This window comes from Capnocytophaga sp. oral taxon 878 (assembly GCF_002999135.1).
GTDB lineage: Bacteria > Bacteroidota > Bacteroidia > Flavobacteriales > Flavobacteriaceae > Capnocytophaga.
Genome location: NZ_CP027229.1, coordinates 2,322,844 through 2,380,514, shown reverse-complemented (window position 1 = coordinate 2,380,514; position 57,671 = coordinate 2,322,844). Strand labels below are relative to the sequence as shown.

Annotated in this window: 57 protein-coding genes and 1 other RNA gene (2 of these 58 only partly in view); 26 read left to right on the top strand and 32 right to left on the bottom strand. The window is 38.9% G+C overall.

The genetic code is table 11. The annotated features are described in order from the left end of the window. The 7 genes from C4H12_RS10815 to C4H12_RS10785 all read left to right on the top strand — a co-directional run. Positions 1-495: the 3' portion of a helix-turn-helix domain-containing protein gene (locus tag C4H12_RS10815; protein WP_174688432.1), read on the top strand. It extends 255 nt beyond the left edge of the window; only the last 495 of its 750 coding nucleotides appear in the window; its start codon lies off the left edge, out of view; the stop codon is at positions 493-495. 75 nt (positions 496-570) lie between these two features. Next, entirely contained in the window at positions 571-948 is a 378-nt protein-coding gene (locus C4H12_RS10810; protein ID WP_106098935.1) for a VOC family protein, read from the top strand. A gap of 193 nt (positions 949-1,141) precedes the next feature. After that, positions 1,142-1,696, top strand: coding sequence for an NAD(P)H-dependent oxidoreductase (locus C4H12_RS10805; RefSeq protein ID WP_106098934.1), 555 nt, complete (start codon positions 1,142-1,144; stop codon positions 1,694-1,696). Positions 1,697-1,758: 62 nt separating this feature from the next. Further along, positions 1,759-2,211, top strand: a complete 453-nt coding sequence (locus C4H12_RS10800) for an EVE domain-containing protein (RefSeq protein ID WP_106098933.1) — start codon at positions 1,759-1,761, stop codon at positions 2,209-2,211. Next, positions 2,186-2,635: a MarR family winged helix-turn-helix transcriptional regulator gene (locus C4H12_RS10795; RefSeq protein WP_106098932.1), complete on the top strand. Its 450-nt coding sequence runs from the start codon at positions 2,186-2,188 to the stop codon at positions 2,633-2,635. The genes C4H12_RS10800 and C4H12_RS10795 overlap by 26 nt, the downstream gene beginning before the upstream one ends. A gap of 47 nt (positions 2,636-2,682) precedes the next feature. Then, the gene (locus C4H12_RS10790; protein WP_106098931.1) at positions 2,683-2,976 is read left to right on the top strand and encodes a hypothetical protein; all 294 of its coding nucleotides are present in this window, start codon (positions 2,683-2,685) and stop codon (positions 2,974-2,976) included. 77 nt (positions 2,977-3,053) lie between these two features. After that, on the top strand, positions 3,054-3,431 hold the full coding sequence (locus tag C4H12_RS10785; RefSeq protein ID WP_106098930.1) for a VOC family protein: 378 nt from the start codon (positions 3,054-3,056) through the stop codon (positions 3,429-3,431). A gap of 62 nt (positions 3,432-3,493) precedes the next feature. Here C4H12_RS10785 and C4H12_RS10780 read toward each other — a convergent pair whose 3' ends face one another. The 5 genes from C4H12_RS10780 to C4H12_RS10765 all read right to left on the bottom strand — a co-directional run bounded on the left by C4H12_RS10780 (position 3,494) and on the right by C4H12_RS10765 (position 5,864). Further along, entirely contained in the window at positions 3,494-4,360 is an 867-nt protein-coding gene (locus C4H12_RS10780) for a hypothetical protein (RefSeq protein ID WP_106098929.1), read from the bottom strand. Between the two features lie 3 nt (positions 4,361-4,363). After that, positions 4,364-4,504 carry a hypothetical protein gene (locus C4H12_RS13730; RefSeq protein WP_164997602.1) on the bottom strand — a complete coding sequence of 47 codons (141 nt, stop codon included), beginning with the start codon at positions 4,502-4,504 and terminating at the stop codon, positions 4,364-4,366. 37 nt (positions 4,505-4,541) lie between these two features. After that, complete coding sequence (locus tag C4H12_RS10775) at positions 4,542-5,090, bottom strand: hypothetical protein (RefSeq protein ID WP_106098928.1); 549 nt, start codon at positions 5,088-5,090, stop codon at positions 4,542-4,544. 92 nt (positions 5,091-5,182) lie between these two features. Beyond that, a complete protein-coding gene (locus tag C4H12_RS10770; protein WP_106098927.1) occupies positions 5,183-5,527 on the bottom strand; it encodes a hypothetical protein in 345 nt (114 codons plus the stop codon). Positions 5,528-5,636: 109 nt separating this feature from the next. Further along, the gene (locus C4H12_RS10765; RefSeq protein WP_106098926.1) at positions 5,637-5,864 is read right to left on the bottom strand and encodes a phosphohydrolase; all 228 of its coding nucleotides are present in this window, start codon (positions 5,862-5,864) and stop codon (positions 5,637-5,639) included. 129 nt (positions 5,865-5,993) lie between these two features. Here C4H12_RS10765 and C4H12_RS10760 point away from each other — a divergent pair, with 129 nt between their 5' ends. From C4H12_RS10760 to hemL, 4 genes are all read left to right on the top strand, one after another. Next, the gene (locus tag C4H12_RS10760) at positions 5,994-6,908 is read left to right on the top strand and encodes a transporter (RefSeq protein WP_106098925.1); all 915 of its coding nucleotides are present in this window, start codon (positions 5,994-5,996) and stop codon (positions 6,906-6,908) included. A gap of 46 nt (positions 6,909-6,954) precedes the next feature. Next, positions 6,955-7,779 (top strand): mechanosensitive ion channel family protein, encoded by an 825-nt coding sequence (locus tag C4H12_RS10755; RefSeq protein ID WP_106098924.1) that lies wholly within the window; start codon positions 6,955-6,957, stop codon positions 7,777-7,779. A 664-nt stretch (positions 7,780-8,443) separates the two neighbouring features. Then, a complete protein-coding gene (locus C4H12_RS10750) occupies positions 8,444-9,370 on the top strand; it encodes a PfkB family carbohydrate kinase (RefSeq protein ID WP_106098923.1) in 927 nt (308 codons plus the stop codon). Positions 9,371-9,391: 21 nt separating this feature from the next. Further along, the gene (gene hemL / locus C4H12_RS10745; protein ID WP_106098922.1) at positions 9,392-10,678 is read left to right on the top strand and encodes a glutamate-1-semialdehyde 2,1-aminomutase; all 1,287 of its coding nucleotides are present in this window, start codon (positions 9,392-9,394) and stop codon (positions 10,676-10,678) included. Positions 10,679-10,791: 113 nt separating this feature from the next. On the opposite strand, the gene C4H12_RS10740 is transcribed toward hemL, so the two are convergent. Then, on the bottom strand, positions 10,792-14,667 hold the full coding sequence (locus tag C4H12_RS10740; protein WP_106098921.1) for an ATP-binding protein: 3,876 nt from the start codon (positions 14,665-14,667) through the stop codon (positions 10,792-10,794). Positions 14,668-15,540: 873 nt separating this feature from the next. Then, positions 15,541-16,344 carry a hypothetical protein gene (locus C4H12_RS10735; RefSeq protein WP_106099482.1) on the bottom strand — a complete coding sequence of 268 codons (804 nt, stop codon included), beginning with the start codon at positions 16,342-16,344 and terminating at the stop codon, positions 15,541-15,543. A gap of 664 nt (positions 16,345-17,008) precedes the next feature. Between C4H12_RS10735 and C4H12_RS10730 the strand changes: the two genes are divergently transcribed. The 3 genes from C4H12_RS10730 to C4H12_RS10720 all read left to right on the top strand — a co-directional run bounded on the left by C4H12_RS10730 (position 17,009) and on the right by C4H12_RS10720 (position 19,061). Beyond that, positions 17,009-17,356, top strand: a complete 348-nt coding sequence (locus tag C4H12_RS10730; RefSeq protein WP_106098920.1) for a hypothetical protein — start codon at positions 17,009-17,011, stop codon at positions 17,354-17,356. Positions 17,357-17,402: 46 nt separating this feature from the next. Continuing rightward, complete coding sequence (locus C4H12_RS10725) at positions 17,403-18,221, top strand: class I SAM-dependent methyltransferase (RefSeq protein ID WP_106098919.1); 819 nt, start codon at positions 17,403-17,405, stop codon at positions 18,219-18,221. Between the two features lie 330 nt (positions 18,222-18,551). After that, positions 18,552-19,061 carry an OmpH family outer membrane protein gene (locus C4H12_RS10720; RefSeq protein ID WP_106098918.1) on the top strand — a complete coding sequence of 170 codons (510 nt, stop codon included), beginning with the start codon at positions 18,552-18,554 and terminating at the stop codon, positions 19,059-19,061. 68 nt (positions 19,062-19,129) lie between these two features. On the opposite strand, the gene C4H12_RS10715 is transcribed toward C4H12_RS10720, so the two are convergent. From C4H12_RS10715 to C4H12_RS13725, 6 genes are all read right to left on the bottom strand, one after another. Continuing rightward, entirely contained in the window at positions 19,130-19,789 is a 660-nt protein-coding gene (locus tag C4H12_RS10715; protein ID WP_106098917.1) for a LysE family translocator, read from the bottom strand. A 125-nt stretch (positions 19,790-19,914) separates the two neighbouring features. Continuing rightward, the gene (gene rnr / locus C4H12_RS10710; RefSeq protein ID WP_106098916.1) at positions 19,915-22,152 is read right to left on the bottom strand and encodes a ribonuclease R; all 2,238 of its coding nucleotides are present in this window, start codon (positions 22,150-22,152) and stop codon (positions 19,915-19,917) included. A gap of 570 nt (positions 22,153-22,722) precedes the next feature. After that, positions 22,723-24,246 carry a leucine-rich repeat protein gene (locus C4H12_RS10705; RefSeq protein ID WP_106098915.1) on the bottom strand — a complete coding sequence of 508 codons (1,524 nt, stop codon included), beginning with the start codon at positions 24,244-24,246 and terminating at the stop codon, positions 22,723-22,725. Positions 24,247-24,466: 220 nt separating this feature from the next. Continuing rightward, positions 24,467-24,661: a 30S ribosomal protein S21 gene (rpsU, locus tag C4H12_RS10700; RefSeq protein WP_106098914.1), complete on the bottom strand. Its 195-nt coding sequence runs from the start codon at positions 24,659-24,661 to the stop codon at positions 24,467-24,469. A gap of 566 nt (positions 24,662-25,227) precedes the next feature. Then, positions 25,228-26,037: a class I SAM-dependent methyltransferase gene (locus C4H12_RS10695; RefSeq protein WP_106098913.1), complete on the bottom strand. Its 810-nt coding sequence runs from the start codon at positions 26,035-26,037 to the stop codon at positions 25,228-25,230. A gap of 11 nt (positions 26,038-26,048) precedes the next feature. Further along, a complete protein-coding gene (locus C4H12_RS13725; protein ID WP_164997601.1) occupies positions 26,049-26,237 on the bottom strand; it encodes a hypothetical protein in 189 nt (62 codons plus the stop codon). A 125-nt stretch (positions 26,238-26,362) separates the two neighbouring features. Here C4H12_RS13725 and C4H12_RS10690 point away from each other — a divergent pair, with 125 nt between their 5' ends. Continuing rightward, the gene (locus tag C4H12_RS10690; protein ID WP_106098912.1) at positions 26,363-27,316 is read left to right on the top strand and encodes an AraC family transcriptional regulator; all 954 of its coding nucleotides are present in this window, start codon (positions 26,363-26,365) and stop codon (positions 27,314-27,316) included. A 44-nt stretch (positions 27,317-27,360) separates the two neighbouring features. On the opposite strand, the gene nrdG is transcribed toward C4H12_RS10690, so the two are convergent. From nrdG to C4H12_RS10665, 4 genes are all read right to left on the bottom strand, one after another. Continuing rightward, positions 27,361-27,831 carry an anaerobic ribonucleoside-triphosphate reductase activating protein gene (gene nrdG, locus C4H12_RS10685; protein WP_106098911.1) on the bottom strand — a complete coding sequence of 157 codons (471 nt, stop codon included), beginning with the start codon at positions 27,829-27,831 and terminating at the stop codon, positions 27,361-27,363. Beyond that, on the bottom strand, positions 27,812-29,602 hold the full coding sequence (gene nrdD, locus C4H12_RS10680; protein ID WP_106098910.1) for an anaerobic ribonucleoside-triphosphate reductase: 1,791 nt from the start codon (positions 29,600-29,602) through the stop codon (positions 27,812-27,814). Before nrdD ends, nrdG begins: the two co-directional genes overlap by 20 nt. A 558-nt stretch (positions 29,603-30,160) precedes the next feature. Further along, the gene (locus C4H12_RS10670) at positions 30,161-30,682 is read right to left on the bottom strand and encodes a hypothetical protein (RefSeq protein ID WP_174688424.1); all 522 of its coding nucleotides are present in this window, start codon (positions 30,680-30,682) and stop codon (positions 30,161-30,163) included. After that, positions 30,682-31,350, bottom strand: a complete 669-nt coding sequence (locus C4H12_RS10665) for a DUF3800 domain-containing protein (RefSeq protein WP_106098907.1) — start codon at positions 31,348-31,350, stop codon at positions 30,682-30,684. The genes C4H12_RS10670 and C4H12_RS10665 overlap by 1 nt, the downstream gene beginning before the upstream one ends. A gap of 717 nt (positions 31,351-32,067) precedes the next feature. On the opposite strand from C4H12_RS10665, the gene ffs reads away from it, so the two are divergent. After that, positions 32,068-32,166, top strand: an RNA gene (gene ffs, locus C4H12_RS10660) — signal recognition particle sRNA small type. Positions 32,167-32,232: 66 nt separating this feature from the next. On the opposite strand, the gene C4H12_RS10655 is transcribed toward ffs, so the two are convergent. Both C4H12_RS10655 and C4H12_RS10650 read right to left on the bottom strand, forming a co-directional pair. Further along, positions 32,233-32,982 (bottom strand): molecular chaperone DjiA, encoded by a 750-nt coding sequence (locus C4H12_RS10655; protein ID WP_106098906.1) that lies wholly within the window; start codon positions 32,980-32,982, stop codon positions 32,233-32,235. Positions 32,983-33,068: 86 nt separating this feature from the next. Beyond that, a complete protein-coding gene (locus C4H12_RS10650; protein WP_106098905.1) occupies positions 33,069-33,881 on the bottom strand; it encodes a type IV secretion protein Rhs in 813 nt (270 codons plus the stop codon). Between the two features lie 330 nt (positions 33,882-34,211). Between C4H12_RS10650 and rpiB the strand changes: the two genes are divergently transcribed. Together rpiB and C4H12_RS10640 are read left to right on the top strand one after the other, a co-directional pair. Further along, positions 34,212-34,634, top strand: a complete 423-nt coding sequence (gene rpiB, locus C4H12_RS10645; RefSeq protein WP_106098904.1) for a ribose 5-phosphate isomerase B — start codon at positions 34,212-34,214, stop codon at positions 34,632-34,634. A 5-nt stretch (positions 34,635-34,639) separates the two neighbouring features. Beyond that, positions 34,640-35,206 (top strand): TatD family hydrolase, encoded by a 567-nt coding sequence (locus tag C4H12_RS10640; protein ID WP_106098903.1) that lies wholly within the window; start codon positions 34,640-34,642, stop codon positions 35,204-35,206. Positions 35,207-35,217: 11 nt separating this feature from the next. Here the strand turns inward: C4H12_RS10640 and C4H12_RS10635 are convergent, their stop codons facing one another. Next, on the bottom strand, positions 35,218-36,516 hold the full coding sequence (locus tag C4H12_RS10635; protein WP_106098902.1) for a Fic family protein: 1,299 nt from the start codon (positions 36,514-36,516) through the stop codon (positions 35,218-35,220). Between the two features lie 276 nt (positions 36,517-36,792). Here C4H12_RS10635 and C4H12_RS10630 point away from each other — a divergent pair, with 276 nt between their 5' ends. From C4H12_RS10630 to C4H12_RS10600, 7 genes are all read left to right on the top strand, one after another. Beyond that, a complete protein-coding gene (locus tag C4H12_RS10630) occupies positions 36,793-37,524 on the top strand; it encodes a ThiF family adenylyltransferase (protein ID WP_106098901.1) in 732 nt (243 codons plus the stop codon). A gap of 497 nt (positions 37,525-38,021) precedes the next feature. Continuing rightward, positions 38,022-40,139 (top strand): prolyl oligopeptidase family protein, encoded by a 2,118-nt coding sequence (locus C4H12_RS10625; RefSeq protein ID WP_106098900.1) that lies wholly within the window; start codon positions 38,022-38,024, stop codon positions 40,137-40,139. Positions 40,140-40,301: 162 nt separating this feature from the next. Then, positions 40,302-41,678, top strand: coding sequence for a gliding motility lipoprotein GldK (gene gldK / locus C4H12_RS10620; protein WP_106098899.1), 1,377 nt, complete (start codon positions 40,302-40,304; stop codon positions 41,676-41,678). A 58-nt stretch (positions 41,679-41,736) separates the two neighbouring features. After that, positions 41,737-42,405, top strand: coding sequence for a gliding motility protein GldL (gldL, locus tag C4H12_RS10615; RefSeq protein ID WP_106098898.1), 669 nt, complete (start codon positions 41,737-41,739; stop codon positions 42,403-42,405). A gap of 39 nt (positions 42,406-42,444) precedes the next feature. Beyond that, positions 42,445-44,016 (top strand): gliding motility protein GldM, encoded by a 1,572-nt coding sequence (gldM, locus tag C4H12_RS10610; RefSeq protein ID WP_106098897.1) that lies wholly within the window; start codon positions 42,445-42,447, stop codon positions 44,014-44,016. A gap of 6 nt (positions 44,017-44,022) precedes the next feature. After that, a complete protein-coding gene (gene gldN, locus C4H12_RS10605) occupies positions 44,023-44,925 on the top strand; it encodes a gliding motility protein GldN (RefSeq protein WP_106098896.1) in 903 nt (300 codons plus the stop codon). A gap of 113 nt (positions 44,926-45,038) precedes the next feature. Continuing rightward, on the top strand, positions 45,039-45,365 hold the full coding sequence (locus C4H12_RS10600; protein WP_106098895.1) for a nucleotide pyrophosphohydrolase: 327 nt from the start codon (positions 45,039-45,041) through the stop codon (positions 45,363-45,365). 46 nt (positions 45,366-45,411) lie between these two features. On the opposite strand, the gene recA is transcribed toward C4H12_RS10600, so the two are convergent. The 5 genes from recA to C4H12_RS10575 all read right to left on the bottom strand — a co-directional run bounded on the left by recA (position 45,412) and on the right by C4H12_RS10575 (position 50,562). Beyond that, entirely contained in the window at positions 45,412-46,566 is a 1,155-nt protein-coding gene (recA, locus tag C4H12_RS10595; protein WP_106098894.1) for a recombinase RecA, read from the bottom strand. A 423-nt stretch (positions 46,567-46,989) separates the two neighbouring features. Continuing rightward, positions 46,990-47,754 carry a UDP-2,3-diacylglucosamine diphosphatase gene (locus C4H12_RS10590; RefSeq protein WP_106098893.1) on the bottom strand — a complete coding sequence of 255 codons (765 nt, stop codon included), beginning with the start codon at positions 47,752-47,754 and terminating at the stop codon, positions 46,990-46,992. Between the two features lie 149 nt (positions 47,755-47,903). After that, complete coding sequence (locus tag C4H12_RS10585; protein WP_106098892.1) at positions 47,904-48,731, bottom strand: NAD kinase; 828 nt, start codon at positions 48,729-48,731, stop codon at positions 47,904-47,906. Next, on the bottom strand, positions 48,728-49,819 hold the full coding sequence (locus C4H12_RS10580) for a methyltransferase (RefSeq protein WP_106098891.1): 1,092 nt from the start codon (positions 49,817-49,819) through the stop codon (positions 48,728-48,730). The genes C4H12_RS10585 and C4H12_RS10580 overlap by 4 nt, the downstream gene beginning before the upstream one ends. 179 nt (positions 49,820-49,998) lie before the next feature. Continuing rightward, positions 49,999-50,562, bottom strand: coding sequence for a hypothetical protein (locus C4H12_RS10575; RefSeq protein WP_106098890.1), 564 nt, complete (start codon positions 50,560-50,562; stop codon positions 49,999-50,001). A 385-nt stretch (positions 50,563-50,947) separates the two neighbouring features. Between C4H12_RS10575 and C4H12_RS10565 the strand changes: the two genes are divergently transcribed. After that, the gene (locus C4H12_RS10565; protein ID WP_106098888.1) at positions 50,948-52,093 is read left to right on the top strand and encodes a carboxypeptidase-like regulatory domain-containing protein; all 1,146 of its coding nucleotides are present in this window, start codon (positions 50,948-50,950) and stop codon (positions 52,091-52,093) included. 373 nt (positions 52,094-52,466) lie between these two features. Here the strand turns inward: C4H12_RS10565 and C4H12_RS10560 are convergent, their stop codons facing one another. The 7 genes from C4H12_RS10560 to C4H12_RS10530 all read right to left on the bottom strand — a co-directional run. Continuing rightward, positions 52,467-52,757, bottom strand: coding sequence for a hypothetical protein (locus tag C4H12_RS10560; RefSeq protein ID WP_106098887.1), 291 nt, complete (start codon positions 52,755-52,757; stop codon positions 52,467-52,469). Further along, on the bottom strand, positions 52,757-53,314 hold the full coding sequence (locus C4H12_RS10555; RefSeq protein ID WP_106098886.1) for a sigma-70 family RNA polymerase sigma factor: 558 nt from the start codon (positions 53,312-53,314) through the stop codon (positions 52,757-52,759). Before C4H12_RS10555 ends, C4H12_RS10560 begins: the two co-directional genes overlap by 1 nt. A 270-nt stretch (positions 53,315-53,584) precedes the next feature. Continuing rightward, entirely contained in the window at positions 53,585-54,124 is a 540-nt protein-coding gene (locus tag C4H12_RS10550; RefSeq protein WP_106098885.1) for an N-acetyltransferase, read from the bottom strand. A gap of 3 nt (positions 54,125-54,127) precedes the next feature. Next, complete coding sequence (locus C4H12_RS10545; protein ID WP_106098884.1) at positions 54,128-54,442, bottom strand: DUF721 domain-containing protein; 315 nt, start codon at positions 54,440-54,442, stop codon at positions 54,128-54,130. A 6-nt stretch (positions 54,443-54,448) separates the two neighbouring features. Continuing rightward, positions 54,449-55,084, bottom strand: a complete 636-nt coding sequence (locus C4H12_RS10540; protein WP_106098883.1) for an HNH endonuclease — start codon at positions 55,082-55,084, stop codon at positions 54,449-54,451. Then, entirely contained in the window at positions 55,081-56,313 is a 1,233-nt protein-coding gene (locus tag C4H12_RS10535; protein WP_106098882.1) for an AAA family ATPase, read from the bottom strand. The genes C4H12_RS10540 and C4H12_RS10535 overlap by 4 nt, the downstream gene beginning before the upstream one ends. Further along, positions 56,310-57,671 carry the 3' portion of a GH3 auxin-responsive promoter family protein gene (locus C4H12_RS10530; RefSeq protein ID WP_106098881.1) on the bottom strand. 159 nt of this gene lie beyond the right edge of the window, so only the last 1,362 of its 1,521 coding nucleotides appear in the window; its start codon lies off the right edge, out of view; it ends in the stop codon at positions 56,310-56,312. Before C4H12_RS10530 ends, C4H12_RS10535 begins: the two co-directional genes overlap by 4 nt.

Sequence of the window (57,671 nt, the reverse complement as noted above, 5' to 3'; positions counted from 1 at the left end):
GGGGTGCGCTTTCTGCCCAGTGCTTTTCCGCTGCTTTTTGGTCAGGATGCTTTTGAAATCAGTGCACAAGAAATCCCTTTGCGCGACGTTGTGCCTGCACTGGCTACTTTTATAGCCGAACAATTGGAAGTTCCTCTTTCGTTAGCTACCATAGCACAACATTTGGACAACTATTTTCTCCGCCACCTATCACAACGCCCTTTGCAAATGGACAACCGATTTTTCTCGGCACTTTTGCAGATATTACAGAGCAAAGGCACGATGCACATCAGTCAGTTAGATACTGGCATCAGTACCCGACAGTTGCTCCGTCTTTTCGACTACTACATAGGTGATAGTCCTAAGACTTTTAGCAATATTGTGCGCTTCCAACATATACTAAGTGCAAAAGCCTATCACAACCATTCTTTTTTAGACACTTATTACGACCAAGCCCATTTTATCAAATCGTTTAAAACATTCTATGGCGATACGCCGAGTAAGGTGTTAGGCTGAAGAATGTCCGTTTTTTACAATCGTATTCCCTGCGCTTGTGGTACTTTTGCCCCGAATAACAAATACATTATCAGAATGAAATTAAACGCAGGTATTATTACTGAGAAATTAGCTGAGAGCAAGGCTTTCTACACCCAAGTATTGCAATTTGGCGTTACTTTTGAAAACGACTTTTATTTGCTGTTGCACACCCCCAATCACGAGGCAGAAATTAGTTTTTTGTTGCCTAACCACTCTTCGCAACAGCCTCTCTTCCAAAAACCTTTTACCCAACAGGGTGTATACCTCACCATTGAAGTAGAGAATGTAGATGAGTATTACCACAGCCTAAAAGAGCAGGGCGTACCCATTGCCATAGACTTACGCGAAGAGCCTTGGGGCGACCGCCATTTTGCTATTATAGACCCTAACGGCATCGGTATTGATATCGTAACCTATTCCGCACCTGAATAAGATATTGAAAATAAAATACAAAACCCTCCCCGCTTATAGAGAAATCTACCAGCGGGGAGTTTTTATATCCCTAACTCATAGTAATACCTACACCTCAAAAAAAATATTTATAAAATAACATATAGTAAGTTTGCTTATTATATAAAAACATATTACCTTTGCGCCCGAATAAAGAAGTAAATTTAAATTATATATGAATGTTTTAATTATCAACGGGCATCCTACTATGGAGACGTCTAACGCCAACAAGGCTATTTTAGAAGAAGTAAAACGCTTGCTCCCTGAGGCTGAAGTAAGTAACTTGCAAGCTCTCTACCCTAACTATCAAATTGATGTAACTGCCGAACAAGCTAAACTTGTAAGAGCAGATGTAATTGTATGGCAATTCCCTGTGAATTGGTATTCGCTTCCTGCCTTGCTGAAAAAATGGTTAGACAACGTGTTTTCACACGGCTTTGCTTATGGCGACAACAAGCTGATGGGCAAGAAACTTATCCTTTCTTTCACCACCGGAGCACCTGAAGAGGCTTACCAACACGGTGGCGCACAGAACTATCCGTTTACCGATTTTCTCAACATTCACCGCCAAACTGCCAATCACTGCAAACTGCTTTTCCAAGAGCCTGTAATCTCTTATGGAATGAAGTACATTCCAGAGGTAATGCCCAAAGAAGCACTTACAACCTTACAACAAAGAGCCAAAGATCACGCCGCTCGATTGGTTGCGCAAATCAAAGAATTAAGCTAATTTTGCAATTGATAAAAATCGCCGTGTAGCAGTGTGTCACACGGTTTTTATTCCATTTATAAATGAAAAAGAGACCTATCAAATATTGGATTATCGTGGCGAGCAAAGACCACGTACAAATGGGCGTTGCGGGAGGATTTGCCCAAGCTTGCCACGGAAAGGCACAGCCTTTGAAGCGTATGCAGGAGGGAGACGGTATTCTCTATTACTCTTCCAAACGCTATTTTGGAAAGGAAGACAAATGCCAAGCCTTCACGGCTATTGGCAGAGTGAAAGACGAGGAAGTCTATGCCTTTCAGATGAGTGAAAATTTCCGTCCGTTTAGGAGAAATATTACTTTTGTAGACTGCGAAGAAACGCCCATAGCCGACCTTATCGAGCTATTGGAGTTTATCCCCAACAAAAAAGCGTGGGGATATCCTTTTCGATTTGGTATTTTGGAAATATCCGAGAACGATTTTAAACTTATAGCCTCTAAAATGTTACACAATGACCTCTCAGCACTCAATTTTTAGTTTAAGAGCCGAAGAAAGCTCAGGGCTTTTACTTTGGCAAGTAAGTATGTTATGGCAACGCGGAATCAAAAAAGTGTTGCAACCTTTCGACCTCACACATCCCCAGTTTGTACTCTTGGCGAGTGCCCAGTGGTTCGCCCAACAAGGAAAGGAAATCACACAGGTATCTTTGGCAAATTTCACTAAGATAGACCCAATGACTACCTCACAAGTGGTGCGCACTTTGCAGAGCAAAAACCTCATTACAAGGGAAGAACACAAGACCGACACCCGCGCCAAAGTAGTTGCTATCACCGATAAAGGTGCCGAACTCATTGCGCAAGCCGTCGCTAAGGTCGAGGCTTTCGACGATGAATTTTTCAGTATTTTGGCAACCGAACAGCCCTCGTTCAACGCTCAACTGCACAAACTTTTAACGAATTAAAGAAGAACTAAGTATTTTTAATCTTTTAAAATTAAGATATATAATAAATGGATCAAAAACCAATAACAATAGAAGAATGTAAAAAAGCCTATAAGAGCTTAGTTGAAAAAGGATATTTCTCAGAAGAACACATTTTTGATCTCTATATTGATCATAGAGACAAAGAGTTGATAGAAGTACTACATAAAATGGGATATGAAGGAAATCTTCACGCAAGGGGAGATCTTTATCCTGAATATGGTGCTTTTTATTATGTTATTGATACAGATAGAATAAGTATGGATGATGCAAAAAAAATAATGGATGACTATATCAAAGATTGGAAAGATAGTAATAAATAAAACTTTGTCCGTTTTTTACAATCGTATTCCCTGCGCTTGCGGTACTTTTGCCCCCGAATAACAAATACATTATCAGAATGAAATTAAACGCAGGTATTATCACCGAGAAATTAGCCGAGAGCAAGGCTTTCTACACCCAAGTATTGCAATTTGGCGTTACTTTTGAAAACGACTTTTATTTGCTATTGCACACCCCTAATCAGGAGGCGGAAATTAGTTTTTTGTTGCCTAATCACCCTTCACAACAGCCTCTCTTCCAAAAACCTTTTACCCAACAGGGTGTATACCTCACCATTGAAGTAGAGAATGTAGACGACTATTACCACAAGTTAAAAGAGCAGGGTGTACCCATCGCCATAGCGCTTCGCGAAGAGCCTTGGGGTGACCGCCATTTTGCCATTATAGACCCTAACGGTATCGGTATTGATATAGTAACCTATTCCGCACCTGAGTAAGATATTTAGCATAAAAAACCCTCCCCACTGGTAAAGAATACTATAAGTGGGGAGGGTTTTTATTAGTTACTCTTGATTTTCTCTATTATTTCCGTATAGAACGTAGTTATATTAAGTCCGTATTGGGTATATTCACCTTTTTCTATAAACTTTTCGCCTGAGAAATAGATTTCTTGGGTGTAAGTAGTGTTATTTTTGGGAGTTTGTCCCTTTATTTCGAAAACGAGCTTATCAGCATCTATATATTTTCTTTTCTTGTCAAGTGAAAAAGGTAATTCGGGAACATTGGTATTTACTTTTCCTGACATTCGAAGACCTTTATCATCGTGTGCTGCATATAAAGTACTATAAACAGTGGTATCTGCTTCGTTGAGGACAGTGCCTCCATACATTTTTAGGTTCTTTTTGTATTTGTCCTTAGTGCTTATCATAAATACTTCCGTATCTATAAAATAATCCCCGAATTGGTCGTCTAAAAAATCTAAAATAGTCGCAATATCCCTCTTTTTGAATATTTTTTTTCTTAAGAAATGACTGTATTCTTCACTGAGTACATAACTATCTCTATTTACACGTATGATATTAGGGTTTTCAACGTAAAATAAAAGTGTATGGGTGTCATTTTTATCGCCTATAAGTAGTTGTAGCTTATCGGAAGCTATTTTTTTCGTAGTGAGGAAGTAGGAAAAGGCATCTTTTTGCGCTATATCCTTTGGGGTATCTTTTTTATGGACAAATAAAGTATCCTTTCTACGATTAAAGCGCAAAAGGGTATAGTATTCACGGCTCTCCTTTCTGTCGGGGAGTAGTGAATCAGTTTGGTTGTCTATGGCATAGCTTTCGTATTGAGTCCTAACTAACACTGCTTTTTGTGCCAATAGCATATTTTGTCCTAAAAGAACCAATAATAGAGTGACTATTCTTTTCATTTACTATTTGCTAATTTCCTCAATACGTTTGTTGAGTTTTTTCAATTTCTTTTTGATTTGTTTTTCTTGGCGTTTGGCACCTCGTAGGAGCTTCTTGGCAAACTTTTTTTGCTTTTTGCTGATGTGCTTATTAAAGGCAAACATTACATCAGCCGATGCTGAAGCGTGTGCATATATTGCTTTAAAACTGCTTGGTAAATCCTAAGGATAGGTAGGGAACTAGGTGAGTTCGTTCTATTACTATATTATTTTTCTCATAGAAACCTCCCATTACTTGGCTTCCTAAGGCAATATAGGGCTGTATATTGCTTCTTGATAGAGATAAAAAGCAAACTTGTACCTCTGTGCCTAAGCGCATAAAAAACCAGCTTGAAAGACTCTCTCTATTAGGAGAACTTAGCACAAAATGAGTTTCTGAACGCAAGGAAATAGCCTCATTGCTGTAGAACCTGAAATTACCACTAAGCCCCATTCCTGAAGACATAGAGCGTGCTTTCTGATTCTGCTCATCACGGAAAGAGGTATGCCCATATTCCAAAATAAATCCCAAGCGGAACTTCTCGGAGAAGCTATAGCCTATACCTAAGTCTAAATGGATTTGGCTCATTGCCATCTCATTACTGAGGAAATTACTTCCAAAAGAAAAATGGGTGTCCTGATAAATTCCCTTTTGTGCCAGCCCTATATGAGCAAATAATAAGGTAAAAATACCTATAAGTATATTTTTCATAAATAAATGTTTATCTTTTCTTGAGGGCGAAAATAATATTTTTTTGTATATGGAGCAAATCAATGGCAATGTTATTCTGAGTAAGCAGTAGTTTACTTTATTGTTTTCTCCATCTTCTCAATGCGTTTGTTGAGTTTTTTCAATTTCTTTTTGATTTGTTTTTCTTGGCGTTTGGCACCTCGTAGGAGCTTCTTGGCAAACTTTTTTTGCTTTTTGCTGATGTGCTTATTGAAGGCAAACATTACATCTTTGTATTTGCCTACTAAAGAATTTTTTGCATTTTCTTTGTCTTCGAGAACTTTGGCAAGTTTGGCTTCCAATCTTTCTTTTTCGGCTTGTAGCTCGGTAAGGGTTGAGGGTTGCTCTTGAGATTGTGCTACTGCAATACCTCCTAAAAACAGCGCAAATAGGGCTGCTATCAAAAATCTTTTCTTCATTTTTTTGTATTTTTTCTTTTTAAAAAGGGTGCAAAGATAGTTATAATTAGCAAATTAGCAAATTTGTTAATTAGCGATAAACTGAATGTGGTACTTATTTGTGGTACTCTTATATTTCCTCAAAATACCTATCCAAATGGTAGTATATTTCCATATCTTTGTCGGAAGTATCTCGTAATACCATAAAGTGACAATTTTTCTCGGCATTAACGAATACAAAATTGTGTTCGCCGAAGTACACTTGGTATCCCTCATCTACTAACGACCAAACTTCACCCGCTTTAAAGCTGAAAATATCATTTTTTATGCGATAGCTCTTTCCTACTTGCAATTCCATAATAATATGTTTTTTGAGCTACAAAAGTAGTAATAATTTGTTAATTATCTTTACCTTTGCCGCAAATTAATAGATAAATTGAGAAATAGGGTTATTCATATATTAAAGAATTGGACGCTTCCTGTATCGATGGGTATAGGAGTGGTGGCGTACTTGGTGTTTTATTACGTGCCGGCATTGGAAGAGGCTTCGGTGTGGTTTGCTGGATTTTTTAACAGTATATTGCCGCTGTTTATGTTCCTCATTCTGTACGTTACCTTTTGTAAGGTTGATTTTAAGAAGCTGGCACTTGTGCGGTGGCACTTTTGGACGATGCTGGTACAGTGCTTACTGGTAGGGGTGATAGTGGCTGCTATACTTGGGTGGGGCATTGGTGGAAAGGAGTTGGTACTTTGGGAGAGTGTACTGGCTTGTATTATAAGCCCAGGGGCGGCGGCAGCTGCGGTGGTGACTTTGAAACTTGGGGGTAATTTGGAGCAGATGACTACTTATACTTTTCTTTCGAACTTGTTATGTGCGCTGCTTATACCTATCTGTTTCCCGCTGATAGAGCCTGCTTCGGGAATGACCTTTTGGGGTGCTTTTGTGCTGATAATGCAGAAAGTATGCTTGGTGCTGGTAGTGCCTATGCTGCTGGCACTTCTTACTAAGAGTTTGCCACAACTGCATCGGTTTCATCAATGGTTGATACATATACCTGACCTATCGTTTTACCTTTGGGGTTGCTCACTAATGATAGTTACTGGTACTACGCTGAAGAATATTTTCCATGCGGGTACAGGGGTAGGTTTTTTGCTTATTATAGCTTTTTTGGGGTTGGTGTTATGTGTGTTGCAATACGCTATGGGGCGTTATATAGGGAGGTTTTTTGGTGCGCGGATAGAGGCAGGGCAAGGCTTGGGGCAGAAGAACACTGCTTTTGCTATATGGATAGCTAGTACGTATCTGCACCCTCTATCGACAGTGGGACCAGGTTGTTATATACTTTGGCAGAATATTATCAACTCAATAGAAATATGGAAAAAAGGGAAATACGCTGCTTAATTGGCTAATTATTTGTACTTTTGCGGCTTTAAAAAAACAAATTATAATGAACGAAATAAGTAAACCAAACATTGAAAAGCTGTTTAACGATTGGGTAACAGGATTGCTGAATTTTATACCTACCCTTGTGGGGGCTATAGCGCTGTATTTTGCAGGGAAGTATATTATTCGGTTTATTATCAGATTCTTGAAGCGCATTATGGAGCGCCGTGAGGTAGACCTTGCGATGCGTAACTTCTTACTGCAAGTGGTGCGCTGGGTGCTTTACATTGCGCTGTTCTTGATGATAGTGCAAATAATAGGCTTGCCTGCGACGCAGTTTATTGCTATACTTACCAGTGCCTTTGTGGCGGTGGGCTTGGCGTTACAGGGATCGTTATCAAACTTTGCGAGTGGTATAATGATACTGGTGTTTAAGCCTTTTAAGGTAGGTGATACTATTGAGGGTAATGGGCAAAAGGGAACGGTGAAGAACATTGGCTTATTTGCTACTGTGCTGAACAAGCCTGATAATGAGGAGGCTATTATCCCGAATACGCAACTTTTCAGTAATAGTATTATTAACTATAGCCGAGAGGAGAAGCGGCGTGTGCATTTGCTTGTGGGTATAGGATACAACTCGAGCATTGAGAAGGCACGTGATATACTGCTGGAGGTGGCAAGGAATGAGCCTAAGGCACTGGCGGAGCCTGCTCCTGTGGTGTATGTGGAGGAGCTGGCGGATAGTTCGGTGAATATTTCATTGCGCTATTGGTGTCTTAATAGTGATCGTGGGGAGTGTTATTTTAGGAGTTTGGAGGCTATTAAGAAGGGGTTTGATGCTGCGGGTATTGAGATTCCTTTCCCACAAGTGCAGGTGCATAGAGATTAGGGGATAGGAGTTAGGAGTTAGGGGATAGGAGTTAGGAGTTAGGGGGTAGGAGTTAGGAGATAGAGGGTAGATGTTTTATTGATAATAAGGACAGCTGTTAAGTGGAGATGCTTGACGGCTGTCCTTTTTTTGGGAGTTAGGGGGCAGGAGAAGTTAGGAGTTAGAGGATAGGGGATAGGGAATAGTGGTTGAGAAAAATGAGGAGAAAATAGGAAAAGGGTGAGAATAATGTAGGGTTTGGGGGATTTGGTTGCGGATAATGCAAAGGGAGGGGTTGGGGGTGAAGGGTCTGATTATCAGGGTGGTAATGTTTATCCTTCGTTTATAGTTCGTTTATCCTTCGTTATAGGTTCGTTTAAAGTAGGTAAAAGATAAGAGATAAGAGGTAAGAGGGTGGGGATGTAATGGGTTGATTATTAGTGGAAAGGAGTTAGGAGATAGGGAATAGGGAGGGGATGGGGATTTTTGCATTATTCGTAATTTAGGGGGTAGGAGTTAGGAGATAGGGGATAGATGGGGAGGGGAGGATAGATGGGTGAGGGGTGGGTAAGGAGAGCGGCAGGGAAGGGGAGAAAGAGTAAAGACGAATGATAGGCTTGTGATTTGGAAATTATTTTGTACTTTTGCAGCCTGAAACCTGAAACTTCAGCCCTAAAGACAAAAGATGAGCAAGTTATTAATATTGGGAAGCATTGCCTTCGACCAAATAGAAACCCCCTTTGGGAAGACGGATGTTATTATGGGCGGCTCGGCTAATTATATAGCCCTTGCTGCTTCGCAGTTTGAGGTACCTCAAGCTGTGCTTTCAATTGTAGGGAGTGATTATCCTAAATCTTACCTAAACTTATTGAGCCAACGAGGTATCCGCACTGAGGGTATTGAGGTGGTGGAGGGGGGTAAAACCCTTTTTTGGAGTGGGAAATATCATAATGATATGAACCAGCGGGATACGCTTGATACACAACTGAATGTGATTACTAACTTTAACCCTGTAGTGCCAGAGGATTTTCGCGATGCTGAGGTGTTACTATTGGGCAACCTTCACCCTAACTTGCAAATGGATGTGCTACAACAAATGAGCAGTAGGCCTAAGCTGGTGGTGATGGATACTATGAATTACTGGATGAACCATACGTGGGAGCTGCTTCAGGAAATGATAGCTAAGGTAGATGTACTGACTATCAATGATGAAGAAGCGCGGCAGCTTACGGGTGAATACTCACTGGTAAAGGCAGCCCAACGTATCATAGGGATGGGGGTGAAGTATGTAGTGATTAAGAAAGGAGAACACGGAGCGCTGTTGTTTCATAAGGATAAGGTATTTTATGCGCCTGCATTGCCTCTTGCTGAGGTGTTTGACCCTACAGGAGCGGGAGATGCCTTTGCGGGGGGTATGGTAGGATATCTTGCTAAAACGGCAGATTATTCATTTGAAAATCTTAAGAATGCTATTGTTCACGGATCAAACATAGCTTCATTTTGCATAGAGAAATTTGGTGCAGAGCGCTTGTTAAATCTTAATAAAGAGGAACTTTACCGCCGCTTGCAACAGTTTAAGGATTTGACCCAATTTGACATTCAACTAAAATAACAGATAAGAGGAGGAACTACTATGATTTACAAAAGAAGTAGCGAGCTATTTGCTGCAGCGCAACAAGTACTCCCAGGAGGAGTGAATTCGCCCGTACGTGCTTTTAATGCCGTAGGTGGGCATCCTATTTTCATAAAAGAAGCTAAAGGGGCTTATCTTACTGATGAGGATAATCGTAAATATATTGACTATATAGCCTCTTGGGGTCCGCTTATTTTAGGGCACGCATACGCTCCTGTAATAGATGCTGTAACGGAGCGTGCGCAGAAAGGAACTTCATTTGGTATTCCTACTGAGGTGGAGGTGCAGATAGCTGAATTGGCAGTATCGATGGTACCTAATATAGATAAGATACGCTTTGTGAACAGTGGTACTGAGGCTTGTATGAGTGCAGTGCGATTGGCTAGAGGGTATACTGGTAGGGAAAAGATAATTAAATTTTCGGGTTGCTACCACGGACACTCGGATGCTTTTCTTATTGAAGCAGGGAGTGGAGGAGCTACTTTTGGAAGTCCTAATAGCCCTGGAGTGACACAGGGTACAGCTAAAGATACGCTTTTGGCGAATTATAATGATTTGGCATCGGTAAAGAGACTGTTTGAAGCTAACCCTAACCAAATAGCGGGTGTGATTATAGAACCTGTGGCCGGTAATATGGGCTGTGTGCCTCCTGCGGAAGGCTTCTTGGAAGGCTTGCGAGAGCTGTGTACTGCCAATGGGGCTTTGCTGATATTTGATGAGGTAATGACTGGTTTCCGTTTGGCTAAGGGAGGTGCGCAAGAGGTGTTTGGCATTAAGGCTGATATTGTTACCTTTGGGAAGGTAATAGGTGGTGGGCTACCGGTAGGGGCTTTTGCGGGTAGTAAAGAGGTGATGAGCTATCTTGCTCCTGAAGGGCCTGTGTACCAAGCAGGTACCCTTAGTGGTAATCCTTTGGCAATGAGTGCGGGATTGGCTATGCTTACTGCCCTGAATGAGCAGCCAGAGGTATTTGATAGTTTGGCACAAAAGACAGCTTACTTGCATGAAGGGTTTGACAAGGTGTTAAAACGTGCGGGTATTCCTTACCAGATAAATAGTTTTGGCTCGATGTTTACGCTCTTCTTTACAGAAGCACCTGTTACGGACTTTGCTTCATCGGCTAAGAGTGATGTAGTGCGCTTTAGGAAGTATTTTCATGGAATGCTACGTGAGGGGGTTTACTTGCCTCCTAGTGCTTTTGAAAGCTATTTCTTAAATGATGCTTTGACTTATGCTGATTTGGATAAGACTATTGCTGCCCTAAATAGGGTTATAATGGAGTTGTAAGAATAACAATATACAATAAAAAAGGCTGCTAAGTTTTGTACTTAGCAGCCTTTTTTATTTAGCTATAATCAGTTTTAGGAAAAATAACTTTGTTGTATAGTGAAACTTAGTTCCTACCCTCTAATCTGCCAATTAGCAAATTTACGCTGATAATCAAAACCAGCACTCCTAAGTATCTTCTCTTTATGCAAATCTTCCAAATAAGCCAAATCACCCTTGTACAAAGGCTTGCTCAAGCATTCAATAGCAATAGGCGTACCTGTACTGGGTTTTAGTAGTATATCAATAGTATATCCACCAAAATGATAATCAAGGAAAATATCCTTATCAGGGTGTTGTGCTTTTAACTGGGCAAAAAGCTGCTCTTTAAATAAGTTATGATGCGAAGTACCACCTTCATTCTGTTTGTGCCCATATCGGTCTAATTCTGCTAAAATTTCCAATCTTGCAGCATCATTACCTCTACTTACTGCACGGCAGTATGACAAATAAGCATATAACACTGCCCTGCGGTTATTAGCTCCCTCAGCTGCCAACGCTTCCTTATAAGCCTCGAATACCTCCACAGGAATAGAATTACACACATATATTTTCTCCTTAGCACGCGTAATAATCACATTTAGTAGTTTATAACCCTTAGTATGATTCAGCGGACCAAAACTCTGTACGAACTTGCCGCTTTTCTTCTTGCCATAAGTAACCGAAAGGATAATAATATCACGCTCATCACCCTGTATATTCTCCAAATTCTTGATAAAAAGCCCCGCACTTTCCAGCGCAGCCAGCTTCTCACCAAATGCCATATCACTATTCTGTTTCAGCAATAACTGTTTGCGTATGTAATTGCGTTGGGTAATGTTAAAAGTAGCTATACCTACCGATGGGTAACTACCATCAGCACGCATCTCAATACCTTCCAATACCTTTAGTACCTCATCAGCTTCTTCTTTGTTTATATGTTCTTCAAATACACCATCTATTTGCCTGAACTCTATAGGCGTATACTGTTGGGTAGTAGGCAATGGGCGCAAGCGCGAATTATAAAATGCATGATTAGAAAAGTCTATAAGGTAAGGATGTCGTGAGCGGTAATGAAAATCTAAATGGTTCTTACTAAACTGATATTCAAGAGCATAATCCAATAATGACTCTATATTCAGCATTGCATCTTTATAGCTTATCACTTCATCTTCAGCAAGTTCTTCATCCTCATCATCTACATTTCCTTCAAATACTTTACTAAAATAATTAGAAGGCGGCATCTGGTGCTCATCTCCTGCCACTACTATTGTTTTACCTTTCAACATCGCAGGAAGATTATCCTCCAATTTTAACTGACTCGCCTCATCAAATACAACATTATCAAAATAAAAGTTCTTACCCTCAAAAAGATTACAACAAGCATCAGGAGTAGTAAGCACTATCGGGAAAAAGGTCGTAAAAAGGTCAGTATCAGTCATTGCTATCTGCCGCAAAGGCAAGCGGTTATGCTTCTCACTCTTGCGCTTATTGTACAAGTTCGCTACTGTAAGCTCTTTATTTCTCTCTTCAAAAGCCTTTACCGCTTTGCGCTGCTCTCCATTCCAATATCCCTCAATATACAACTGTTGGGTAGAAGCAAATGTCTTAATAAGTTTCTGGAAATCAGCATAATGATGTACACTAAAATTCATCGTATCATCAGCATTATGCCGCAGCAAAAGCTTGTAGTAAGCCGTCAGGAACGAAGCCTCCCAGTGCGTTACTCCTTGTAATGCCAATACACATTGTTGCTGAAAAGTATTTAACTTCAACTGCCAAGCATACCACCCATAAGCAGCCTCCAAGCCCTTACCTCCCTCCTGCAAATAACCCTCATAAGTAGCAAAAAGCTCAGTTGCAAAAGCCGAAAGCTCTGCAAAACTCTGCCCACCAAAAGGTTCCTGTAGCCAGCCATCAGTACGCTGCTGCCCAATAAAAGCCTTAACAGCACTCACCACAGCTGTCAGTTCAGCAGTAGTATATTGCGGCGGAATATAATTTAGCAAGTCAAGTGATTGAAAATCAGCCGACACTTTACTATTGAAATCCGCTTGCGATTGTGCTATAACACTGCTATATTGCGCTATTTCTGCTTTATTAGCCCATAAGTCAGCCGTAATATTTATCAATCCAAAATTCCGATGCAAGCTAATAGCCTTTATCTCTGTACTCAGCTCCTCCAAACGCTTCCTAATACGCAAAACCTTCTTCTTACTACCCGAAAAAAGTGCCGAAAGCCTATAAAAAAAACTATTAGTACGTTCAGCGTGGAACACATCATCCACCGGACTAAGGGTAGCCGTAAGCAATTCATACTCATTCATAATCGCACCAAGGCTATTAAGCTGCTGTGCAAACTCATTCTTGCGCACCTGCTCATAACTCTGTTGGTAAGCCATTACCGCTTTCTCTATCGCATCCCACTGTTGTTTATATCTTTTAAATATTTCTGCCACAGTTTGTTGCGTATTATATAAGTTATCTGCTACCAATTTTTCTGGTCGAAACAAAAACCCTTTATAATACGGCTTAAAAGCATTCCATAACCGTTCCCCTTGCTCCCACAAAGGCAACAGCTGCCCCCATTCCTCCTCATCAAAACTAAAACTCAAAGCCGATACATTCACCTCCTCAGCCTCTCCCTCGTATGCCATTAGTGCCCCTACTACATCCATCCACGTACTACCCCCCACCAAAGGCGTATTCATCTTGTGATGAATAGCATTAATTTGGTCTTTATACCCCTGCATAGCCTCTATCTGCGTAGCAAGTACCTTCTCCGGATAAGCCTCCTCCTCTTTCCTAAAATCAACAGCATCAATAGTATTGCGCACAGCCTCTACAATAAAACGCCTATCAGCTATCGCATCCTTAATCATAGTACAATACTTGCCCAAGCCCTTCTGTTGCAAAGCATTATATAACACCTCCAAAGCCGTCTGCTTCTCACACACCACCAGCGTCTTTTGCCTATTCTGCAAAGCATTTATAAGAATAGCCGTAAGCGTCTGGCTCTTCCCCGTCCCCGGCGGACCCTGTATCAAGATCTTCCTTTGCCTTTTCAGCTGCTCCAAAATACACTGTTGCGAAGGGTCTGTAGCTACCGATGTAAAACTATTAAATCCATCATTGTCACCAAATTCTTTTGCCTCAAAACTATTAATCAGCGTATCGTAATCATTAATAATATTCTGCTTCTGCACCTCAAAAAGAGAAAGAATACCACACTTCTCTATCAAAGCATCTCCTTTGTTAGGCAGTAGTTTCTCATATTCAGCCTTACTCTTTAACGGCAAAATCTCAGCATAGTTATTCAGCAAGAAATCCAAATCCTGATTCACCTTCAGTTGCCCCAACAAATCATTACACAAAGCAAAAAGTTCAGGCTTATCAATCTTACCATCCTCCAGCATCTCATCAGGAATAGGTTTAAGCACAATCCCCGAATCCGTCTGTAAGTGGTTCACCAGCACCTCATTAATATAAATCGGGTCATCCTCATTACGGCTTATCTCCCACGTATTCATCTGCGTAGTAGGCTTCATCTTTACCGTCCAAATCAAGATAGGCGCAGCCGTAAGCTGCCCATCACTCATATCACGACGCAACAAAATAGGAAAACCAAACCCCAATGTATTCACCCCCTTTTCCGATACAATCACCTCATTCTGAAAAATAAGAGTCTCAATACTCCCCACAAGTTTCTCCAATGCATCCTCATTCTTAGCCAATTCCTCAGCCGTTTCCTTACCCGTAAGCTGCCTATCATGAATCGAGAAACTAAATTTCACATTCCTAAGAGTAGTAAGATCCAAAATAAAACGCTCCGGCAAACTCTTAAAAATAGCCGATAAACGCGCTATATCCAGTTTATAACGCGACGAAGCAGGGATAGCATTCAAATGCACCCCCCTCCTATTCCCCACTTTCAGTTTCGCTTGCAAAGCAGTAAAAACAGTCTTATTCATTCTTATATTTCAGATTAAAAGAGTTCAAAAACTCCGAAAATTCAATTCTACATAGTTCAGCCCACAAAAGTACAAAACAAATTCAATAATCCAACACCCATCTATCAAAATTTTACGCCGAAAAACCAAAACACCACTACCCTCTTTATTCACTCTTCCCCATCTATCACCCAAAATCTAACCCCTATTTCCTCCCTCCTCTCCCCTAATTCCCACCCCATCTAACCCCTATCCCCTAACTGCTCTCCCCTAACCCTACCCCCTATCCCCTAACTCCTACCCCCTAAATTGCGAATAATGCAAAAATCCCCTCCCCCACCCTATTCCCTATCTCCTAACTCCTTTCCCCTGATAATCACCCCATTACATCCCCACCCTCTTACCTCTTATCTCTTATCTTTTACCTACTTTAAACGAACCTATAACGAACTATAAACGAACTATAAACGAAGGAAAGACATTACCATCCTGATAATCAGACCCTTCACCCCCAATCTTTCTCTTTACATTATTCGCAACCAAATCCTAAAATCCTTACATTATTCTCACCCTTTTCCCCTTTTCTACGCATTTTTCTCAACCACTATTCCCTATCCCCTACCCTCTAACTCCTATCCTCTAACTCCTATCTTCTCAGCCTATTCCCCCTCTTCTATCCCCTATTTCCTCTCTCCTAACCCCTAAAAAAAGACAGCCATTAAGCATTTCCGCTTAACAGCCGTCCTTATTATTAATAAAACATCTACTCCCCATCTCCTACCTCCCTCTAACTCCTATCCACTAACCCCTATCTCCCCCTACCTCCTTCTAACTCCTACCCCCTAATTCCTATCTCCTCCCAACTCCTACCCCTCACCTCTTATCTCTTAACTCCTACCTAAAATAAGTAATCTCCCTCTCCGTAATACCCACTATTTTACTATCAATATAAGTTTTTCTCAACACCCAATTCCCCTGTTTATCAAAAATATGCTCAAACCTCTGATTATTCACACCCACACACACACCCTTCTTATCATATTTATATTTAAGCACATCAGGAGTCGTAACCCCCTCTACCATAGTACGTTCCACTACCCTACCCTCACGGTCATAACGCAATGAAAGCCGCATTTGCGCAGCCTCATTACCCTCAGTAATCATCCTAAGCAGCGTGCGCCTACCCTCTTTATCAAACTCCTGATAAACCTTTACCTTATCCCTACTTGTAGTCAATTCACCCTCCACAGCATTACCTGCAGCATCCCATTTGCTAAAAACATAAGTCTGAACAGGAGTAGCCACCCCAGTTACCAATACAGAGTACTTCATCATTCTCCCCTTATCATCATATTCATACACCCCTTTTTCATACAATTCCACTCCATTTCTCCCCCTAAAAGTTTTAACTTCAAGCATTTTACCCAAGTCATTATAGCTATATTCATAGCGTAATTCTATCCCACCATACTGCATAAAGTTCATCAAAACTTTTCCCGAATCATCAAAATCATACCCATTAGTAGTCGATAACCGCTTCTGTTGCACATTCCCATTAAATACATCATATACACGCTCAGTATACGATTTCACCTCACCCACCAATTTCTTCTCTTGTCTGCTTGCTGGGGTGTTAATCATTTGTGCCACCCCCAATAAAGGTACACATAACAAAGTTAAAAATAATCCTTTTCTCATAATATACATTTTTTATATTTGAAGAAAATGTTCCACGTGGAACATTTTACGTCAATATTTAATCCGATGCAAAGTTCTAATATTTTTCTCAAACTACCAAATCCACATAACATTATACAAGCAATACAAAAAGTAATAAGTATATAAATAACTAATTATCAATATATTATTTAGAAATAAAACCCCTATACTCACACCCCTCATACCCTCCTTTTTCCCCTTGCAACCATCTCAATACAAAGCCTTAATTATACTTTTCACAGCTTCCAATTATCCCAATACACACCACTTTTTCCTCTCCAAGCACCTTCCAATTATGCAAAAACACACCACTTCTCCCTATCTCAGCACCTTCCAATGACCCCAATACATACCACTTCTCCCTATCCCAACAGCTTCCAATCACCCCAATACACACCTCCTATTTCTCATCATTTAGCACCATACAAGCCGCATACACTCTCACACCTCACACCCATCTCAATACAAATCTCTTATTACTATTATCAAATCACACAGAAATCTATTAATCAATTACACCTCCCACCTCTCACCCCCTAACTCCCACCCTTTAACTCCTATCCCCTGCCTCCTATCCCCTAACTGCTACCCCCTTGCTATTTAATAATAATTTTGTATTTTTGCCCCTGAAAAGCCAAAAACAATGAAATGTTTTATCTATAACAAATATTTAGTACCCAAAGGGTTTAGCGGCATTACCCTCTACCCTTTTGTATTCACTAATAACAAAAACCTCCTTACCGACCCGTACTTTATCAACCACGAACGCATACACCTGGCACAACAACGCGAACTACTCATTATCTTTTTCTATCTGTGGTACCTCACCGAGTTTGCACTGAATTATCTCAAATACAAAAACAAATACACCGCCTACCTCAATATCAGTTTTGAACGCGAAGCATACACTAATGATCACAACCTCAAGTATTTAGAAACCCGTAAGCCCTACGCATTCCTCCGAAAAGAGAATACAAAAAGTAAAAAATAAAAGCATAAAATGTTCCACGTGGAACATAAGTAATACACATCACCTTATGAATATAACAGATTATAGCATATCACACGAAACTTTTAAGCTCGAGTACAATCCACAATTACAACTATACCACACCACTCCAGTACCCGAAAACCTTAGCACTTACTACGAAAGTGAAAACTACATATCACATACCGATAGTCACAAAACCCTCACCGATAAACTCTACCAGTGGGTAAAACAATACAACCTTCAACACAAAATAAACCTCATTAAAAAATATAAAAAAGAATCCATCAACCTTTTAGATATAGGAGCAGGTACCGGCGATTTTGTACTTGCTTGCCAAAACCATGCACACTGGCAAGCCACAGGTATCGAGCCAAGTACAAAAGCACGTATCAAAGCCCAAGAAAAACAACTCATTCTCCACCCCGATACCACCAACCTCCTCCCCCACTCCTACAATGTAATTACAATGTGGCACGTACTTGAGCACATCCCCGATGTAACTGCACAAATACAAACCATCAGTAACCTCCTCACCCCCGATGGTATAGTAATTATAGCAGTACCCAACTATCTCTCTTGGGATGCACAACATTATAAAGAATATTGGGCAGCCTATGATGTACCACGTCACCTATGGCATTTCTCTAAATACAGTATCAAGCAACTTTTCTCCCAACAAAACTTCCAACTCCTTGCCATCCACCCTATGCTCTTTGATGCCTTTTATGTAAGTATGCTCTCCGAAAAATACAAAACCGGAAAAACCTCCCTCCTAAAAGGATTCCTATCAGGTATTCGTTCCAATTACTATGGTTGGCGCAAAAAAGAATATTCATCACATATCTACATATTAAAAAGAAAATAATAAATCTCATACCCATTTCACATATCACACATAACATACACACTAAAAACAAAAAAAGCACCTAAATAGGTGCTTTTTTAGTGTTAAAATACTAAAAACTTAAAATAAGACCTTTTTAAGATACTTCTCAATGCTCTTGGAACTCTTATATTACTTTTAAAAGAAACGCTATAAAAAAGGCTGTAATGAAGTTACTTTTAATAAGAAGAATTTATATAATTATATGAAAAGTATAGATTATAACTATACAATCAAAAACTCAGAAAAATTTTATTAATACGCAAAACTTTACTAATTTTGCACTCAGAATAAAAATAATGATTTTCAAAAATGAAAAAACTCATCATCGCAAGTATCACTGCCCTCAGCCTTACAGCCTGTACCGATAAAATAGGATATGTAGATAATGCCAAACTCATCAATGGCTATCAAGAAAAAATAGACATCAAAGCAAAACTTGATGTACAAGTAACCAACTACCAAAAAAAACGCGATAGTATATCACAAGCACTACAAGCCGAAGTATTGGCTTTTAACAAGCAAGCCGAAAGCCTCCCTGAAAGTACTCGCAAAAAAAGATACAATGGCTTATTCCAAAAAAGAGAAATACTCCTACAAAAACTTACCAAAGAAGAACAAGAACTAAAAGCCGAAACCCAAAAACAACTAGATTCACTTATTACCAAAATGAAGAAAAATATACGTGAATACGGTAAGAAGAAAGGATACAGCCTTATAATAGGCGCTAATGATAGCGGTAACCTACTATACGGAAGTGAAAGTAAAGATATTACCAATGATGTATTAGAATATCTTAACCAACAATATAAAAACAAATAGCACTACCAAAAAAAATAACAATTATCAATTAACAGTTAAAATTGTTCATTGATAATTGTTATTTTTTTTTATTTGCTATTAATTAAATGTATGAAAGCTTGTAATATCAAAAATATACCAAAAATAAGTAGTACTATACTAATACCTCGCTTAATTTTATATATGTGGAAAGCTGTTAAGCGGTTCTTAAGTCTCTTGGCTATCAGTATTTTAATTACATCAATAGCAAAATAGGCTACCAATATAGAAGTAAAAAATAACAATATACGGGTACCATTCATATCAAGCTTAGGACCAAAAACAATAATAATACCAAGCCAAAAACCCAATACCCCTATATTGATAAAATTCAATAAAAACCCTTTAATAAACAGACTTAGATAATTCACCTTCTCAGCTACTACTAAGTGGGCATTCTCCTTATTATCCATTACCTTCCTAAAATCCTTCTTCAACTTGATGAATGAAATAAGTCCGTAGGCTATCATTATAAGTCCGCCCACAAAAAATAGCTTAGGATCATCTTTAATTTCTCTAAGCATACTACTTGTAGTGAAATATACTATGCCAATAAAAGTAGCATCGGCTAATATTACCCCTGCATCAAAAATAGCAGCTGCCCTGAAACCCTTGGTTATTGCTGTTTCTAGCAATACAAAGAATACAGGACCTATGGTAAAAGCCAGTAGCAAACCCAATGGCAAAGCAAGTAGTATATCAGCAAACATATATCTTAGCTAAATATTTTTTATAATCAGCAAAGGTAATAAAAAAACAACTATTAACAAAAAATAAGAGGAGAAGTTTTTAATACTTCTCCCCTACTCTGTTGGTTATTAACTATTTACAATAATTAATCATCGGTGCTAATAAGCTCAAAATCTAATTGTTTTTTCATCAAATCGGTGTTTTTAACACGTACTGTTACCTCATCACCTAACTGGTACATACGCCCTGTAGCTTGCCCTACCAAGGCGTATTGTTGTTCATCAAAGGTGTAATAATCATCTTTTAAATCACGAGCACGTACTAAGCCTTCACACTTATTTTCATTGAGTTCTACATAAATGCCCCATTCGGTAACACCTGATATAACCCCAGCAAAATACTGGTTTTTATGGGCTTCCATATATTTTACCTGCATATACTTGATAGAATCACGCTCGGCTGATGCTGCTAAACTCTCCATCTGTGATGAGTGTTTGCATTTTGTTTCATACTCGGCTTCATTTTGTGAAGGAGCATTATCTAAATACAGTTGTAAAAGCCTATGTACCATTACATCGGGGTAACGGCGTATAGGTGAGGTAAAATGTGTATAATAATCAAAAGCTAGGCCATAATGCCCTATATTTTTAGTTGAATATGAGGCTTTTGCCATAGAACGTATAGCAAGTGTATCAACTAAGTTTTGTTCTTTTTTGCCTTTTACTTCTTCTAAAAGAGAGTTAAGTGAATCGGTAATGGTTTGCTTATTATTAAGATTTAGGGCGTAACCAAACCTGCTTATCACGCCATTGAGCTGTTGTAACTTATCATTATCGGGTTCATCGTGTATGCGGTATACAAAGGTTTTCTTCATATTGGCTACATACTCAGCTACTTTTCTGTTGGCCAGTAGCATAAACTCTTCAATAAGTTTGTTGGCTTCTTTGCTTTCTTTAAAGTATACGCCTGTAGGATTGTCATTCTCATCAAGTTCAAATTTTACTTCTATCTTATCAAAAGTGATAGCTCCTAAACGCATACGCTTGCTACGTAATTTTTGTGCTAAACTATTGAGAGTGAGGATAGCATCAACTACTGTGGCTGGTACTTCTCTATCGGTATCGGTAATAGAAGTATCGGCAGGAATAGTGTACCCCTCCCCTACTTTGGCTTGCTCAATTACTGATTGAGCTTCTTCATAGGCAAAGCGAAAAGATGAGTGTGTGGCTGTTCGTCCTATCCATACATCTACTACTTCGGCTCTTTTATTCATCTCAAATACTGCCGAAAAGGTGTATTTATCTTCATCGGGGCGAAGTGAGCAGGCGTAATTGCAAAGTACCTCGGGTAACATAGGTACTACCCTATCAACTAAATATACTGAGGTAGCGCGATTATAGGCTTCTTCATCAAGTATGGTACCTTCTTTTACGTAGTGAGATACATCGGCTATGTGTACTCCTATCTGATAATTTCCGTTCTCTAACTGATTGAATGAGAGGGCATCATCAAAGTCTTTGGCATCACGAGGATCGATAGTGAAGGTAAGGGTATTACGCATATCACGGCGCTTACTTATTTCTTCTTCGGTAATGGATACATCAAGGGCTTTGGCAAATTGATCTACCTCTTGGGGATAGGTATAAGGCAAGCCGTATTCGGCTAAGATGGAGTGCATTTCGGTAGTTTGTTCTCCTGGTTTGCCGAGTACTTGTTCAACCACTCCTACGGGTGAATCGCTCTTATCATTCCATTTTTCTATACGTACCACTACCCTATCGCCATCGGTAGCGCCATTTAAACTTTCTTTAAATACAAAGAAATCGGTATACATACGGGGATCGGAAGGTACTACAAAGGCGAAGTTTTTGTGTAGTTGTACTGTTCCTACGAAACGTTCTTTTTTGCGTTCTAATATTTTAGTTATTTCGCCTTCCATCTTGGCACGGGTACGGAAGCGTGGAAATACGTATACCTCTACCCTATCGCCGTGCAAACCTTTATTGAGGAAGTTGGCAGGTATGAAGATATCTTGCTCTAAATCGTCAACTACTACATAGCCGTTGCCACGTGAGTTTACATCGAGTATACCTTCATAATAATGGCGTACTGGGATGGCTTTGTATTTACCACGATCTACTTCGGCAATGCGTTTTTTTTCGGTAAGCTGGGTTAGTTGTTTTACAAGCATATCGCGGCGTGGGGAATCGGTAATGTGTAGCTTGGCGGCTATTTGCTTGTAATTAAAGCTTTCTTCGGGGTGCTCATTGAGTACTGAGAAGATGGCTTTGCTAAGTTCTTGCTTATTGCGTTTGGCCAGGCTTTTATTCTTTTTTGGTTTTCCTGATTTGCCTTGTTTATTCTTAGTTGTTTTCTTAGTCATTATCTTTTTAGTCTTTTAGTTTTAGTAATTAGTTGTTTTCTGTGAACCAATGATGCAAAGGTACGTATTTTTGAGTTATCAACCATCATTAATTTAAAAATAAAATTTTTTTTTAAAAAAAGAAAGGGGATATTATTATTAGGGTGTGGATATGGCTTATAATTTTATGCTTAAAAATTTGCTTTTTTGGGTTATTGTGTGTTATGGGATGGTTATTAACAATGGTAAATGATATATTTGTTTTTAAATGAGTATTTTAGCTGAATTTGTTGATAACTATAAAAGTTATTATTGAGTATTTTTTGTTGATAATTATTTTGCTTTGTTATTGTTAATAACTGTGTGTTATTTGTGGATATTTGGCTAAAAAATAAATTTGCTTTTTTGGTTTGGGTGTTTGTATATACGCATTTTTAAGTTGTGCAAATTTATTTATTACTTTTGATTAGAAAGTTATAAACAAGTGGTAAGGCTGGGGCTGGTGGGTTATTAACAGGTGTTAATAGTGTAGTGAATAAAAAAAGGCTGCTTTAATGAAGCAGCCTTTTTGTATGTTTACAATTTAAATTTCTATCTAAATTCTGAGATATCTTTTACTGACTCTGCTGAACCAGCTCTGAAGTTACTTTCGCCGAATTTATCTTTGAAAATTCTTTTTCTAGGTGTACCATTTTCTAATCCTTCGGGATTATTAATATATAGATATCTAACGCCTGGTCCTAAGGTAAATACTTGTGCTAAGTATTTGTCGTGTTCTTCTGGATCTTCATATTTTCCATTTACTAGGGTAGCTGTTATAGGGCCTAATCCTTTTGGGAGATTACCTCTGAATGCTACGTGCTGAAGGGCAGAACAAGAACTGAAGGCATATTGTCCTAAGTGTGTTAAAGTTGCTGGGAATTCTACTTTTGTTAATTTCTTGGCATTACGGAAAGCTGAATCACCTATTATTTTTACATTAGGCATTATGATTGTGGTAACATTTACAAGAGGGGCTACGTTATCTCTTCTACTTGTAAAGAGTTTGCCTTCAATTTCGGTAACGTTATTGAAGTTAATTTCTTGTACGTTAAGCTGACCTACGAAAGCGCCTGCTGCTACTTTTTTGGCATTGCTTGGTAATACTACTTTGGTAGGTAGGGTTACGCCTGGTTTTACTGTTAGTACGCCATTGGCATCTACATTGAAATAGGTATTTGCTGTGAAATTAACTACTTCGAAGCTTAGGTTAAGTGTTTGCCCATCGCCATTGGTAAGGGTGATAGCAGCGGTACCTGCATTTTTACCGGTAATGGTGAATCCTGTTACTTTTTCGCCTGTTTTTTGTCCTACATTATTTTTTACATCTTCAGTAACTAATGTAATATCGGCTTTACCGTTATTTGAGGTTACTTTCACTCGGTCATAACGTCCGTTTTCTACGATATTGGTGTTATATACTCCGGTAAGCGCAACGGTTTGGTTATCGCCCACGGTAATTTGTGCGGGTAGTGTAGGGGCTTTGAAAGGTACGATTACGTATACAGGGATACTGATTTCTTCATTAGAGCCATTATCTTTGATACGGATATCGCCGCTAACTCCTTCGCCAACACCTTTTACGAACAAATTGTTACCAGCTTGGCGTACGGTAGCTACTGCGGTATTAGGAGCTTCAATAGTTATGTTGCCAGAACTTTTAATTACACGGTTGGTAATCTCTACTTCTACGCCTCTTTGTAGGAAAAGAATAGAGTTATCTACCTGTAGTACAGCTGAAGGGTTGTTATTTTTTTGAGGGGTAACTGTTACTTGTACGATAGCTCTGTTGCTACCTTCGGTAATAGTAACATTGGTTTTACCTTCTTTAACACCTGTTACTTTTACAAGGATAGTACCATCGACAGCATCGGCTTTGGCAATGCTTTCGTTATCTGATTTTACTTTGGTACTTTTTGCAGTTACTCTAAAAGTTTCTACTTTACCTGCTTCTACAGTTACTGCTGATGTTGATACAGAAAATTTTTGGTCGTCGCCATTATCTTTTTTGCTGCACCCAGTAAGAGCAGACCCCACAACTACAGCTGCTGTTAAAATAAGGGTTGTAGTTTTCATTGCTAAATTTTTTTAATATTAAAATTAATTATTCTTTCTTAATGTGCTACAAAAGTAATACTTTTTTTTGAATTGGCAAAATATTTTTGTAGAAAAATTTGTGATATTTTTCAGCGTTTATTTATAACTTACTGAAATACAGTGCCATAAAGTAAAAAAGAGTTAGGCAAATAAGTATATCTTACCTGCTAACTCTTCTAGAATATTTTTATAACAAAAGTTATATTTCTTCTTGATCGCGTAAGTGCTGAATGTATTGAGCCTTTTGTATTTCGTTACGGCGGCGTACTGATGGCTTGGTGAAATGTTGTTTTTCACGTAGCTGGCGTACTACACCTGTGCGGTCGAATTTACGTTTGTAACGTTTTAGGGCTTTATCAATGCTTTCGCCGTCTTTAATTGGGATTATTAACATACTTAATACACCTCCTTTCAATTTTCAGGGCGCAAAGGTACGAAATATTTTTTAATTGACAAATTTTTTTTATTTTTTTTAGTGAGATAAGAGGGGGTAGGAGGAGTTAGGAGTTAGAGGATAGGGGATAGGAGATAGTGGTTGAGAAAAATGGGGATAAAATGCGAAAAGGGTGAGAAAAATGTAAGGTTTGGGGGATTTGGTTGCGGATAATGCAAAGGGTGAGGGTGGGGTTGAAGGGGCTGGAAATCAAGGAGGTGAGGGTTATCCTTCGTTTATAGTTCGTTTATCCTTCGTTATAGGTTCGTTTAAAGTAGGTAATAGATAAGAGATAAGTGGTAAGAGGGTAGGGGTGTAATAGGCTGATTATTAGGGGGAGATGTTAGGGGGTGGGGGATAGATGGGAGGAAGGTGATTTTTGCATTATTCGTAATTTAGGGGGTAGGAGGTAGGGGATAGGAGTTAGATGGGGTGGGATTAGGGGAGAGTGGGGTTGGCTTATAAGGAAAACAGCTGCTAAAGGTGGGGTTTAGCAGCTGTTTTGTTAAGGATTGATGTGTGTAAGGCTATACATTGGTTATAGTTACTGTAAGCACTCTTTGATTAAAGCGCTTGTAGAAATAGGGTATTTTGTATAGCATTCGGAATATGAAAGGGTAGCGGCCTTGGTTGTAATCGCTCATAAAATATTCTTTGGTTACTTTTAGTTTGGGGTGCCATTGTTGTAGGGTGAGGCTATCTTTTTCGCTCCATTGAAACTCGGGGCGGCGGTCTTTGTCCATAGCGCTAAGGCTATCGTGGTTTTTGGCGTGCCCTACTAGGGCGTAGGCGAGCATATCAAAAAGGAGGGTGGCTGTATCAAATTCGCGGGTGAGATGCAGCATAAAATCTTTTACCTGAGCGGGTGGAAAATACATAAGTACGCCTTCGATAATGATAAGGACTGGCTTGTGGTGGGATTTTACGAGCTGTATCCAAGCGGTATCGAATAATGACATTGCTAAGAAGCTGTGATTATCGGTTTCTTGGAAAAACTGTTTTCGTATGGCAATTACTTCGGGCAAATCCAGATCGTACCAATGGGTGACGGTGGGGTTGCCTAAACGCTCATAACGGGCATCGAGTCCTGCACCGAGTTGGATTATAACTGCATCGGGGTGCTGGGATATGAAGTTACGGGTTTCCTGATCAATGAGGTGTGCGCGTATGCATACGCCTGCCTGCGAGAATTTGGCTTTTTTGAATTTGGTGAAATCATAGTTTATTTTGGCAATGATTTCGGCAGCTTTTGGGTCGCGTAATAGGGGTTTGCGTTCTTGATTTTCAGTTGCTTTAGCCCATAGGGTTATAAGCATAGTTTCGGGTATTTTATTCATATTATTTATGTTTACCAAGTGTGGAAGAAGGTTGGGTTACATATAGTGGTTAGTATTTGCTGGGTTGTGCCGGTGGTGGGGTTGTAGGAGAATAGTCTGCGTTTGTTGGTACTGAAAGAGGTAAATATTATTTGGTTATTACATTGAGCAATAATAGGGAAGGGTAATGATAGGATTAAAAAATTAATTAATTTGGTCATTTGGAATATATTATTTAATTTTGTTCTAATTAATAGATTTCAGGATGCAAATGTAGTATAAATAAGTACTACGAGTGTTATAACTGAATGGCTATTTTTTAAATCTAATTAGCTTTTTCTATTTTATGAAGAATGAAATACAATTACCTTTGGTAAATAATGAAGAAGACCTACGTAATTATTACAATGGAGTGAGTGATAAAATAGGTACTTTTGTATTGGAACAAGAACTAATAGGCAGTTATACTTACTATCGGTGGCTAGCGCATATAAAGGAAGATGTAAGTTTTAAAGGATTGATTGATATTCCGTCGGTGCGATTATATTTCATAACCCAAACCTGTAAGGGGCTGCAAATAGAGATTGACGGGCAGTATTGCCTTGCCAAAGCAGGTACTCATAATATATTTTTTGGCAATGAACCTTGTTATGGGAAAGATGTTTTTCATCATACTGATACTATTGAAGTGTTTACTCTTGCTATAGATGCCCAACAGTTTGAACTGATGGCTAATGCATATCCAGAAGTATTTGCTTCTTACTATGAGCAGTATGAACGTGGGGGTAACTTTATTCTCTCTCCTCAAAAAACCATTCCTATTACTTTTGCTATTCAAACAGCCTTAGGACAGCTACAGCAGGCAACATTAATGGGTAAGGCAGCACGCCCATACGCTGATTTAAAAGTGCAAGAGCTTTTCTTATTACAATTAGGACAAGCAGAAGCATTGCCTAAGCAGCATACTTATTGTAAAAGCCAAACAGATATAGATAAAATGCATCAAGTGCAACAACTTATCACTGCCAATTTGGAAACAAGCCTTAGCATTACTGATTTGGCACGAGCTGTAGGGGTGAATGAGAAAAAACTATGTTATGGGTTTAAAGAAGTATTTGGTACAACAGTTTTTGGTTATCTGTATGATTATAAGATGCAACTAGCACAAAAACTATTAAAAGAAGGTAACAAAACAGTAACTGAAATAGCCTTAGCCTGTGGTTATGACTATGTATCACATTTTTCAAGTGCTTTTAAGAAGAAATTTGGTATAAGCCCCAAAAAATTAGCCAATGAATAGCTATACTTAATTGCTATTCATTGGCTAATTCATTAATAATAAGTTTATTTTCTGAAAAGGTAATTCATCACTTCACCAGTTTGTAAGTTCAGGAACTCCTGGTTGGTAGTAGGACTATTTAAACCACCAAGCTTAGGTAACCATTTTCCAGTTTTAATATAATCCAAGCAAGCAAGGAGTTCAGGGCATTGGCGTTGCACTTGTTTGAGGTTTAACCCTGTGTAGAGGGCAGTTTTAAGTTGCTTACATTTTACCTGAAAGATAAGTGATAGCAGCCTATCGGCCTCCCACTCCCCACCCATAAAAAGCACACAGCTTATCATACCATTGTATTTGGTAAGAAGGCTTTGTAACAATTCATTAGTAAGCACTTCTCCCTTACTGCCATCCCAAGTATATTCGGAATGGCAACCCTCGCACGCCAACTTACAACCAGTAATAGTAAAACACAAAGATATTTCGTTAGGTACTTCTTGCAATACTATATTATAACTACTATACCGCAGCATTTGCATAATAGCGCTTTTTAGCCTCTACCTGTCGGTCTTTTGAGAAATTAGTAATACGCTTTAAATACCCTATCACACGCGTAGCATAATCTACATTACCCGATCCACATTCAGTACAATGGTTATGAGTATGTTTATTTATATACCCACAGTCATTGCACACAGTTACGCATATATTAAAGCAGAAATAATTACAACCAGTTTGCGCAGCTACATTCAGCAGTTTATAAAAACCCTCTTGCGTAGGATATTCCTCCAAATTACAATGATAAGCCGAGCCCCCATCCAAATACTGTATATAATCATTCCCATGAAGGTAGAACTTATCAATAATATTCAAGCTATCATCTTCTACTATGTAAAAATATGAGTTATAACAATCACGAGGCACCATAAGCCCATCAGCCTTATCCCAAGCAGCATTCTTCACACCCAAATTCTCGGCAGGAACAAACTCCGTATTAAACATAAAGCCATATTTAGCCTTAGCCTCCTTATTCTTATCATATATAAGTTTCAGGTTCTTGTTAATAAACGCCTTATAATTTGCGTTATCCGATATCTCAATCCCCAAAAACTCAGCAGCCTCTACCATCCCATTAATACCTATGGTAAGAAATTGCTTATCCAATGAAATAAACCCAGCATCATACACCGGCAGCATACCAGCATCCTTATAATCTTGCACTATAGCACGGTAAGCCACTTGGTACTTATGAATATTATCCAAAGTACGCTCCAATGATAAGCCCTTTTGGTACAACCTATTCATATTGATAGTAATCACATTAATACTACCTGTCGAAACCCCTCCCGCACCCAATGAGTAACTAAAAGTATTGTCCGAAATCTCATTGCGCAACCTACAACAGCTCGCCAATGAATCCGCATTATCCGATTGGTAAATAAAAAAAGCATTCCCCTCACTCAATTCTTTAGCACAAAACCTACCAAAAGCCTCATCATACACCCTCTTATCCTTAGTAAGCATAGCAGCCGTTACTACCGGAAATGTAAGTATCGCCTTACTACGCTCAATATTAAACCAATGCATAAAAAAACGTTGCAACCTATCCAATGATTCATATTCAGGCCTACTACCATCAGGATATACAAAGGTACCAAACATCGAATCAAAATAAGGACGATCATATAATGATATATTCCAAAAAACAGACTGATATCCACGCGCCGCAGCAGGCTGATTGATAGCATATACCACATGCTGAAGCTCATTCTCAATCACATCACGATGCACATCAAGGTAATCTATACCAAAATCCTTCCGAGCAAAATAATCAAAATACATCAAAAATTCTACCGTAGCCACCGCACCCGCAAACTGTGACGATACCGAAAATAAAAAGTTCACAAACGAACCACAATAACTCGCCAAGTGCCGAGGCGCTTTACTCTCACCACCCAACTTTAACAATCCCTCCAATAACAAAGGATACATCGATACACTTACACAATAAGGCTTCAAGCTCGTCTCATCATGCACATAAATCTCATGCTCCTCAATCTGACGAATATATTCCTCCGCAAGCCCCCTACCAAACAGCTCCTCAATCTTGTGCGAAACAAGCGAGCGGTTCACCTGTATGTTAATATCCTTATTAAGTTCAGCCTCCATAGTAGCAATATTTTTATGAGCTACATTCGCATTAGCATCAAAGAGGGAACCCGTAGCAGCATTGTGTGAAGTAAGGTAATTTTCAATAAAATTACGCTTCGTAGTAAGTTGTTTTTCAGTAAGTTTTGTGAATTTACTCATAATTATTTGTGTTATTTTATCGCCGCAAAGTTAGCCAATATAACCATAGCTTCTACAGAAAAATAAAATAGTTATAAACACATTTATCAACAGTTAGCCCTATTCACCAATAGTTCAATAAGTTAAAACCAACACAACCCCCACCCCCCAATATACACCCTCATACACCCCTCCTAACACGCACCCCCCAACCACCTCCTCACACCCCCCAACCCTGAACGAACGAATAACGAAGGATAAACGAACTATAAACGAAGGATACTCTCCACCTCCCCCAAAATATCCCACCACAAAACCACCCCAAATCATAAGTACACAAAAAGCATAAAAAAAACTGTTTTCTCAACACCTACCGATGTATCGAAAACAGTATATCTTTCCCTTCTTCACTCAAAATAAAAGAATTCTACACAACTAAATTTATATTTTTTCCAAAAAAACAATTAAAAAATTTGTCATCTTCAAAAAAAGTTGTACCTTTGCGCCGCTCATCGTACCATAAGGACGAAGGAGTTTCGGGGCTCGGTAAACCAAGAAGTTTATCGAGCCCTGCGGTTTTTAGTAAACGTCAGCTAATTTGTATTTGAGTTTCTTATTGATACTTTTCTCTCCATAATCTTTGTTGAGATAATAAGCGGTTAATAAGTAGTAATCACGCTGATTTCTTTGTGGTTCAAGTACTATCACATATTTTTGCTCTTTGTCATAAAGATAAGTTCGAGTAATGTTTTGTCGTTTTTTCTGATCACGCTCCTCTACCGAAAAAACCTCTACATTTTCTTTTTTCCGTTCTTCTAAAAAGTATCTTATCCAATGTAATCGTTGGGAACGGTCTTTTTCAAAAACTCTCTTAGGATGTGTATAACCTTCTTCAGTTTCTGTAGTTAAGTGAGTGAAGAGCAATTGCATATTTGGTTCCTCTCCCTTTATAGGATATATTTTTTTATTTCTGAAATTCAAGTTAGGATTTTCTTCTATATCTCTTTTGAAAATCATTTTTAAAGACTCTGTTCTGTCTTTTTCTGATAACGAAAGAATATCTAATAACTCTGGGTATTTCTTAGTTTGGTTAAGTGGCATTATTTTAAGTCTATAAAAAAAAGGTTAAACTTTTGTTCGCTTCTCGGACTAGATTGGTTGAGTGCTTGTCCTGCGTGTTGTGCTATTCTATCTACAATTTTGTTTTTAGCTATTACTTTGTTTTCTTTTCTCAAATAGTAAGACAACGCCCCTGTGATAATATCAGTAAGTTGCATTAATTCACTTTCATGTGAACGTATATTTTGAAGGTTACGAACAGATACAAAATTATTATTTAAATAGTTTTTCAGTCCATTTACTTTCTCTGCACTTCGTGTATCCTTTATATCTAAATAAATATTGTAATTATATTCAGATGATAGTTTTTTCTGAATTAATTGATAGTACATTTTATAGTAAAAATCATCATGTGTCTGTTGAAATTGTTGATGTTTTAGCTGATTTTTGTCTATTACAATAGCTCTGTACTGTAAGTCAGTGGCAAAAAAATAATCTATAAGCTCTTTATACAGTTCCATTGCTGATTTTGAAAGGTGATTCCATTTCAATTCATAAGGAATACAATACTCTTTTTTTAGTTGTTTAATTTTCTCTGTATGTAGTTTTACTTGGTTGTAAGCACTACTTACATAACCAATAAGCATATATGGAAAATTATCATTTTCTAAATGGCAACTTTCATCACAATAGAAATTAAATGTCTTCATTAAAAATCTTTTTTTTCAGTGCAAAGTTAGCCAATATAACCATAGCTTCTACAGAAAAATAAAATAGTTATAAACACATTTATCAACAGTTAGCCCTATTCACCAATAGTTCAATAAGTTAAAACCAACACAACCCCCACCCCCCAATATACACCCTCACACACCCCTCCCACCACGCACCCCCCAACCACCTCCTCACACCCCCCAACCCTTAACGAACAATGAACGAACAATGAACGAACGAATAACGAAGGATAAACGAACTATAAACGAAGGATACTCCCCACCTCCCCCAAAATATCCCATCACAAAACCACCCCAAATCATAAGTACACAAAAAGCATAAAAAAAACTGTTTTCTCAACACCTACCGATGTATCGAAAACAGTATATATTTCAATTCCTAAAAAAACAAACAATAGTAAAAAGATAAATCTTTTCATAATGTTAGTTCTTTAATTATATTTTCCCAGAAGAATATATTTTCATACCCAACAGCCTATATCATAGCTTTTAAAAATCAGTAACTAAAAGCTCTATTAAAAGTTTTAGCCAAAAAGAAGAATCAATTATTAGAAGAAACCCAAAACAAATAAAGAATCTATAAAATCCTAATTACCAGTACGTAATAACCAAAGCATACCCCCTAATACACAGTAACTATAAAAAAAGTTCTTGAAAAACTTGCTATCTAACAAATTTGTTGTACCTTTGCACCGGCAAGTCCTACACGACCAGCTCCTGAAAAATCCTCCAGGGTGGGAACACAGCAAAGGTATTCGGTTGTAGCGGTGCGATGTAGGTCGCTTGCCACTTTTTTTTGCCCATACCTCATCTACCCATACTGCATACTTCGGTAGTACCAATAATTCCATTACCATTTTAACTCATTCCCCGCTGTCTGGCTATTTGTTCATAGGCTTGTTGCACTTGCTTAAACTTCTCTTCAGCGCCTTTTTTAATAGCCTCATCTTCCGTTATCACCTTATCAGGGTGATATTTTTTTGCCATAGCCCTATACGCCTGTTTTACTTCGGCATCAGTAGCCTCGGGGCGTATGCCCAGTATAGCATAAGCATCAGGGCTTGATTGAGTGTTATAACTACCACTACTACTTCTTCCTTGAGTGGTGAACATTGCCTTAATACTTATATAATCTTCTTTTTCTATTTGCAGATAAAAGGCAATTTGCTCTATTTGTTCCACTTCGTCGGCACTTACAAACCCATCCGACTGGGCTATACCGAATAAGAAATACAGTATTTGCAAGCGTGTTTCATAATTGGTACGCATACGCACATAGCCAGCCACGCGCTGTGCCGATATTTCTCTCCCCTTTAGCTGATTAAAGGTACGAAATACAGCATTTGCTCTTTCCTTTCCATACTGTCGAACAAATTGATTACGTACGAAGTCTAATTCATCTTGGGTAACGCGCCCATTAGCTCTGATAACAAGTGTGCAGAGTGAGAGCAAGTTTAGTTCAAAACTTGCAGGTGATATATCGTTATCTTGATAGTCATAAGGGTTATTAAAATTCCTGAAATTTCTTGCTTGCCCGCTATGGTTACCTGTTATTTTCCTAAACAGCATAAAAAGCAAGTAGAAAATGATAATAAGAGTCCAATTCATAGTGCTAATATGTACTTAAAACAAACTTTGCCAAAGCGTTAAAAACTTTGGCAAAGTAATAAAAGGTTCTATTTATTCAAAAATAATCAATTGTAATATTTTATAGTTTGTACCAATATGGCAGAAGGGGTGCCATTAATGGTTATTTTTTTCTTTATCCAGTTTTTCTTCTTATCGTAGGTATACTCGTAAGTTTCTGTTTTGGTAGTCTTACCGTCTTTGTCAAGGTATGATACTTTTACTTCGTTATTATTTTTGTCAAAAACTGAAAGTACGCGCTGTTGTAGGGTGTTATCACCTGCGTATACGCTTTTTTCGGTAACATTACCATTTGCATCATAGGTATATACTATTTTTTTGGTTACCTTATCTTTGTCATAACGTGTTTCCTCCGATACTTTATTGTTAGAACCATAAGTGTAGGTGGTTTTGTCGTCACATATTCCTGCTACACATTCTTGGCGTTCAATAAGGCGGTCGTTACTATCATAGGCGTTAAGGCGTGTCATAAATGAATTGCCATCGGGGGTTTCCAAGTCGTGCTTGGTAAGGTTACCGCGCTCATCGTACTCATATACGTTTTTGGATAGTAGGGTATTGGAATCGTCACGAGAGGCGGACTCTATTATTAGTCCTTTTTCATCATACACATCGATAAAGTTAATGGTAGCGCCTTGTCTTTTAGAACTCATCTTGATGGTTTTACCTTTTTTATCGTACTCGGTAAGCATTTCGGTGTTCATAGGTATTTCCTGTCCGCTTTCGTTGATAGTGAACCCTGCTTGTACAATACTTTTAACTTTGCCTTGTAGGTTGGCGCGTTCCCATCCGTTTTTCTTATTGTTTTGGGCAAAGCTGATGGTGGTGGCTAATAGAGTTAAAGCTACAATTTTTTTCATAATATTCTAATTTACTAATTAAACATTTAGGCTGCAAATATACGAATAAATTATCAATTTCCAATTTGCAAGAGAGAAAGTAACTAAAATCGTGCCAAAGTTTGGGATAGGTAAAAGGTAAGAATGGTATTAGTGGGGTAGGGGAGGTAACAGGGGTGTGAAGGGGGTAGAGGTAGGGTAGTTGTTAATGGATTTACTGGCTAAGGGTGAATGACTTAGGATTGAGGTGTAATTTGCTAATTGATAATTAATTTGTATTTTTGCAGCGTATTAATAACGAAGAGGAAGAAAATTTGTATTTCTTGTATCTTTAATCTTACTTAAATTGAAATGAAAATAGCTATCGGGAATGACCACGCAGGTGTGGATTACAAGAATGCGATTATTAATGCCTTACAAGCTGAGGGCATAGAGGTACTGAACTGTGGTACTAATACCAATGACAGTGTAGATTACCCTGATTTTGGGCACGCTGTAGCAAAGGCTCTGGAAAAGGGTGAGGCAGAGCTGGGTATTGTGATTTGTGGTAGTGGTAATGGTATTGCAATGACTGTGAACAAACACCCACAAGCGCGCTGTGCGGTATGCTGGACTAAAGAACTTGCTGCCTTGGCTAGGGCTCATAACAATGCTAATGTGATTAGTATACCGGCACGATTCACGGCTATAGAACAGGCTGTGGAGATTGTGCGTACCTTCTTGGCTACAGATTTTGAAGGAGGGCGCCACGAAAGGCGGGTACAGAAAATATAAAGTGAATGTACTACCTTGATGTACATTCGCATAATGGGCACTCCACCGCCGATACGCTGGTTATACGTAACCAATATCCTATAACGGCTGATACTTCTGAGCCTTTTTCGGTAGGGATTCACCCTTGGTATACGGATAATTGGGAAGCCCAGTGGGAGGCGTTATTGCCTATAGCTATGCACCCTAACTGCTGGGCTATAGGTGAGTGTGGCTTGGATAAAAATATGGCTACCCCACTGGCTTTGCAGCAAGAAATCTTCTTGAAACACGTACAGCTATCGGAAGAGTTGGGGCTTCCGCTTATCATACATTGTGTGAAGGCTTATGCTGAAATTATTGCCTTAAAGAAAAAGACTCACCCACAGCAGCTGTGGGTATTACACGGTTTTAGGAAGAATAAGGAAGTGGCACAGAGCCTTATAGCGCAGGGTATAGCGCTATCGTTTGGGGCGGCTTTGGGATATGATAAGAGGCTGCAGGAGGTTTTTGAGTGGGTGCCTGAAGAGTATAGGTTTTTGGAGAGTGATGACACTGACATAAGGGTAAGTGAAGTAAAAGTAAAAATTGCGTGATTTATCGAGAATCACGCAATTTTTGTTTTTAATAGACTGAAAAACAAAGGGGATTTTATATAACTTTGTTTTTTCTTATTTACTGAAATGGCTTCTAAGAAACCTAAATCGACTAGTTGTTTTAGATCGGTACGGGCTGTGTAGTTGGAAACAAGAAAGCGATTTTCTATTTCTTTGATAGAGAGTATGCGCTCGGGATCGTCGTAAATTATTTTGATGATTTGTGCCATACGCTCATTTACTCCTGGTATTTTCATAAACTGAGAGGCTTGGAATATTTCTTTTTGTTTTCGGTTGATATAGTCTTTTAAGGCATCGAAGGCTTTTTCCATTGCTTTGAGCTGATAGGTGATAAAGTAGCTGAGGTCATTATCATCGGCTTCGGTGTAAAGGAAGGCTTTTTCATATTGGCTTTTAGTTTCTTTTATAATGCGTGAAATGGAAAGGTACTCGGTAAGCCAATAGCCTGATTTGAGCATATACCAATAAAAAACGGCTCGTGCTGTGCGCCCATTGCCATCGGTAAAAGGGTGTATGTAGCCTATCATAAAATGTAGGATACAGGCTTTTATGATGGGGTGAATGAAGTTATGTGTATTGGTGTTAAAAAAGGTACATAAGTGACTGATAAGCTGAGGTATTTGGGAAGCATCGGGAGGGGTATGTACTACTTCACTGCTGCTATAATCGACTACGTAGATATCGTTATGAGTTCTGAAAGTGCCTTCTTCTTGAGGTGAATCGAGGGTGTTGTGGCTGATGAGTTGGTGTAAGTGAAGGAGGCTTTCGGGGGTGAGAGGGTTGTTTTTGTGTTGTACTATATATTGCATAGTATTGAAGTTATTGACAATCATTACCTCTGACTTTGTTTTGGGTTTTATCCCTTTTTGGATCATTTCCTTAGCTTTTTTTCGGGTAGTATTGGCTCCTTCAATTTGGCTGCTTGCTATGGATTCTTCCATAATGGAACTCATCATAAATTTGTGGGTATCTGTTTTGGCAATGCCCATATTACTGGTGAGGGTGCCGCCTATATGCATATCGAAAAGGTGTAGGGATTGCTGTATATAGTCGGTAAGGACGTAGGTAAACTGATATTTGCCAAACTTTATAGTTCGCTGGTTAAGGGCGCGATATAGCTTTACGGCTTGCCATAGTTCTGCGGGGGGGTTATCTTTAGTTTTGTATTTTAGCTGAGACCAATATAGGTAATCGTTTTGTATTTTTTGTAAGTAACCTTTTGATAATAAATCATCTATAAGGCTGATGCTACTTGTTTTGGGTGAGAAAGGGGGAGGAGTTTCAATCATTGTTATTATTGTTTTAGGCTGCAAATATAGTAAAAATTGCGTGATTTATCGAGAATCACGCAATTTTTGTTTTTTAGGGGTGGGGGAGTAGGGTGGGGGAGGGTAGGGGTGAGGGCTGGTGGGAGTATGTGAAAATGAGGTGAATAGTTGTGAGGTAGAAAATATTTTGTAATTTTGCGGCGTGAAATTAATTGTAGGTGCTTTGGCAGGTGTTACTGTTATTGGCACAATAATATATAAGCCCCCTTATTGACAAGGAGGCTTTTTTTTGAGATTATGAATGAGAATAATTGGTTAGAAAGAACTGAACTTTTGGTAAAGGCTGAGGGTATTGATGTGCTGCAAAGGGCGCATATTCTTATTGTAGGCTTGGGTGGCGTGGGCTCGTACGCTGCTGAATTTGTGGCACGTGCGGGTGTGGGTGCTATGACGATTGTGGATGCTGATACGGTATCGGTGACTAATATTAACCGGCAGTTACCGGCATTGCGCTCTACCGTGGGGCGGGCGAAGGCTGAGGTGATGGCGGAGAGGCTGATGGATATTAATCCGGAATTGAGGCTTACTGTGCTGAATGAGTTTTTGAGTCCGGAGAGGGCTTATGATATTGTGACGCCTGAATTTGACTATGTGATAGATTGTATTGATAGTATTACTCCGAAGCTGAATCTTATTTTGGCGGCTAAGCGCAAGAAGGTGAAGCTGGTGAGCAGTATGGGTGCTGGTGGTGCTACGGATGTATCGCAGATAAAGGTGGCGGACTTGATGAAGACGTATAACTGTCCGCTAGCTAAGTTTATGAGGAAGCGGCTTAAGAATGAGCGTATTGATTCGGGGATTAAGGCTGTATTTTCGGCAGAGATAGTATCAAAAGAGACGATGCAGCGCACTGAGGGGTTGGATTATAAGAAGTCGTATTATGGTACTATAAGTTTTATGCCGGCGGCCTTTGGGTTGCACGCGGCGGCTACGGCTGTGAATTACCTTTTGAAGCGGGATAAGAGGTGAGAATTAGGTAAGAGGTAAGAGATAAGAGATAGGAGAGGCTGTTTTTGAGACATCGGGAGGATGTTGAGAAAACGGCTTTTTTATTTTTAGTGGGGTGTGAGGGTTGGGCAACTATCCTTCGTTTATAGTTCGTTTATCCTTCGTTATTCGTTCGTTTAAAGTAGGGAAGAGGTAAGAGATAAGAGGTAAGAGGGTGGGGTTTTGTTTGTTTTTGGTTGGGGGGTGAATGAGGGTGGGCGGAATGGAGGGTGGTTGTTTTTATTTTGTTAATTAAAAACTTGTGCATTTGAAAAAATGTTGTACCTTTGTGCCTAATATTACATAGTGCCAAGAGGGAGTTATGGAAGGGAAACTGTAACAGAGGATGAACTAGGACTGTAGATAAAGAATTTTACGGCTTAGGGGGCTTTTGTGATGTGAATTAGTAATGGTAAAGAGATAGCAAATAGTATTTGCCGTAGATATTAATACCTAAAAAACTAAAAATAAAGTAAGAAATGAAGCAAATTTTATTTTCGGCAACGTTATTGGCGCTTGTAGCTTGTAACCAGACTGCAAAAAATGATGGAACCCGTATGGACTACCCTGAAACGAAAAAAGGAGATGTAGTGGATACTTATTTTGGTACCCAAGTGCCTGACCCTTATAGATGGCTGGAGGATGACCGCTCGGCAGAGACGGCTGCTTGGGTGAAGACTCAGAATGAATTTACTGGTAAGTATTTGCAACAGATACCTTATAGAGAAGGTATTAAGAAGGAGCTTGAGGAGCTTTGGAACTATGAGAGGGTAGGATTGCCTTTTACGGAGGGGAATTACATCTATTATTATAGAAATAGTGGGCTTAAGAACCAGTCGGTAGTATTTAGAAAGGATAAGGATGGCAAGGAAGAGGTGTTTTTGGATCCTAATACTTTTTCGGCTGATGGTACTACTTCATTAAGTACGTTGGAATTTAGTGAGGATGGCTCGTTGGTGGCTTACCTTATATCGGAAGGGGGTAGTGACTGGCGCAAGGGTATTGTGCTGAATGCTGAAACTAAGGAGCGCATAGGAGATACGTTGGTAGATATAAAATTTAGTGGTGTGGCGTGGAAAGGTAATGAAGGCTTTTTCTACTCTAGCTATGATAAGCCGAAAGGCAGTGAACTATCGGCTAAGACGGATAGACATAAATTATACTATCACAAGTTGGGCAAGCCACAGAAAGAAGATGAGCTTATATTTGGAGGGAAGGAAGATGAGAAGTACCGATATGTATCGGGGGTAGTATCAAGTGATGGGCGATATTTATTTATATCGATGGCTCAAGCTACTTCGGGCAATAAGTTGGTTGTAAAAGATTTAAACAATGCTACAGCGCCTTTGGTAGTAATTAGCAACTCATTAGAAACGGATACTGACTTTGTGGATATGCAAGGTAGTACGATTTATTTGCAAACAAATCTTAATGCTCCTAACAAGCGATTGGTAAAGGTGGATATAGCTAAACCGCAATCGGAAAATTGGGTGGATGTGATACCAGAGACGGAGAATGTACTTAGCATTTCATTGGCAGGAGGGTATATTTTTGCTCAATATATGGTGGATGCGGTATCGGAAGTGAAACAGTATGACTATAATGGTAAGTTTATAAGACAGGTAGAGTTTCCTAATGTAGGAACAGCTAGTGGTTTTAGTGCTAAAAAGAATGAAACACGCACCTATTATAGTTTCACTAACTATGCTACTCCAACTACTTTGTATGAAATGGACTTGGTTACGGGTAAGACTAAATACTATTGGAGACCTTTTTTAATGTTCAATAGTGTGGATTACGAATCAAAACAAGTGTTCTACAATAGTAAAGATGGCACTCGGATACCTATGATTATTACCTATAAGAAGGGACTAAAACTGGATGGTAATAATCCTACTTTATTATATGGTTATGGAGGATTTAATGTGAGCTTGCAACCACGTTTTAGTGTGCCAGTGGCTGTTTGGATTAAACAGGGAGGTGTGTATGCAGTACCCAACTTACGTGGAGGTGGAGAGTACGGTAAGAAATGGCACGATGCAGGTACTAAGATGCAAAAACAAAATGTGTTTGACGATTTTATAGCTGCTGCTGAGTACTTGATTAAAGAGAAATATACATCGCCTAATTACTTAGCAATTAAAGGGGGTTCCAACGGCGGATTACTAGTAGGAGCAACGATGTTACAGCGTCCGGACTTATTTAAAGTGGCTATTCCTGAGGTAGGAGTATTGGATATGTTGCGTTATCATACCTTTACTGCAGGTGCTGGCTGGGCATACGATTACGGAACAGCAGCAGATAGCAAAGAGATGTTTGAATATTTAAAAAATTACTCACCATTACACAATGTGAAACAAGGGGTGAATTATCCTGCTACGCTTGTTACTACGGGGGATCATGATGATAGGGTAGTGCCAGCGCATAGCTTTAAGTTTGCGGCAGAGCTACAAGCGAAGCAAACGGGAGACAATCCTGTATTGATTAGGATAGAGACTAATGCGGGGCATGGAGCAGGAACACCAGTGAGCAAAGTGATAGAATTAAATGCGGATATACAGGCATTTATTTTGTGGAATATGGGAATTAGAAAATAAGATGAAGTTTAAACTTTTTTTACATTTGGCTGTTACAAAAGACTTTAAATGTAAAGAATTTGTTAAATTTTTCATTTGAGCAAAAATTATATTGAATAAATTTTGTGGGTGTGAAATAAAATGCGTACGTTTGCGCCCTAAATTAATATGTGAATTTAAACAATGTTTATGGCAAGAAGAATATTTGTAGTGCTACTGCTATTGTTAGTAGTAATTGCGTGTAAGCGCGGCGGTGGCGATAACAAAGGAGAGCTTGTAGGTGTAGGTGGTAAAAGTTGGAAACAACCTACCCCTTATGGTATGACACTTATTCCGAGTGGTTCGTTCATTATGGGTAGTTCCGATGATGATAAAACTGCGAGTTTGAACGCTAACGTCAAAACAGTGAGTGTCGGCTCGTTCTATATGGACGAAACAGAAATCACTAATAGTGAATACCGACAGTTTGTGAACTGGGTGCGTGATTCTATCATTCGCACGCAGTTGGCAGATATGGCTGAGCAGACAGGTCAGACCTCGGGAGGAGGAGGCATAGGAGATTATGCTTACCTTGACTCTAATACCGAGAAGATGAATGCTTGGCAGCAATATTTGCAAAATACCTACGGTGATGAGAAAGCCCGCAAACTTAACAAGAAGAAAGCGCTTATTTGGGATACAAATAAATTCCCAGATGAGTACTATTCTGAAGTAATGGACAAGATGTATTTACCAGAAGAGGAAGCTTATAATGGTAAACGCATTATGGACGTTCAGAAATTTGAGTTCAAGTACCAATGGCTTGATATGGATAAAGCTGCGCGTAAGCGTGGTAACCGTAAGGACTTCATAAAAGAGGAGATTGTGAAAGTGTATCCAGATACTACTGTATGGATACGTGACTTTAACTATTCATATAATGAGCCAATGCACAATGATTATTTCTGGCATGAGGCCTACGGGGATTATCCTGTAGTAGGTGTGAGCTGGATACAAGCTAAGGCTTTTTGTGAATGGCGTACTCTTAATAAAAATGCTTACCAAAAATCAAAAGGAGATTATACTGTAAACGCATTCCGTTTGCCAATTGAGTCGGAATGGGAATATGCTGCAAGAGGTGGTCTGCCAGGAGGTACTTATCCTTGGGGTGGTCCTTATACCTATGATGATAAGGCTTGTTTCCTTGCGAACTTTAAGCCATTGCGTGGTGACTATGCTTCGGATAATGCTTTGTACACTGTTGAGGCTAAATCATACGAGCCTAATGGATACAACTTATATAATATGGCTGGTAACGTATCAGAGTGGACAAACACTTCATACGATCCTAACTCATACGAATATATGTCGACAATGAATCCTAACGTATTGGATGACAGTAATCGTAGAAAGGTAATACGTGGAGGATCATGGAAAGACGTAGCCTTTATGTTGCAAGTAAATACCCGTGATTATGAGTATCAAGATTCGGCTCGTAGTTACATAGGATTCCGTACAGTACAAGACTATATGGGTATTAGTGACAAGCAACAGTCTAAATCAGCACGTGGATATAGATAATATTTTTAAAATAACCAAAATCAACAATTTTCAACAACATTTTTAATAAAACAACATTATGGCAGGAAGTAGAGCAACAAAGAGAATTTTTAACTATGCTTATGGTATTGGTGCATCCATTGTAATTGTGGGAGCCTTAGCTAAAATTTTGCACATGGATATCTTAGGTGTAAGTGGTAGTTTATTATTGGCGATAGGTATGGGTACTGAGGCTATCATCTTCTTTATGTCGGCATTTGAGCCTATTGACGAAGATTTGGATTGGTCATTAGTATATCCTGAACTAAAAGGAGGAGCTCCTATAGAGCGCCAAGGAGTAATGGCTCAGCAAGTATTAGCTGAAGACAAAGCTCTTAAAGAATCACTTTCAGAAAAATTGGACGGTATATTAGCCGAAGCTAAAATCGATGCTAACTTAATGCGTAGCTTGGGTAAATCAATAGAAAACTTTGCTGAAGCAAGTAAAGAGATAGCACCTGTTACTAGCACAATGGTAGCTACACACAAATATGGTGAGGAGTTATCAGAAGCTGCTTCAAACTTAGAATCACTTAATAGCCTTTACAAATTACAATTAGAAAGAACTGAACGCCAAGTATCTGCTCAAGCAGGAATTGCTGATAACCTTGATTCACTAAACCAACAGATGCTTTCTTTCAAAGATAATTTAAAATCTTTGAACACTATCTATGGAGGAATGCTATCTGCAATGGGTGGCGCACGTTAAAAGTAATTCTATTTATTAACATTAAAATTTAATTAGCTTATGGCAGGTGGAAAGGCAAGTCCTAGACAGAAGATGATTAACCTGATGTACCTTGTATTCCTCGCGATGATTGCGTTGAATATGGGTAAGCAAGTACTTGATGCTTTCGGGTTAGTCAATATAAAATTTGAATCGGCAAATACAAGAGCAACTAATCAAATTAGCTCTGCTTTTGAAGATTTGCAAACAAAAGCAAGTGAACGCCCTGCTCAGTTTGCCGCAATATTAGAACAAGCAAAACAAATTAAAGCGATTTCGTCAGATTTGTATAACTATATTGGAGAATTTAAAACTGGGGTAGAGAATGCTATTGGTCAGAAAGATGTACCTGTAGATCAAAAAGATTATCAGGCTATGGATAAATCTGACTATACTGACCACTTATTCTTTTCTGAAGGAGCAACTAAAGGTAAAGAATTTGTGGATAAGATTAACTCTTATCGTGAAGAAGTACTAAAAATATTAGGTGATAATAAAGCTTATGCTAATATAGTAGCTAAAGTAAAAGAAAACTTTAACACTGATGATAGAAAAGATAAAGATGGCAATAAAGTAAAGTGGCTTTCTTTTAACTTTGAAGGATTCCCTTATATTGCTACTTTAGCAAAATTTTCAATGATGCAGTCAGACATCTTATCAATACAGCAAGATTTCTTTTCTGAGGCATTGGCAGGTAGTTTAAAATCACAAGTATCAATGACTAACTATACTACTTTGCTTGAACAAGGTAAAGGAGCCTACTATCAAGGAGAGAAATTTGATGGTTCAATTGTACTGGGTCGTAAAGATCCTACCACACGTCCAAACCAAGTAGATATTGCTTTAGACGGTAGAAAACTATCAGCTAATGAATATTCTATTGAAGATGGACGAGTAAAACTTAATATTAGTGCTGGTAATACAGGAGATCATAAAATTACAGGTAATCTATTCTTTGATCAAGATGGTGAGCGTATTGCAGTGCCTGTAGCACAATCTTTCTCAACAATTCCTAAACCTAATTCAGCAGTAATTTCAGCTGATAAGATGAACGTAGTTTACCGTGGTGTTGATAACCCTATCACTATTTCAATGCCTGGTGTACCTGATAACAAAATTATGGCTTCAGGACAAGGTCTTTCAAAAGCATCAGGTACTGGTGCTTGGGTAATGCGTCCAGGACAAGGTAAGGATGTTACTATTACGGTAACTGGTGAGTTGCAAGGTCAGCGCTTTAGCTCTTCTAAGTTATTCCGTATTAAGAGTATTCCTCGTGCTTCAACTAGTATAGCTGGACAAATATCTGAAGCAAAATTACCTAAGGCTAACTTAGCAGTGCTTCCTATTAATGCGGTGTTAGAAGACTTTGATTTCGACTTGCATCTACAAGTTAATGAGTTTAAAGTATTCATACCTGGACAACCTAGTGTGGCTATAAAAGGTAACCGTTTTAATGAGCAAGCTAAAACAGCTATTAGCCGTGCTAAAAGAGGTGATAAAATACAAATATTTGATGTTAAAGCAAGTATTGTGGGTAACTCAACTCTTAAATTACCTCCTGTATCACCTATCATCGTAGAAATAACAAACTAACAGAATATGTCATATATGAAGAATATAATAGTACTATTAATCCTACTCTTTACCTTTCAGTTGTCTTCAGCACAGGTAAATATCCTAAATGCTAAGGTAGCAACTGATATAGGGGTTAAAACAGCAGCACAAATAGAAGCTGATAATGATAAACCCCTACCTTATGGGTATGTAGATGACCGAGATATCCTTTGGTCTGTAGAAGTATGGGAGGTAATAGACCTTAATGAACGCGTTAACTTTCCTCTGTTATTCCCTACAGATACTTTGGAAGTAGATGCTTATCGTCGTTCATTATATGATGTACTATTAAAGAATATCAAAAATGGTAAAATTAAAGATCTTTATGTAGATTCTTATTTTACTCAAACTAAAACAGCCGAATCATTGGAAGCTTCAATGTCAAAAGTTGATACCTTAGATGTAGGTTACGAGCAACTCAATGCTGGAGAAGATCTTTCTCCAGAATATATCACGCGCCGTAACTTAGAAGCTGGTGATATAGCTCAGTATCACATTCGTGGTATTTGGTATTTTGACAAACGTCAAGGTGAATTAAAATATCGTTTGCTTGCTTTAGCTCCTGTAGCTCCAGATGTGAACTTTATTGATTCTGATGACTCAACAATGTCAGCTTTAGTTCCTTTGTTTTGGATATTCTACCCTCAAGTACGAGATATATTGCATGAAGCTAAAACTTTCAACAGAAAGAATGACTCACGCCCTATGTCATTTGACCACTTGCTAAACGCTCGTATGTTTAGTTCAGTAATCTATCAAGAGGCTAACGTCTATGGCGATAGAAAAATTAAAGATTACTTACCTAATAATGCTCTTTTGCAGCTCTTAGAAGCTGATAAAATTAAAGAAAAAATACGTGATAGAGAGCAAGATATGTGGGCAAATTAATAAATTTAAATTCACAAATTATAAAAACTGTTTTGAAAAAGTGTCTTTCAGATGCTTTTTTAAAACAGTTTTTTTACGCTAATAATATACTTTAAAATTAAATACCAATAACAATGAACATTAAAAATGCACAATTAGAAGTTGATAACTGGATTAAAGAACACGGAGTACGCTATTTTAATGAGCTCACCAATATGGCTCAACTTACCGAAGAAGTAGGCGAAGTAGCACGTATCATCGCACGCCGTTATGGAGAGCAATCAGAGAAAGAAAGCGATAAAAATAAAGACTTAGGTGAAGAACTTGCCGATGTAGTTTTTGTAGTACTCTGTTTAGCTAACCAAACAGGCATTAATCTCCAAGAAGCTTTTGATAAAAAAATGCTCAAGAAAACCCAACGAGACCATAACCGCCATCATAATAACGACAAACTTAAATAAAAAAATCAGGGCACTATGCCCTGATTTTTTTATCTATTAGAAGTTCCTATTCATTATCATCATAATCTTCCTCCTCATCAAAATCCTCTTCTACATCTTCAGCTATTGATGCTTTTTTGTCTTTAACAGTAGCCTTTTTCTTACCTTTTTTCTTAGATGATAATTCATTATGTTTCAACCATTCTCTCACTTGTGCTTCAAGCTCCTCAGTTAGTTCAGGGTTGTCTTTTAGCATTGCCAGTACAGCATCACGTCCCTGTCCTAATCTGGTCTCCTTATAGCTAAACCAAGCACCACTTTTGGTTATAATATCCGATTCTACCCCAATATCCAATATTTCCCCTATTTTTGAAATACCTTTACCAAAAATAATATCAAACTCGGTCGATTTAAAAGGTGAAGCCACCTTGTTTTTCACAACTTTCACCTTCGTACGGTTACCCACTATTTCACCAGCACCATCTTTAATAGCAGCACTACCTTGCGGACCGCCCGCTTTGCGAATATCCAAGCGTATAGACGAGTAAAACTTCAAAGCATTACCACCAGTAGTAGTTTCAGGGTTACCAAATGTCACCCCTATTTTATCACGTAACTGGTTGATAAATATCACAATACAGTTAGCTTTACTGATACTTCCCGTAATCTTACGTAACGCTTGCGACATCAATCGTGCATGAAGCCCCATCTTTGAGTCACCCATATCCCCATCAATTTCTCCCTTAGGGGTAAGAGCCGCAACAGAGTCAATAACCACTATATCCACAGCGTTAGACCTAATTAAAGCATCAGCAATCTCAAGCGCTTGTTCACCACTATCAGGCTGCGTCACCAATAACTCTTTTACATTCACACCCACACGTTGTGCATATACAGGGTCAAAGGCATGCTCAGCATCAATAAAAGCAGCCGTACCTTTAGCCTTTTGCACCTCAGCAATAGCGTGAAGGGTAAGTGTAGTTTTACCCGATGATTCCGGACCAAAAATTTCAATTACACGCCCCTTAGGATAGCCTCCTACCCCCAAAGCAGCGTCCAAACCTATAGAACCTGTCGAGTATACCTCAACATCCTCCACAGGATTATCGCCAAGCGCACGCACCGTACCCTTGCCGTATGCTTTATCAAGCTTCTCCAAAGTCAGTTTTAAAGCCTGTTTCTTCTGTTCTTCTAAAGAAAGTTCTTTGTCGTTTTTTGCCATTGTCAATGGTTTTAAATTCTTTTTGCAAAAGTACTAATAATTCCCCTAATTCACAAAATATTAATACTTATTTTTGCAATTCCTATTCTTTCCTCCTGAAAAATAAGCTAATACCTACCCCTATCAACAAACATCCAATCCGAAAGAACCAACCATCACCCACCGCCTTCCACCTCTCCCTTAAGATGAACGAACGAATAACGAACGAATAACGAAGGATAAACGAACTATAGTCAGCGAGCTGGCACAGCTGAGTATGTCGCGAAGGATAGTCAGCCAGCTGACACAGCTGAGTATGTCGCGAAGGACACTTGTACAGCAACCATAAAAAAACTGCTTTCTCAACATCCAACCAATGTCTCAAAAACAGCTTAATTCTCTATTTTTTTGCAGAAGAAGATTTTAAATCTCACCCCTCATTCATCATCTATGCTCCAACAGCTTCAATTCCTTCCCATCAAAAACAGCATAAGTAAAATACCGAATCCAGTCACCCGTATTTATATAAGTACTACCCTCCCCAACCTTTATCGTCATAGGCAAATGCCTATGCCCAAACAAAAAGTAGTCATAATGCGTTGTTTCTAGTTTCCGTTTGCAGTACTGCACAAGCCACTCCCTATCTTCCCCCAAAAACTTCACATCCTCATCCCCCGATATAAGCTTGTTTTTCACCGATAAATACTGCGCCAATCGCACCCCAATATCAGGGTGAAGCCACCGGAAAAGCCACTTACAAAAACCATTAGTGAACACCTTTTTCATCCGTTTATACCCCTTATCACCAGGACCCAAACCATCACCATGCCCCACCAAAAAACGCTTTCCACCACACCCAAAGGGTAGGGGAGAGCGGTATACAGGTATGCCAAGTTCAGTTTCAAAATAATCATCCATCCACAAATCGTGGTTTCCCACAAAAAAGAAGATAGGAATCCCACTATCGCGTAATTCAACAAGTTTACCAAGGGTACGCACAAATCCTTTAGGTACTACAGTGCGGTATTCAAACCAAAAGTCAAATAAGTCCCCTAACAAAAAGATAGCCCCCGCATCAGCTTTAATAGTATCCAGCCACTGCACAAAGCGCGCCTCACGAGGCTTACTTTCAGCGGCAGTAGGAGCTCCAAGATGATTATCCGAAGCAAAATATATTTTCTTATCTTGGGCTAAAGATATCTCAAGCATAATTCTTAATTTTAGAACGTGGAAAAAAAACGCCATTTTTTTCCACGTTTAGCTTAATATGGAAAAAAATGGCGTTTTTTTTCTACATTATATTTTCTCTCTTTTTAGTATTTTGATAAAAAACATTCATATAATCAGAAGTAATAAGCCTACTTATTCCTTTTATCTTCCCCCCACAACAGTTTATTGCGAAGGGTTTTCACAAAGCTATCTCCTTTCAGGCATATCATTTTCACCACAAAAGGCGCTTTTCTAATACTGATACTACGCTCATTAGGCATCGTTTTAATATGCGAATCCATTGATAGCAAATACTTCTGTTCCCTCCCCGATACTGTTAGCTTCACCTCCGTATCTTCAGGTATTACCAGTGGTCGTGCGTTAAGGTTATGAGGGGCTATAGGCGTTATAACTAAGTTTTTAGCCGTAGGCACTATCACAGGCCCACCACAGCTCAATGAGTATCCTGTCGAGCCCGTAGGAGTAGCAATAATAAGCCCATCAGCCCAATACGAACTCAAAAACTCACCACCCAATTCAGTATCAATAGTAATCATCGAGGCAGTATTCTTCCGCGTAACACTAATTTCATTCAGCGCAAAATTCACCTCATCAACAGGCTCACCCGTATCACTGTAAACCGCCTCAATAACCGAGCGTTCCACAATCTCGTATTCCCCCGTCCTAAGCTGCCTTACTACCTCAGCCAATCTATCTTTATGTGCAGTAGCCAAAAAACCCAACCTTCCAGCATTGATACCCAAAATAGGAATTTCCAAATCCTGTATATACGTAATCCCTTTCAGTAAGGTACCATCACCTCCTATGGTCAGCACAACCTCCGTATCACTACCTAGTCCATCCGAACTATCATTAATAATCTGCACCACATCTGTAGGTAACAGTAGCTTGTGCAGTTGCGCCATAATTTCTTCACTATCAGCCGAATGCTGACGTATATATATAGCTATCTTCATTGTTTCATCACTTTAAAAAGAGTATGGCTATTAGCTTTACCCAAGTTGTCATAAGTAGCCACCAACTTTAAGCCCGCAGCCTTAATGCAGGCTTCCATATCAGGCGAGTAGTACATCTTGCTATTACCATTAGCCATAGCAGTAAAGTAAACACTTATTAGGTTAAGGCAATAAGCCCCCGTTTCGTGTTCCTGCCTATCCCAATATGCCTCCAGTATATATAGTTCTGTATTTGGGGTCATTGCCGCTGCAGCCCGCTTCAAAATGCTAGTTACTTCATCAGGAGAAAAGCAATCCAAAAACTGACTCATCCATATCACATCAAAACCAGTAGGAAAAGCAACACTATCATCCAATAAGTTAGCCCCATAACCATCAATGCGTTCTGCACCCTCCTTGCCAGCAATATTAGCTCGCATTAGTTCTATTTGTTGGGGCAAATCCATCACAGTCACCTTCACTCCTTTAGCAAAGTTCACACACTTTAAGGCAAACCTACCAGTATTACCTCCCACATCCAAAAATGTCTTCACATCACGCCTAAATATAATCTCCAAAGCATCAGCAAATGATACGTCCGAGTAGTAATGGTCAAACGCAAACCACTTTTCTTGCACCGTCTTAGGTAAAGACGAAAGCCCCTCATATATAGTGCTCCAGTTGCCAAACACCTTCAGACCAGCAGGTTTACCCTCAGCAAGAGCCTCCTCTAAGTGGTTCAGTCCCTCGTAACATACCTCCTGAATAAACTCCATATTCACACGTGTAGCACGATCATTTAGCAAAAACCACCCCGCTTTTGTTTGCACAAACCTGTCTTCCTTCACCATTACCGTCCCCACCGATACCGATGCCTCCAGCAATATCTGTACAGCGTAACGGCTTAAGCCAGTAACCTCAGCCACTTCCTCCATAGTAAGTCCATTAGGAGCGTCTTCCAAAGCCTTCATCACCCCCAGTTTTACCATCAAGCGTGAAATCTGGAAAGCCACAGGGGCAAACGCTATTTCCTGAGCCAAGCGTTGTGCTTCAAAAGCAGTTTTTTTATCAGTAGTATATTTCTTTTTTAAGTCAGAAGTTAAATTCATTTTTCTCTCAGAACACTATTTATTTTAACGTTATCTATATTATTAAATTCATTACCTCCTATATCCTCTATTTTTTGGCAAAGATACAAAACAAATAATAATTAGCAAGTACCACCACACAAAAAAAGCTGCCAAGCACTACGCTCAGCAGCTTTTTTCTTTAAGCACAAAGATTAACTCTAAATATCCAACTCATAATGAGTTTCATTACCAGCACGGTCACTAGCAGTAACTATCACCTTGCCACCTGTCTTATTCGCATTTAGGGCAGTAGTTGTATACTCCCATTTGCCATTGCTAAAGGCAGCAGCCCCTTCCTCTACCAGTGAGCTATTAGCTTTAACAATCTTCACCCTTACGCTCACCACCTTAAAGGTATCAGCCACTTCAGCATAAATCTTCTCTCCCGAAGTCGCACCACTATACCCCGAAGCATTTACCCGATACACCACCGGAGCCTTAAGGTAGTCAGCCATAGCAAGATTATAAGGCGTTACCCCCCTGCGTTTCGCCGCTTCAGCAGCATAACTATCTTTAAGAGTAGGGTTCAGCATAGCATTTTTCGCATACACAGCACCAAGAGCAAACCTATCCAAGTGCGCCTGCTGTTTAGCCGAAATTTTACCACTGCGGTAAGGGTATTTACCCACTATAGTTTTACCATCTTTTTGTCTGAATACAAGTAGCTTAGCCACTTGTCCGCTCAAACTAGCGGTTACAATGTTTCCTTTTACTTCTGCCATTTTTAAATTTAATTTAGAAGGCAAGATCAATAAGCTCAGAGGTAGCGCGCATCACTCATCCCCCATCTCTTACCTAAGTTTCACGCTGCAAAGGTGCGACACTTTCCACAACCCCACAAATAGTTGTCTCACCACGGAACACACCTGTAAACCCACAAACAACCAAACCACTGATAATCAACTTCCAACCCAAAACAACCCAAACCCCACCCTCTTACCTCCTACCTCTTATCTCTTACCTACTTTAAACGAACCTATAACGAAGGATAAACGAACTATAAACGAAGGATAGTACCCCCACCCTCACACACATAATTCCCAATCATTCATACACAATTAAAAAAAATTTCTATCTTTGCCCCACAAACCCTAAAAAACAAACAAAATGAAATCACTCCTTTACCTCCTCCTTTTCACCACCAGCGCCCTTCGCGCCCAAGTAGCCACCATCACCCTACTCGATGCCACCACACACCAGCCCATCCCCAATGCCGAAGCCTATTACCCCACCACCCTTAACGGCACTATCACCAATGCCGAAGGAAAATTACGCATCAACATCGAGAACGATACCCTTACCCTCAGCCACATAGGCTACCAAACCAAAAAAATCTTCACACCACCCCATTTTAACACCACCACCATACACCTCCAGCCCTATGAAATACAACTCGACGAAGTCGTAGTCTATAACTACCCCCTAAAAGAAAAAGTAAAATACGTAATCGATAATTACTTCAAACTATACGACACCCAATCCAAAATCTTAGAAATCACCTACCGCGAAAAATACCTCAAGAACGACACCCTCATACGCCTCTACCAAGTACAGTTAGACTGGTGGAGCAAAAACCACATACTACAATTCAAAAAATCACTCAACGATAACCTACACATACACCTCAAAAACACCGATTATTCCAAAATATCCAACCCCGACGAAGGAGTCAATAGCGCCTTCTTCTACCCAAATTTCATATTGCCATACCTCCACCTCAATTTCTACTTAATAGCACTCAATAACGCCAAAGATATTGAAATCAAAAAAGTAGAAAAAGACCACCAGCACACCATAGTAACCTTTAACGCCCAAGTCTATATCAACAAAAACGAACCCGTCGATTTGCAAAACTCCGTCATCTATTTCGACAAAAACACACAAGCCATCAAGCAAATATCCTTCACCCAAAAACCCACCAATGGCGAAGGCATCTCCCAAAAAAAGAAAATACCCTACAAAACATTTGATAACAAAGGCACTTGGCAAATCACATTCACCCCCTATAAAAACAAACTCCTATTCAGCTCCTATTCAATAAAAGGAAGCATCATATTCCAATACCAAGGCAAAACCGACCAAGCCTATATCGAGCAATCCTTCCTCCGAACAGGAGTAAAAGAAGGCGGTCACATCAAAAAATCCGACCGGATAGACGTCAATAACCCCTTCTTTCAATACATCACACCCCATAAGCCCAACCAAGCAAAATTCATCCTCACCACCGCCGAACAAGATTTCATCAACCAATAAAAAAAGCTGCTAAGCAACACGCTTAGCAGCTTTTTCAGTTAAATGTTTTAACCAGTTTAGAAAAGCAAATTATTGTATGTAACCTTATTTCAACCCTATGGTACTACCCGCCTCCAAATAAAAGGGCATAATGATATAGATAAAGCCCTTTTATTCAGCCTGCGGATAAACTAAATCATTAACGAAAGAACACAAATAATTACCTTCTTTCTTAAAAACCAGCCCCCTAATAAGGCAAGAAACCTTCAGTGTGAAAAATCAATAAAAAGGTACGCGTTTTAAAGCGGGTCACTCACCTACTATAGGGGGCTGAATAAAAATAAAGCTAAGTGAATGAATTGAAAATTTTGCAAAAAAAATGTCTTATTGTGAATTATGAATGTGTATGGACTTGTTTTTTTATTCGCTTTTTAAAAGTCTCTAACTCTTCCTCTTTTATAAGCTCCTGCATATCCCATCTCTTTGATAACTTCCCTAGCCAAACATCAATTGTTTTAGCTTTCTTATAATAATCAGGACATACCTTGCACCAGTGCAAATGAGCTTTTAAGCGTAGTGATTCAGTTGTTGTAAGTTTGCCGCATAGTTGCTTTTCAATAATCAAAGTAGCTTTATCACACGGCATAATGATTAAGTGTATTAGTTTGTGTAAAAGGCGTTTCATTATTTATTGAACCAATTTATATCCAAGTACTCCCTAAGTTGCAGCCGGCCCCGTTGCAACATCTTCCAATAATTAGTCGTAGTAATCCCCAAAACCTGACAAATCTCCCCCGACTTTTTTTCCTCCAAATAATGCATCCGCATTACCAAAGCCCATTTCTCAGGTAAGTTCTCAAAGCTCCTATCCAAAACCTCCCTAAATTCCCTATTATCCAAAAGCGCCTCCAAAGGCATCCCCTCATCAGCCTCCCATTCTTTCAGGTTTTGGTTCTTTTTCCAATTACCATCCTCGTCAAAAAAATCGTCAAAGCTAATATGTTGCACTTTAGTCTTTCGTTTGTAAAAATCAGCCACCTTATGATGCAATATACCCCGCAGCCACGTAAGCACACTGCTTTTATGCTCAAAGCTATCATATTGTGAAAGAGCAGTAAGAAAAACCTCCTGAACTAAGTCCTCAGCATCAGCTCTATCCGTAACCAAATAACAAGCGTGGCTTAGCAAGCTCTCAGCATACATATCTACCCATTCAGCCACTTCACTGCTCGATGATTTCATATAGCATTATTTTTAATAAATAGTATTCCTATTTTATTTTCAATATAGTCGGTAAAAAACCTAAATCCTGACAAAAAAAGCAACATTTTATCACTTAAGATGAAAATAATCACTCATAAAAGTGTTTTAAGTATTATATTTGCAATTTTTAGGTGTAGGTAAAAATTAATTCACAAAATACAAAATAAGTGCCAAAATATCATTTCCACAGCATAAAAAAAGCCGGCCTAAAGCCAGCTTCTTATTATTCACTTTTTATAAATCCTTTTCTCACCTGAATATAAGGTGTTTATACACCCCCCCAGCCAAATTCTGTTCGTGTGTATACACAAATCCCAATCGCGTATATAGCCTCTCAGCAGCAGGGTTATGCACATCTACTAACAAACCTATAGGTTGGGTAGCTATACCTTTAAGGTGTTCTATAAGTGCCGAACCTATACCTCGCCCTTGGGCTTCTTCCCTCACACTAAGGGTATCAATATACAGTTCACCTGCAGCAGTCTCATCTTCTAAGGTAATATCTATACCATAATGTTCTTTAATTAAGAGCAGCACAGGCATACGCAACATATCCAATTCTTTACCATCATAAGCTATCAGTGAGCCTATTACACTACTATTTTCCTCATACACCCAAGCGTTTTGGTATGAGTATTGGTTATTTTCCTGTCCAAACAAACTTTCCAATAGGGCTATTGCCTCTTCCCGATGTTCTTTACCAATCATCTTATAAACAATCTCTTCCATTGCCTGAAACATCAAAGGGGCAACACTAGCAGCATCAGTAGCAGTAGCAGGGCGTATCATATATTAGCTTAAAAATATCAGTTTATGTATTAGTTTTTCTTCCAAACCCTCATTCATCAGGTTTATAATTTTAGTTTTTCCCATACTAAGTTCATTACTTAGCGCAGCCGAAGTAAGCCTTACGTATAAGGTACTACCGTTTAGTTCCACCGAGGCCGTATATTTAGCTATAGCAGCACCCATCAGTTCTTCCCAAAGAGAAGGAACAGCAGCTTTTTGCAAGCCACGTCTAAGGTGGTATTTACTAATAATAAGGGCAATAATATCAGCAATTGAAGCATCATCCCCTATACGGTCACGGTCGTTGTATCTTTTCATAATTATCTAAACCTTATTCCATACAATATCATCTGAAAAATCTGCATATAGGGAGGGGTTATTCTTGATTATCCAATACTTAAACCCTAAAAATTCTTGTTCTATAGAGAGTAATTCTCTTATTACCTCTTTGGTTTCTGGGGTAGGTGCAGAGAGATAATCATATACCGCTTGTTCAAAATTATTCATTTTTGATAGAAACTCCTCAAAAAAGCGTTCTTCTTTTAACTTTCTTATGCCATTTTTCCCATTGAAAATACGATTTAGTAGCACAATCGTTTGTTGTATAGCCTCCGAAGTATCATCAGTAGCAAAATCTGCTTTGTCATAATTAAGGGTTTGCACGATTTTCTCTTCAATAGCTTCTTTAGTAGGGTTTACAATATCATCAAAATTAGCCAACTTTTTTCCATTACAATAGCTACATACAAAGAAAAGGTTTTCCCAATTGTATCTTTCATCAGGGTAGTGCTCTTGGCTGTGCAAATGTTCTACTTGAAAATCAGTAGTCAGTTTGCGCTCACAGATATAGCATTTATCATAATGGTCTTTGGCTAATAAGTCTTTTACATCCTCGCCGTCATATCTCTTTTTAGTAGCCAAAGAGGCAGGAGTGGTGGTAGTTTTCTGCAATTGTATCATAGCGCATTGATTTTTGCAAAATGTTGGTTCTTCAATTGTAAGTACTTCCCTATAATTTTGGGTGAGACTACCTCTGGTATTTTATCAAAATCACAGATAAGGTCTTTTAGTTCAGTCTTTTCAGAAAGAGAAAGTACTTCTTTTTTCAAAAGTTCCTCTAATCTACCCAATTGCATTCCCATATAGCTGGAAGCAGTTTTTACCCCAAAATATCCTTCAGCTAATGATTCGTATGAATACTCGGTTAAATCTTCTATTATTTCTTGGTGTTCTAAGTCGAATGCTACAGCATTGCTCAGTGAGCTTAACACAAAAGGCGAGTGGGTAGTAACGATAAACTGTATATTAGGGAAAATCTCTGTCAGCAGCGGCATAATGACCTTTTGCAATTCTAAGTGCAGGTGGGTTTCAATCTCATCTACTAACACAATACCTTCGCACTCATAAGCCCTTGTAAGTTGGTTTTTATGCTGCATTTTCAGAATAAGGTCTACTACTATATCCAAAACTGCCGCAAAACCATCTGATAACTCCGTAAACTTAAATTCTTTTCCTTTGGTTAATATCTTAAAAGAATAATCTTTATAATTAAAATGTAATTGTAAGTCTTTATCTTGAAAAATCTCACCCAAAAGCCTTTCAAAATTCACAAACCATTCTCTAATTTCGTTAGCATCTTTCTCTAATTTTTCATTTCTTGCCAAAGCCTCTTGTACTTTAAGGTGAGCAAGGAATTTTAAGAATTCTTGAGTAGAGGTTTGCTTTATTCCCCATTTATCTTGAAGTTCAGGTTTAGTAGGGTTTTTAGGTTCTTGGAGGTTTTTTATAGTTCTATGCGCTTCATAAAAAGCAATAATAAAGTTGCCGTCTTGATATTTTCTAATAAGGCTATCAACATCTTTAAAAGCAACTATTACCTCACCAAAAAAGAGCTCATATTGACTTTTCCAATACTCTAAATCTTTTTCTATAGAAAGAATATTCTTAGAATTATCTTTTAGTTGTTTTTCAAAATATTCTATATTTCTCTCAAAGTTTTCAAAATATTTATGTCTATCATTTGCTATTCTTTCAATATGATTAGCAATAGCATTGAGCAGGGAAGTTTTCCCACTACCATTCTTGCCCGTGAGCATCAAATGAGGATAATCTTCCTTTTCCAAACGGATATTTATGTCCCTCAGATGTCGTACTTTATTGATATGTATGTTATTGATATATCTGTTCATACTTTTAAATCTTGTTTATGTGATATTCCCAGTAATTCCTCCACATATTCCCTACTATTCGATAGGCGTGGCACTTTATTCTGTCCTCCCAGTTTATCTTTACCTTTCAGCCAATCGTGAAACAGTCCCACACGTGCAGCATGTACTTTAGGCATATTCAGGGTCATATTATTATAGCGTTTAGCCTCATAGTCCGAGTTCTGTTTTTGCAGTTCAAGGTCTAATATTTCCGTGAATTTCTCCAAGTTATCAGGAGCCCTTTCAAACTCTATCACCCATTCGTGTCCTCCTTTTTCTTTACCTTCCATAAAGATAGGCGCTGCGGTATAGTCCTTAATGCTGCTATTAGTGTATTCACACGCTTTTTGTAGGGCGCGTTCAGCATTTTCTATTATCAGTTCTTCTCCAAAAACGTTGATAAAGTGTTTAGTCCTTCCCGTAATCTTAATTCTATACGGCACAACCGATGTAAACCGCACCGTATCACCTATCAAGTAGCGCCACAATCCAGCATTAGTACTAATAACCATAGCATAGTTCTTGCCAAGTTCCACCTCACTCAGTGGTATAACCTTCTCTTCACCAGTGCCAAAGCTATCCATAGGAATAAACTCATAAAAAATACCATAATCCAGCATCAGCAGCATCTCGTCCGAGTTATTACGATCTTGGATACCAAAAAACCCTTCCGATGCATTATAAGTCTCATAATACCTAAACCCTTCCGATGGAATAATATTCCTATACTGCTCCCTATAAGGTACAAAACTCACCCCTCCGTGAAAGTACACCTCAAGGTTAGGCCAAAGTTCCAGTAAGTGCTTCTTACCAGTACTCTCCAGCAGTCGGTTCAGTAATACCAGCATCCACGAAGGCACTCCCACAATGCTTGTAACATTCTCATTTTTAGCCTCAGCTATAATAGCCTGTAGCTTGCTCTCCCACTCACTCATCTGCGATACTTTATTCCCCGGCGTACAGCTCCACTCCGCCCAAAAAGGCAAGTTCTCTATCAATATAGCCGATAAGTCCCCAAAGTAAGTCCCATTCTGTTCATACAGCTGCTTGCTCCCTCCCAAGCGCAAACTCTTACCCTTAAACAGTTGCGCCCCCTCGTTGTTATTCAAGTACAAGCACAACATATCTTTGCCCGATTTGTAATGGCAAAATTCCAGCGCCTCATTACTTACAGGTATGAATTTGCTCTTCGCATTAGTAGTACCACTACTTTTAGCAAACCATTTAATAGCCGAAGGCCAAAATACATTCCGCTCCCCCTCTCTCGCTCGCTGTATGTAAGGTTCAAAATCCTCGTATGTAACAACCGGCGTATTTCTAGCAAAGTCATTATAATCCTT

Bases quoted from the DNA above. Each gene is read 5' to 3' on its own strand.
- C4H12_RS10750 (WP_106098923.1), top strand. From the start codon at position 8,444: ATGAGCAAGTTATTAATATTGGGAAGCATTGCCTTCGACCAAATAGAA.
- C4H12_RS10715 (WP_106098917.1), bottom strand. From the start codon at position 19,789: ATGTTTGCTGATATACTACTTGCTTTGCCATTGGGTTTGCTACTGGCT.
- rpiB (WP_106098904.1), top strand. From the start codon at position 34,212: ATGAAAATAGCTATCGGGAATGACCACGCAGGTGTGGATTACAAGAAT.
- C4H12_RS10795 (WP_106098932.1), top strand. From the start codon at position 2,186: ATGACCTCTCAGCACTCAATTTTTAGTTTAAGAGCCGAAGAAAGCTCA.
- C4H12_RS10560 (WP_106098887.1), bottom strand. From the start codon at position 52,757: ATGAAACGCCTTTTACACAAACTAATACACTTAATCATTATGCCGTGT.
- C4H12_RS10765 (WP_106098926.1), bottom strand. From the start codon at position 5,864: ATGGAATTGCAAGTAGGAAAGAGCTATCGCATAAAAAATGATATTTTC.
- C4H12_RS10695 (WP_106098913.1), bottom strand. From the start codon at position 26,037: ATGAATAAAATACCCGAAACTATGCTTATAACCCTATGGGCTAAAGCA.
- C4H12_RS10740 (WP_106098921.1), bottom strand. From the start codon at position 14,667: ATGAATAAGACTGTTTTTACTGCTTTGCAAGCGAAACTGAAAGTGGGG.
- gldN (WP_106098896.1), top strand. From the start codon at position 44,023: ATGTCATATATGAAGAATATAATAGTACTATTAATCCTACTCTTTACC.
- C4H12_RS10565 (WP_106098888.1), top strand. From the start codon at position 50,948: ATGAAATCACTCCTTTACCTCCTCCTTTTCACCACCAGCGCCCTTCGC.
- C4H12_RS10630 (WP_106098901.1), top strand. From the start codon at position 36,793: ATGAATGAGAATAATTGGTTAGAAAGAACTGAACTTTTGGTAAAGGCT.
- C4H12_RS10655 (WP_106098906.1), bottom strand. From the start codon at position 32,982: ATGAATTGGACTCTTATTATCATTTTCTACTTGCTTTTTATGCTGTTT.
- recA (WP_106098894.1), bottom strand. From the start codon at position 46,566: ATGGCAAAAAACGACAAAGAACTTTCTTTAGAAGAACAGAAGAAACAG.
- C4H12_RS10730 (WP_106098920.1), top strand. From the start codon at position 17,009: ATGAAATGTTTTATCTATAACAAATATTTAGTACCCAAAGGGTTTAGC.
- C4H12_RS10580 (WP_106098891.1), bottom strand. From the start codon at position 49,819: ATGAATTTAACTTCTGACTTAAAAAAGAAATATACTACTGATAAAAAA.
- C4H12_RS10635 (WP_106098902.1), bottom strand. From the start codon at position 36,516: ATGATTGAAACTCCTCCCCCTTTCTCACCCAAAACAAGTAGCATCAGC.
- gldK (WP_106098899.1), top strand. From the start codon at position 40,302: ATGTTTATGGCAAGAAGAATATTTGTAGTGCTACTGCTATTGTTAGTA.
- C4H12_RS10790 (WP_106098931.1), top strand. From the start codon at position 2,683: ATGGATCAAAAACCAATAACAATAGAAGAATGTAAAAAAGCCTATAAG.
- nrdG (WP_106098911.1), bottom strand. From the start codon at position 27,831: ATGCAAATGCTGCGGTATAGTAGTTATAATATAGTATTGCAAGAAGTA.
- nrdD (WP_106098910.1), bottom strand. From the start codon at position 29,602: ATGAGTAAATTCACAAAACTTACTGAAAAACAACTTACTACGAAGCGT.
- C4H12_RS10785 (WP_106098930.1), top strand. From the start codon at position 3,054: ATGAAATTAAACGCAGGTATTATCACCGAGAAATTAGCCGAGAGCAAG.
- C4H12_RS10800 (WP_106098933.1), top strand. From the start codon at position 1,759: ATGAAAAAGAGACCTATCAAATATTGGATTATCGTGGCGAGCAAAGAC.
- C4H12_RS10810 (WP_106098935.1), top strand. From the start codon at position 571: ATGAAATTAAACGCAGGTATTATTACTGAGAAATTAGCTGAGAGCAAG.
- C4H12_RS10760 (WP_106098925.1), top strand. From the start codon at position 5,994: ATGGGTATAGGAGTGGTGGCGTACTTGGTGTTTTATTACGTGCCGGCA.
- gldM (WP_106098897.1), top strand. From the start codon at position 42,445: ATGGCAGGTGGAAAGGCAAGTCCTAGACAGAAGATGATTAACCTGATG.
- C4H12_RS10805 (WP_106098934.1), top strand. From the start codon at position 1,142: ATGAATGTTTTAATTATCAACGGGCATCCTACTATGGAGACGTCTAAC.
- gldL (WP_106098898.1), top strand. From the start codon at position 41,737: ATGGCAGGAAGTAGAGCAACAAAGAGAATTTTTAACTATGCTTATGGT.
- C4H12_RS10720 (WP_106098918.1), top strand. From the start codon at position 18,552: ATGAAAAAACTCATCATCGCAAGTATCACTGCCCTCAGCCTTACAGCC.
- C4H12_RS10540 (WP_106098883.1), bottom strand. From the start codon at position 55,084: ATGATACAATTGCAGAAAACTACCACCACTCCTGCCTCTTTGGCTACT.
- rnr (WP_106098916.1), bottom strand. From the start codon at position 22,152: ATGACTAAGAAAACAACTAAGAATAAACAAGGCAAATCAGGAAAACCA.
- C4H12_RS10640 (WP_106098903.1), top strand. From the start codon at position 34,640: ATGTACTACCTTGATGTACATTCGCATAATGGGCACTCCACCGCCGAT.
- C4H12_RS10770 (WP_106098927.1), bottom strand. From the start codon at position 5,527: ATGAAGAAAAGATTTTTGATAGCAGCCCTATTTGCGCTGTTTTTAGGA.
- C4H12_RS10735 (WP_106099482.1), bottom strand. From the start codon at position 16,344: ATGAGAAAAGGATTATTTTTAACTTTGTTATGTGTACCTTTATTGGGG.
- C4H12_RS10545 (WP_106098884.1), bottom strand. From the start codon at position 54,442: ATGAAAAGATACAACGACCGTGACCGTATAGGGGATGATGCTTCAATT.
- C4H12_RS13725 (WP_164997601.1), bottom strand. From the start codon at position 26,237: ATGACCAAATTAATTAATTTTTTAATCCTATCATTACCCTTCCCTATT.
- C4H12_RS13730 (WP_164997602.1), bottom strand. From the start codon at position 4,504: ATGTTTGCCTTTAATAAGCACATCAGCAAAAAGCAAAAAAAGTTTGCC.
- C4H12_RS10780 (WP_106098929.1), bottom strand. From the start codon at position 4,360: ATGAAAAGAATAGTCACTCTATTATTGGTTCTTTTAGGACAAAATATG.
- C4H12_RS10535 (WP_106098882.1), bottom strand. From the start codon at position 56,313: ATGAACAGATATATCAATAACATACATATCAATAAAGTACGACATCTG.
- C4H12_RS10670 (WP_174688424.1), bottom strand. From the start codon at position 30,682: ATGCCACTTAACCAAACTAAGAAATACCCAGAGTTATTAGATATTCTT.
- C4H12_RS10725 (WP_106098919.1), top strand. From the start codon at position 17,403: ATGAATATAACAGATTATAGCATATCACACGAAACTTTTAAGCTCGAG.
- C4H12_RS10590 (WP_106098893.1), bottom strand. From the start codon at position 47,754: ATGCTTGAGATATCTTTAGCCCAAGATAAGAAAATATATTTTGCTTCG.
- C4H12_RS10585 (WP_106098892.1), bottom strand. From the start codon at position 48,731: ATGAAGATAGCTATATATATACGTCAGCATTCGGCTGATAGTGAAGAA.
- C4H12_RS10775 (WP_106098928.1), bottom strand. From the start codon at position 5,090: ATGAAAAATATACTTATAGGTATTTTTACCTTATTATTTGCTCATATA.
- C4H12_RS10705 (WP_106098915.1), bottom strand. From the start codon at position 24,246: ATGAAAACTACAACCCTTATTTTAACAGCAGCTGTAGTTGTGGGGTCT.
- C4H12_RS10550 (WP_106098885.1), bottom strand. From the start codon at position 54,124: ATGATACGCCCTGCTACTGCTACTGATGCTGCTAGTGTTGCCCCTTTG.
- C4H12_RS10690 (WP_106098912.1), top strand. From the start codon at position 26,363: ATGAAGAATGAAATACAATTACCTTTGGTAAATAATGAAGAAGACCTA.
- C4H12_RS10650 (WP_106098905.1), bottom strand. From the start codon at position 33,881: ATGAAAAAAATTGTAGCTTTAACTCTATTAGCCACCACCATCAGCTTT.
- C4H12_RS10755 (WP_106098924.1), top strand. From the start codon at position 6,955: ATGAACGAAATAAGTAAACCAAACATTGAAAAGCTGTTTAACGATTGG.
- C4H12_RS10625 (WP_106098900.1), top strand. From the start codon at position 38,022: ATGAAGCAAATTTTATTTTCGGCAACGTTATTGGCGCTTGTAGCTTGT.
- C4H12_RS10555 (WP_106098886.1), bottom strand. From the start codon at position 53,314: ATGAAATCATCGAGCAGTGAAGTGGCTGAATGGGTAGATATGTATGCT.
- C4H12_RS10600 (WP_106098895.1), top strand. From the start codon at position 45,039: ATGAACATTAAAAATGCACAATTAGAAGTTGATAACTGGATTAAAGAA.
- C4H12_RS10665 (WP_106098907.1), bottom strand. From the start codon at position 31,350: ATGAAGACATTTAATTTCTATTGTGATGAAAGTTGCCATTTAGAAAAT.
- C4H12_RS10575 (WP_106098890.1), bottom strand. From the start codon at position 50,562: ATGGCAGAAGTAAAAGGAAACATTGTAACCGCTAGTTTGAGCGGACAA.
- hemL (WP_106098922.1), top strand. From the start codon at position 9,392: ATGATTTACAAAAGAAGTAGCGAGCTATTTGCTGCAGCGCAACAAGTA.
- rpsU (WP_106098914.1), bottom strand. From the start codon at position 24,661: ATGTTAATAATCCCAATTAAAGACGGCGAAAGCATTGATAAAGCCCTA.